Origin of the sequence: Kribbella catacumbae DSM 19601 (assembly GCF_000372465.1) — a bacterium.
In the GTDB taxonomy this organism is placed as follows: domain Bacteria; phylum Actinomycetota; class Actinomycetes; order Propionibacteriales; family Kribbellaceae; genus Kribbella; species Kribbella catacumbae.
In genome coordinates this window covers 111,099-151,782 of the sequence record NZ_AQUZ01000018.1, presented here as the reverse complement: position 1 = coordinate 151,782, position 40,684 = coordinate 111,099, and the positions used below count along the sequence as shown (strand labels likewise).

At 67.0% G+C, this 40,684-nt stretch carries 44 protein-coding genes (1 of these 44 running past the window's edge); 15 read left to right on the top strand and 29 right to left on the bottom strand.

Features of this window, described 5'->3' with window-relative positions; all coding sequences use genetic code 11:
- Positions 1-147: 147 nt before the first annotated feature.
- The 7 genes from A3ES_RS0120300 to A3ES_RS0120270 all read right to left on the bottom strand — a co-directional run bounded on the left by A3ES_RS0120300 (position 148) and on the right by A3ES_RS0120270 (position 6,870).
- Complete coding sequence (locus A3ES_RS0120300; protein WP_020388679.1) at positions 148-1,524, bottom strand: IS1380 family transposase; 1,377 nt, start codon at positions 1,522-1,524, stop codon at positions 148-150.
- 450 nt (positions 1,525-1,974) lie between these two features.
- A complete protein-coding gene (locus A3ES_RS0120295) occupies positions 1,975-2,931 on the bottom strand; it encodes a hypothetical protein (protein ID WP_169501784.1) in 957 nt (318 codons plus the stop codon).
- 664 nt (positions 2,932-3,595) lie between these two features.
- Positions 3,596-4,063 (bottom strand): NUDIX hydrolase, encoded by a 468-nt coding sequence (locus A3ES_RS0120290; protein WP_026163038.1) that lies wholly within the window; start codon positions 4,061-4,063, stop codon positions 3,596-3,598.
- A gap of 85 nt (positions 4,064-4,148) precedes the next feature.
- Entirely contained in the window at positions 4,149-4,814 is a 666-nt protein-coding gene (locus A3ES_RS0120285) for a Type 1 glutamine amidotransferase-like domain-containing protein (RefSeq protein WP_020388676.1), read from the bottom strand.
- A 326-nt stretch (positions 4,815-5,140) separates the two neighbouring features.
- Positions 5,141-5,704 (bottom strand): dihydrofolate reductase family protein, encoded by a 564-nt coding sequence (locus A3ES_RS0120280; protein ID WP_020388675.1) that lies wholly within the window; start codon positions 5,702-5,704, stop codon positions 5,141-5,143.
- Between the two features lie 363 nt (positions 5,705-6,067).
- On the bottom strand, positions 6,068-6,508 hold the full coding sequence (locus A3ES_RS0120275; protein WP_020388674.1) for a MerR family transcriptional regulator: 441 nt from the start codon (positions 6,506-6,508) through the stop codon (positions 6,068-6,070).
- A complete protein-coding gene (locus A3ES_RS0120270) occupies positions 6,505-6,870 on the bottom strand; it encodes a hypothetical protein (protein WP_020388673.1) in 366 nt (121 codons plus the stop codon). Before A3ES_RS0120270 ends, A3ES_RS0120275 begins: the two co-directional genes overlap by 4 nt.
- Before the next feature lie 318 nt (positions 6,871-7,188).
- On the opposite strand from A3ES_RS0120270, the gene A3ES_RS0120265 reads away from it, so the two are divergent.
- Positions 7,189-8,145: a carbon-nitrogen hydrolase family protein gene (locus A3ES_RS0120265; RefSeq protein ID WP_020388672.1), complete on the top strand. Its 957-nt coding sequence runs from the start codon at positions 7,189-7,191 to the stop codon at positions 8,143-8,145.
- A gap of 226 nt (positions 8,146-8,371) precedes the next feature.
- On the opposite strand, the gene A3ES_RS0120255 is transcribed toward A3ES_RS0120265, so the two are convergent.
- Positions 8,372-9,325 (bottom strand): cyclase family protein, encoded by a 954-nt coding sequence (locus A3ES_RS0120255; protein WP_020388670.1) that lies wholly within the window; start codon positions 9,323-9,325, stop codon positions 8,372-8,374.
- Positions 9,326-9,500: 175 nt separating this feature from the next.
- On the opposite strand from A3ES_RS0120255, the gene A3ES_RS47730 reads away from it, so the two are divergent.
- On the top strand, positions 9,501-10,088 hold the full coding sequence (locus A3ES_RS47730) for a P-loop nucleotide/nucleoside kinase family protein (RefSeq protein ID WP_020388669.1): 588 nt from the start codon (positions 9,501-9,503) through the stop codon (positions 10,086-10,088).
- Between the two features lie 142 nt (positions 10,089-10,230).
- Here the strand turns inward: A3ES_RS47730 and A3ES_RS0120245 are convergent, their stop codons facing one another.
- The gene (locus tag A3ES_RS0120245) at positions 10,231-10,818 is read right to left on the bottom strand and encodes a dihydrofolate reductase family protein (protein WP_020388668.1); all 588 of its coding nucleotides are present in this window, start codon (positions 10,816-10,818) and stop codon (positions 10,231-10,233) included.
- Positions 10,819-10,904: 86 nt separating this feature from the next.
- On the opposite strand from A3ES_RS0120245, the gene A3ES_RS0120240 reads away from it, so the two are divergent.
- Entirely contained in the window at positions 10,905-11,567 is a 663-nt protein-coding gene (locus A3ES_RS0120240) for a TetR/AcrR family transcriptional regulator (RefSeq protein WP_020388667.1), read from the top strand.
- Here A3ES_RS0120240 and A3ES_RS0120235 read toward each other — a convergent pair.
- A complete protein-coding gene (locus A3ES_RS0120235) occupies positions 11,532-12,338 on the bottom strand; it encodes an alpha/beta fold hydrolase (protein WP_020388666.1) in 807 nt (268 codons plus the stop codon). The genes A3ES_RS0120240 and A3ES_RS0120235 overlap by 36 nt on opposite strands.
- A 64-nt stretch (positions 12,339-12,402) precedes the next feature.
- Between A3ES_RS0120235 and A3ES_RS0120230 the strand changes: the two genes are divergently transcribed.
- Positions 12,403-13,050 (top strand): winged helix-turn-helix transcriptional regulator, encoded by a 648-nt coding sequence (locus A3ES_RS0120230; RefSeq protein ID WP_020388665.1) that lies wholly within the window; start codon positions 12,403-12,405, stop codon positions 13,048-13,050.
- A 58-nt stretch (positions 13,051-13,108) separates the two neighbouring features.
- The gene (locus A3ES_RS47725) at positions 13,109-13,447 is read left to right on the top strand and encodes a hypothetical protein (RefSeq protein ID WP_020388664.1); all 339 of its coding nucleotides are present in this window, start codon (positions 13,109-13,111) and stop codon (positions 13,445-13,447) included.
- A 6-nt stretch (positions 13,448-13,453) separates the two neighbouring features.
- On the opposite strand, the gene A3ES_RS0120220 is transcribed toward A3ES_RS47725, so the two are convergent.
- Positions 13,454-13,795: an ArsR/SmtB family transcription factor gene (locus A3ES_RS0120220; RefSeq protein ID WP_020388663.1), complete on the bottom strand. Its 342-nt coding sequence runs from the start codon at positions 13,793-13,795 to the stop codon at positions 13,454-13,456.
- Positions 13,796-13,868: 73 nt separating this feature from the next.
- Here A3ES_RS0120220 and A3ES_RS0120215 point away from each other — a divergent pair, with 73 nt between their 5' ends.
- The 3 genes from A3ES_RS0120215 to A3ES_RS0120205 all read left to right on the top strand — a co-directional run bounded on the left by A3ES_RS0120215 (position 13,869) and on the right by A3ES_RS0120205 (position 16,952).
- A complete protein-coding gene (locus A3ES_RS0120215) occupies positions 13,869-15,860 on the top strand; it encodes a heavy metal translocating P-type ATPase (RefSeq protein WP_020388662.1) in 1,992 nt (663 codons plus the stop codon).
- Between the two features lie 32 nt (positions 15,861-15,892).
- Positions 15,893-16,216, top strand: coding sequence for a hypothetical protein (locus tag A3ES_RS0120210; protein WP_020388661.1), 324 nt, complete (start codon positions 15,893-15,895; stop codon positions 16,214-16,216).
- A gap of 154 nt (positions 16,217-16,370) precedes the next feature.
- On the top strand, positions 16,371-16,952 hold the full coding sequence (locus A3ES_RS0120205; RefSeq protein WP_020388660.1) for a GNAT family N-acetyltransferase: 582 nt from the start codon (positions 16,371-16,373) through the stop codon (positions 16,950-16,952).
- 83 nt (positions 16,953-17,035) lie between these two features.
- Here A3ES_RS0120205 and A3ES_RS0120200 read toward each other — a convergent pair whose 3' ends face one another.
- A complete protein-coding gene (locus A3ES_RS0120200) occupies positions 17,036-17,875 on the bottom strand; it encodes an alpha/beta fold hydrolase (RefSeq protein WP_026163035.1) in 840 nt (279 codons plus the stop codon).
- 224 nt (positions 17,876-18,099) lie between these two features.
- Between A3ES_RS0120200 and fgd the strand changes: the two genes are divergently transcribed.
- Positions 18,100-19,104, top strand: a complete 1,005-nt coding sequence (fgd, locus tag A3ES_RS0120195; protein WP_020388658.1) for a glucose-6-phosphate dehydrogenase (coenzyme-F420) — start codon at positions 18,100-18,102, stop codon at positions 19,102-19,104.
- Between the two features lie 7 nt (positions 19,105-19,111).
- Positions 19,112-19,936, top strand: a complete 825-nt coding sequence (locus A3ES_RS0120190; protein WP_020388657.1) for a DUF72 domain-containing protein — start codon at positions 19,112-19,114, stop codon at positions 19,934-19,936.
- A 10-nt stretch (positions 19,937-19,946) separates the two neighbouring features.
- Here A3ES_RS0120190 and A3ES_RS0120185 read toward each other — a convergent pair whose 3' ends face one another.
- Both A3ES_RS0120185 and A3ES_RS0120180 read right to left on the bottom strand, forming a co-directional pair.
- Positions 19,947-20,324: a hypothetical protein gene (locus tag A3ES_RS0120185; protein ID WP_020388656.1), complete on the bottom strand. Its 378-nt coding sequence runs from the start codon at positions 20,322-20,324 to the stop codon at positions 19,947-19,949.
- 30 nt (positions 20,325-20,354) lie between these two features.
- Complete coding sequence (locus A3ES_RS0120180) at positions 20,355-20,894, bottom strand: GNAT family N-acetyltransferase (protein ID WP_020388655.1); 540 nt, start codon at positions 20,892-20,894, stop codon at positions 20,355-20,357.
- A gap of 87 nt (positions 20,895-20,981) precedes the next feature.
- Between A3ES_RS0120180 and A3ES_RS0120175 the strand changes: the two genes are divergently transcribed.
- Positions 20,982-21,749, top strand: coding sequence for an SDR family NAD(P)-dependent oxidoreductase (locus A3ES_RS0120175; protein WP_020388654.1), 768 nt, complete (start codon positions 20,982-20,984; stop codon positions 21,747-21,749).
- A 27-nt stretch (positions 21,750-21,776) separates the two neighbouring features.
- On the opposite strand, the gene A3ES_RS0120170 is transcribed toward A3ES_RS0120175, so the two are convergent.
- The 3 genes from A3ES_RS0120170 to A3ES_RS0120160 all read right to left on the bottom strand — a co-directional run bounded on the left by A3ES_RS0120170 (position 21,777) and on the right by A3ES_RS0120160 (position 24,532).
- Positions 21,777-22,721, bottom strand: coding sequence for an FkbM family methyltransferase (locus A3ES_RS0120170; RefSeq protein ID WP_020388653.1), 945 nt, complete (start codon positions 22,719-22,721; stop codon positions 21,777-21,779).
- Positions 22,722-22,787: 66 nt separating this feature from the next.
- Entirely contained in the window at positions 22,788-23,582 is a 795-nt protein-coding gene (locus A3ES_RS0120165; RefSeq protein ID WP_020388652.1) for an ABC transporter permease, read from the bottom strand.
- On the bottom strand, positions 23,579-24,532 hold the full coding sequence (locus tag A3ES_RS0120160) for an ATP-binding cassette domain-containing protein (protein ID WP_157630633.1): 954 nt from the start codon (positions 24,530-24,532) through the stop codon (positions 23,579-23,581). The genes A3ES_RS0120165 and A3ES_RS0120160 overlap by 4 nt, the downstream gene beginning before the upstream one ends.
- Positions 24,533-24,643: 111 nt before the next feature.
- Between A3ES_RS0120160 and A3ES_RS0120155 the strand changes: the two genes are divergently transcribed.
- A complete protein-coding gene (locus tag A3ES_RS0120155; protein WP_020388650.1) occupies positions 24,644-25,438 on the top strand; it encodes a TetR/AcrR family transcriptional regulator in 795 nt (264 codons plus the stop codon).
- Positions 25,439-25,522: 84 nt separating this feature from the next.
- Here the strand turns inward: A3ES_RS0120155 and A3ES_RS0120150 are convergent, their stop codons facing one another.
- On the bottom strand, positions 25,523-26,125 hold the full coding sequence (locus tag A3ES_RS0120150) for an FMN reductase (RefSeq protein WP_020388649.1): 603 nt from the start codon (positions 26,123-26,125) through the stop codon (positions 25,523-25,525).
- A complete protein-coding gene (locus A3ES_RS0120145; RefSeq protein ID WP_020388648.1) occupies positions 26,122-27,252 on the bottom strand; it encodes an LLM class flavin-dependent oxidoreductase in 1,131 nt (376 codons plus the stop codon). The genes A3ES_RS0120150 and A3ES_RS0120145 overlap by 4 nt, the downstream gene beginning before the upstream one ends.
- A 271-nt stretch (positions 27,253-27,523) precedes the next feature.
- Here A3ES_RS0120145 and A3ES_RS0120140 point away from each other — a divergent pair, with 271 nt between their 5' ends.
- Positions 27,524-28,420: a hypothetical protein gene (locus A3ES_RS0120140; RefSeq protein ID WP_026163034.1), complete on the top strand. Its 897-nt coding sequence runs from the start codon at positions 27,524-27,526 to the stop codon at positions 28,418-28,420.
- 49 nt (positions 28,421-28,469) lie between these two features.
- Here the strand turns inward: A3ES_RS0120140 and A3ES_RS0120135 are convergent, their stop codons facing one another.
- From A3ES_RS0120135 to A3ES_RS0120095, 9 genes are all read right to left on the bottom strand, one after another.
- Positions 28,470-28,988 (bottom strand): hypothetical protein, encoded by a 519-nt coding sequence (locus A3ES_RS0120135; protein WP_020388647.1) that lies wholly within the window; start codon positions 28,986-28,988, stop codon positions 28,470-28,472.
- Positions 28,989-29,013: 25 nt separating this feature from the next.
- On the bottom strand, positions 29,014-29,685 hold the full coding sequence (locus A3ES_RS52680; RefSeq protein WP_020388646.1) for a hypothetical protein: 672 nt from the start codon (positions 29,683-29,685) through the stop codon (positions 29,014-29,016).
- Positions 29,685-30,647: a hypothetical protein gene (locus A3ES_RS47720; RefSeq protein WP_020388645.1), complete on the bottom strand. Its 963-nt coding sequence runs from the start codon at positions 30,645-30,647 to the stop codon at positions 29,685-29,687. The genes A3ES_RS52680 and A3ES_RS47720 overlap by 1 nt, the downstream gene beginning before the upstream one ends.
- Positions 30,647-31,033 (bottom strand): hypothetical protein, encoded by a 387-nt coding sequence (locus A3ES_RS0120120; RefSeq protein WP_026163032.1) that lies wholly within the window; start codon positions 31,031-31,033, stop codon positions 30,647-30,649. The genes A3ES_RS47720 and A3ES_RS0120120 overlap by 1 nt, the downstream gene beginning before the upstream one ends.
- A 2-nt stretch (positions 31,034-31,035) precedes the next feature.
- The gene (locus tag A3ES_RS0120115) at positions 31,036-33,276 is read right to left on the bottom strand and encodes a coiled-coil domain-containing protein (RefSeq protein ID WP_020388643.1); all 2,241 of its coding nucleotides are present in this window, start codon (positions 33,274-33,276) and stop codon (positions 31,036-31,038) included.
- Positions 33,273-34,097, bottom strand: coding sequence for a hypothetical protein (locus tag A3ES_RS55530; RefSeq protein WP_020388642.1), 825 nt, complete (start codon positions 34,095-34,097; stop codon positions 33,273-33,275). The genes A3ES_RS0120115 and A3ES_RS55530 overlap by 4 nt, the downstream gene beginning before the upstream one ends.
- Positions 34,098-34,306: 209 nt before the next feature.
- Entirely contained in the window at positions 34,307-35,692 is a 1,386-nt protein-coding gene (locus A3ES_RS0120105; protein WP_020388641.1) for a type IV secretory system conjugative DNA transfer family protein, read from the bottom strand.
- Positions 35,692-37,113 carry a M48 family metalloprotease gene (locus tag A3ES_RS0120100; RefSeq protein ID WP_020388640.1) on the bottom strand — a complete coding sequence of 474 codons (1,422 nt, stop codon included), beginning with the start codon at positions 37,111-37,113 and terminating at the stop codon, positions 35,692-35,694. Before A3ES_RS0120100 ends, A3ES_RS0120105 begins: the two co-directional genes overlap by 1 nt.
- Before the next feature lie 129 nt (positions 37,114-37,242).
- Complete coding sequence (locus A3ES_RS0120095) at positions 37,243-38,121, bottom strand: aldo/keto reductase (protein WP_020388639.1); 879 nt, start codon at positions 38,119-38,121, stop codon at positions 37,243-37,245.
- A 164-nt stretch (positions 38,122-38,285) separates the two neighbouring features.
- On the opposite strand from A3ES_RS0120095, the gene A3ES_RS0120090 reads away from it, so the two are divergent.
- Both A3ES_RS0120090 and A3ES_RS0120085 read left to right on the top strand, forming a co-directional pair.
- Positions 38,286-39,842, top strand: coding sequence for an alkaline phosphatase D family protein (locus tag A3ES_RS0120090; protein ID WP_020388638.1), 1,557 nt, complete (start codon positions 38,286-38,288; stop codon positions 39,840-39,842).
- Complete coding sequence (locus A3ES_RS0120085) at positions 39,842-40,657, top strand: polysaccharide lyase family protein (protein WP_020388637.1); 816 nt, start codon at positions 39,842-39,844, stop codon at positions 40,655-40,657. The genes A3ES_RS0120090 and A3ES_RS0120085 overlap by 1 nt, the downstream gene beginning before the upstream one ends.
- Position 40,658: 1 nt before the next feature.
- On the opposite strand, the gene A3ES_RS0120080 is transcribed toward A3ES_RS0120085, so the two are convergent.
- Positions 40,659-40,684, bottom strand: the 3' portion of a protein-coding gene (locus tag A3ES_RS0120080) for an alkaline phosphatase D family protein (RefSeq protein WP_020388636.1). Its footprint extends 1,555 nt past the window's final position; the window shows 26 of its 1,581 coding nt (coding positions 1,556-1,581); its start codon lies off the right edge, out of view — the gene reads right to left on this strand; its stop codon occupies positions 40,659-40,661.

The window sequence follows — 40,684 nt, the reverse complement described above, 5'->3', positions numbered from 1 at the left end:
TAGCCTCGATATTTCATGGGGTTCTGGCGTGTCTTCGGGTGCCGTGTTTTAGGTGGGTTTGACGGTTGGTGGCGTGGGTTTGGCCCGGCTGTCGCGTCGGGTGTGCGGGGGTCCGATGTCCTTGGGTGGTAGGGATGTGGGCCAGGGTTAGGTGGCTGGCCAGGGTGCGGTGCGGAGTCGGTCGAATGCGGCGGCGAGGTTGGGGGCCCAGGGCCAGTCGGTGTCGAGTCTGAGGTGCCGGCCGCGGGCGGTGCGGACGAGGACTGCGGCGGTGTGGAGGATCTGGTAGCGGAAGGTGGCTGGTTCGGTGCGGGCGAGGGTGTGGGTGAAGCAGACGGCCTGGGACCAGGTGATGAGGTCGGCGGCGGCCAGCGCGAGTTCGAGCCAGCAGGCGTTGGCTGTGTAGGCGTAGAACGGAAGGTTGCGCAGGCCGGTGTCTTTCCCGGTGCGGATCCGGTCCTCGACCCGGGCGTGGGCGCGGTGTTCCATCTCCAGGTCGGGGAGTTGACCACCGGGTGTGTCGGTGAGGAACGCGGTGAACCGGTGGCCGTCGATGTCGGTGAAGGTGAGCTGGGCGCCGGGGTGGGGGCGTTCTTTACGGACGATGACGCGGGACCCGGTTGGCCAGTTGTCGAGGTTGAGCAGGTCGGTGAGTTCGGCGACCCAGGCGCCGCGGCGGGGCTCACCGTCGGCGTTGTAGGCCTGTTGCCAGGCGTGTTTCGGGGTGGCCAGGATCGCTTGCTGCAGGTTCTCGTCGACGGAGAACCCGAGCGAGAACCCGATCCCGTGTTTGCGGAGCGCGGCGGCGAACACGTGGGTCGCACCGGCCGAATCAGCGCTGGCCATCACCTTGGGCGCGTCGACCGCCCCGGGCCGGGGCCGGACGTTCTCGGGCAGCGCGGCGATCGCCAGGTCCAGCACTGTCACGTGGTCGGCGGCGGTATTACTGCCGGCGTTGCCCGGCCGCAGCAGCCCGGCCAGCGCCTCTCCACCCGACATGTCGGGCCGGTCCAGGTAACACAGCAACGGGTGGAAGCCGTATCCCTTCTTCCAGGTGGGTGCGGCGTTCTCCTTGTCCGAGTGCGCGGTCAGCAGGGTCGCGTCGAAGAGCAGCCACAACTGCTCGGACAGGTCCGGGCCGGCACCGGCCGCCCAGGCCCGCTCCCGGGCTGTTGCGCGCGCGGCCCGCAACAGGTCCAGTTTGACCTCATCGACCTTGTCAACCACTCGCCACGCGGTCGGGTCGGATGCGACCGGCCCGAACAGTTTCGGCTGGTCCCGCAGTGTCCGCAGGTGCCGTAGCGCGTCGCCGCCGTCGGCGATCGTCACCGCCAAGTCCACCAGCACCTGGCCCGGTGCATGCAGCGGCGGCAACCGGTAGGTGTCGATCAGCGCTTCGGTCCACCCCTTCACCAGCCCGGTCTCGGCCGCCAACTCCCGCAACAGCGCGGTTCCGGCATGCGACACGATCCCCTTACCATCCGCCGACACCTTGAACCGACGCGCCGCCTTGCTAACCTTCACCTGAGAGTGCCTTCCTGCTCGGGATCCTTGGACCTTCGACAAGCCCAATTTTCCCTTACAGACAAGGCACTCTCGCCTTTTCAGCTCACGTGTCGCACCAATTTCTGTGAAACGCCGAGGCTAGCTATCCAGGTGATCGGAGGCTTGGTCGTTGCCGCCGTCGCGTTTGTGGCCGGACGACTGACTAAGTGAGTCGCCCAGGTGGGTGGGTTGTCACCACAGCCGGCCAGAAGGTGGAGTAGCGCTCGTGCGGCCCCAAACCGTGCCATTGGTGTGCCATTCGGGGTGGCCGGGGAGGGGTACTCCAGGCAGGAAGGGGCCGGTTGGGTATGCCGAGTTGAGCGTGGGCGGGGGAGTGGGCACGATTCCCAAGCTGAATATGCGGGTTCGATTCACGTCACCCGCTACACACCCTGAACCGCGTCGACTGGCGATGTAAGACGACCACCGTCATGCGTCAGCGGAGCCTGCCACCGCGCTCAGCGCGTCCAAGCTGGTGCGGTACCACGTTCCCCATTGGGTGAAGGCGTGTAGGTCACTGCCTCGGCAGGTGTAACGCAGGCGCTGTGTCTCCATGCCATCGGGCAGGACGATGCGGCACTGCCCGCCCACACGGCGCACACCGTCGTGGCCGATATGCAACAGCGTCACGACGTCGTACTCGGGACCCCAGCCAGCCAGGAGCGCGCGGTCTGCGCCCCTCACCAGCATGTTGTGCGCGGACCTATATGGAGACGCCCCGAGGTCGCTGACCTTGTCCCCTGACGCCGACAGGATGCGAAAGTCCGTGTAGGGGCAGAAGTGGGCGGTCTCGCGGTGAAGGTTGAGCGTGTAGCAGTCGGAGATGTACGGGAGCCCGGCGTCTCTCGGGTAGAGCCAGTCAACAGTCAGATCATGGTTGAAGCGTGCAAGGCCATGCCCCTCCGGGCCGCTTCCGCCCATCGCTTCATCGAAATATCCGGCCCACACCTTGCCGGACGGCGTCGTTTGAAGCTCCTCGATGGCATCGCCGAGGTGGCCTCGGTGCTCCAGATCGCCGTTGCGAGTCCACACCTCACCGTTTGACTCACCATGCCCAGCCCGCGCTGCTGCCAAGAGGACGCGCCCCCCAGGAAGCGGTTGCACGAACCACACCCGAAGCTCGGTCTCCACGGCGATGGCACCGCCGAGCTCCTTACCACCGAGGTGCCAGGTCACCTGCTTGCGCCGGGGGTCCTGCCGGTGTGACCAGACACCGAAGGCCGTGCCATCAGGCCCAACTCCCACAGCCTCAGGTTCGGACTGCATCTCCGCCCGGTCTGAGGGCATCAAGTACCCGTGGTGTTCCAACGGCACGATCGGCAGCTTCAAGACCTCCAGTCGCCGCCGAAGGTTGGCTTGGTCGCGTTCAGCTTGTGTTGTTCTCATCACGGGCATCATCCGCCATGCGGCAACCGACTTCGAGGGATCCGCGTGACATACGGCAGGCCAACAGGGGCACTCCGGGCCACTCGGGACCGCTCTGAGCTGGCGCAGAGCCCAGGTGCCAGCAGCTTTCGTACGATTCTCAAGCTGATGTTCTGTACCCCAGTCGTACCCCAACGGTCCCTTACGATCGGCCCATCTGCGCTCTTGGTGGCTCCAGGCCCGAGGCGCTGCCCTGCTGCCGGGTGTGTGGTGCAGGCTCCTACGGATCAGAAGGTTGGGGGTTCGAATCCCTCCGAGCGCGTAAGCAAAACCCCAGGCCACCAGGTGGATGACCTGGGGTTTTGTCATCCCGGGGACTGTGGATCAACCCGCACGCGCCCAGCTAGGCCCGCTCCTCCGTCGCGTGCCACACCGGGTGCTCCCACCCACCCCGGGCGCGTGCTGCGCCCCCTGAACCGCACGGTGCTGCGCCCGCTTCTCGACAGCACCCTGGACCTGCTACCTCGCCAAGGGTGGACAGCTCTACAACAACCAGGCACCCAGGCTGCCGCGGCAATGCCGCCTCGGCGAGCAGAATCGGCGCCCCCGGATCTGTCGTGTTCCGGGCGGTCATGCTGATGCCGATGTCCACCATCAAGTGGCGGACGGGAAACGCTGAGTGGGGTTAGGCGCTGGCGCTCAGGAGTTCGGCCAGTGGCGACCTGACGTCGGCAGGGTAGAGACCCAGCTCGTCGAACTCGTCAGCCCCGGCCCACATCAGCTCGAAGCTGTCTTCTGGGCCATGCGCCTCGGCCTCGTCACCGGACAAGACTGGTGTGCCCGTGACTTCGGTCATCAGGAAATAGGACGCGGGCCTACCGTTGTGCTTGCCGGTCCACAGCAACCGGTCGATTCGGGCCGTGAGAGTGGTCTCCTCGTTCAGCTCCCGCAAGGCTGTTGTTTCGGGCGTCTCGCCTTCCTCGACATGCCCACCTGGCAGCACCGCGTAGTGGTGGCCAGGACAGTCCGGGCCCTTCCAGTCGCTGGCTTCGCACATGACGCAGGCGCTGGCTGACTTGTGCCGCAAGTAGCGCTTGATCACGAGTGCTCGACGGCCTTCGGTAACTACGGCGGCTGCTCTTGGAATCGGCATACCGCGGAGGTTGCCAGGCTGATCCGACAATTCCTTCGCGTGATAACTCGTTCAACGGTCAGCGCCCCTGCTAACAGCCCGTCGGCTATGCGGAAAACATCTTCCAGTGCCCTTCGGAGATGACCTCGACACTGCCGTCGGTCACCTTGATGGCGGTCTGGTCGTCGATGGCGTAGGTCGGACCTGCGATGCCGGCCGCCCATCTCTGCGCGTCGGCCATGGTGTTCTCCGGCATCTGCTCGTGGTCCAGGTGCGGGAAGATCGAGAAGTCGACGACTCCAAGCGTGCGGTCGTCCGGCGCAGACGGCCACGAGACGAAGTCGTCACCGATCCGCGGTGTCATCACCATGCTGCCGGCACTCATCCCTACCCAGACCGTCTCGGGCAGCGACTGCATGAATCGCGACAGCCCTGACTGCCGCATCCAGTGGCACAGGTACGTCGCGTCGCCGCCGTCCACCAGCAGCACGTCGGCCTCTCGGACCCAGGGCACCCACCGCTCCTCGCCGATGCTGGGCAGCGCGGTGAGTTCGAGGACGCCCACGGATTCCCAGCCCAGGCTGGACATGTGCCACGGAGGCTCGCCGGTGACGAAGCGCCGCACCGTGGCGGGCCCGAGCATCGGGTGGCCCCACTGCGCCGTGGGGATGCAGAGCGCACGGGACTCGGAGATCGACTTGCCCAGCAGATCGACCAGCGCTTCGCGGATGCTCCCGTTCGTAATGCCTCCGGATGTGAGAAGGAGCTTCACAACGCCTCCCGAGTTGAGTGCGACGGATCCGTGCGGCGTACAAACCGTGGACCTGTCATCGCCTGACTCCTTGTCTTGCCCTGTGGCGCCCTCGACTGGCCACCATTCACCTGTTCCACGAACACTACGTACCGGATCCGACAACCCTGCCTTAAGGATTCGGCCGGCCTCCGCATGCGCGCGCCGTACTTGGCATGAGCGGACGAGCGTCGCACCCCCGGTCTCCTAGACGAGGTGTCAACCGTCAGGTGGCACCGAACCGTCAAGCATCAACTGGCACGACATGACCCTCTGCCTGGCTACCTGCCGCAGCAAAGGGATCGCGCTCACCGCCTCGTCTCGTACCTGGTCAGCACCACGCCGCCGGGAAACGTCCGCGTCTCCACCAGGTTCAGGTTCACCCAGCTGTCCAGCGCGGTGAAGAACGGTGTGCCGCCGCCCACTAGTACCGGATGGGTGACGATCTCGTACTCGTCGACCAGCCCGGCCCGCATGGCCGCCCCAGCGAGCGTGGCGCCACCGACCCTCATCGGCTCGCCGTCGTCGGCCTTGAGTCGGGTGATCTCCGCTACGGCGTCGCCGGTGACCAGGCGGGTGTTCCAGTCGACCTTGTCGATCGTCGAGGAGAACACCACCTTCGGCGTGTCCCGCCAGTTCCGCGCGAACTCGATCTGCGCCGGGGTGGCGTCGGGCTGCTGGTCGCCGGTCGGCCAGTGGGAACTCATCGTCTCCCACAGCTTGCGCCCGTACATCAACAGCCCGATCGCCAACTCCCGGTCGAGCCACCACTGAAACAGCTCGTCGCTCGGCACGCCCCAGCCGATGTCGTCGCCGGGCGCGGCGATGTAGCCGTCCAGGGTCAGGTTCATACCGTAGATCAGCTTCCGCATGGCGCAATGCCTTTCTGTTAGTCCGGCGGCCTCTCTCCGGCCCCGTCACCCGTACTACGAACGCCTCACTCCGGATCCGACAGGTCGTTGGCAGAAATTCCCACGAGGCTTCTCCGTCGGCGCCTATACGGCAGTGGCACTTGCTGGGGCCTGCGTCGATGAGCTCCTTGGACTCCGGGAATGGGCCGGTCTCGGGAGTCTAGATCGGCTCGGCGCAGGAAGCTGATCAATGCGGGAGCTGAGTTCGGCGGTAGTCATTCGTGCTCGGTGTGCGCATCGGCGCCCATTCGGCCGCTCAGCCCGGTAGATGCCTGCAGTTAACGTGCAATCAGCAGCAGCCACGGTTGGTCCCCGATCCGTCGGTCAGCCTCTAGGGCCGGTGGTAGCAAGGTCGGCGAAAGGTAGGGGGCAGGTTGGGTTGTGGGCGCAGTCGATCAGGTCGTCACAGCCCGCGTCGAGCGCAGTACGCAGGCTGCCTGCGATCACGTTGAGGTCCGCAATCTTCGCCTCCACGTCAACGAGCTTCTCCCGTGCCCGAGCTTGGAGACCGGCATCGGGCTTCCGGCCGTGGTGGTGTTGGCCGGCCTCGAGTAGGTCGGAGATCTCCTCCAGAGTGAATCCGAGTCGCTGCGCCGCTTTGATGACCCGGAGCACGGTGACGGTCCCCGGTGGATAGAGCCGATGGCCGCCAGGGCTGCGGTCCGGTTCGGCCAGCAGGCCGCGCCGTTCGTAGTACCGGAGGGTTTGTTGGTTGACACCCGCTGCCTCGGCGATCTGTCCGGTACGGAGCCAGGTCCCAGTCACAGTGACAGCCCAGCCGCGCTCGCTGCTCTCGCCGCTAGGGCGTCCAGTACGCCGACGTGCGCCGGGGGAACGGTCACCTGAAGCTGTAGCTTCCCGCTGTCACCCGGTGAGAAGGTGAATCCGAAGAAGGAGCAGCAGCTTGACTCACGCGCAGCCAAGTCCCGTGCTGTCTCTTCGGTCGCCGAATCCAGTGTCAGCGTCAGCGCAGTCGGGGCCTGGCGCTCCAGCTCTCGCAGACCTTCAGCGAACAGGTTGTCGAACTCGGCGATCCGGAGAGGTTGTTCGGCCGTCGGGAGGGTGCAGGCTTGCGGAGCCCAGCTCCCCTCGTCGGCGTTCGTCGGATCCAGAGGTTCTGTGGTCATGTCTTGACGGTAAACCTGTACCTAGGTATCGAGTGCAAGTCCTTGCCTGATCTTGATCCGACCGGCTGCCGGGATGGACCGCTGCCTGGTAAGGGCGTCTGGATCATCGGTGGCTACGGCCGGGCGGTTGTGCGCCTGGGATTGGCTTGCTGGACCAACTGGTACGTCAACCGCCGATCAGCGTGCTTTAGCCGGGTGGGGGGCTACCTTCACGTCGACTATCGCGTGGTCCGCTAGGCGCCCCTTCGGCCAGAGAGGTATGTCTTCGTCGCGGGTGTGACACCCGCCGTCCGGCGTATCGTCGGGGCGGGAGGCGAGATGACGACGTTGACGGTTGCGGCTGTGCAAGCGGCTTACGTGCTGATGGATCGCGAGGCAACGCTTGCCAAGGTGGAGGAGTTGCTGGCCGACTCCGCAGTACAGGCGGCCGACCTGGTCGTGTTTCCCGAGGCGTTCGTGCCTGGTACTCCGATCTGGATCGACGGGCCGCCGATCTGGGACGGTGACGAGCAGTGGTTCGCGATGCTGGCCGATCAGGCTGTCGTCGTACCGAGCGACACCACCGACCGGCTCGGGGCAGCGGCTCGGCGAGCGGGGGTCTATCTCGTGATCGGAGTCAACGAACGCGAGGCCACGGGGAGCACGATCTACAACACGTTGCTGTACTTCGATGCCGACGGCAACCTCATCGGCAAGCATCGCAAGCTGATGCCGACCGGTTCGGAGCGCACCGTGTGGGGTATGGGCGACGGCTCGATGCTCGAAACCTACCCGACTCCCTTCGGTCGCATCGGGGGGCTGATCTGCTGGGAGAACTACATGCCGCTGGCCCGGTTCTACCTCTACTCACAGGGTGTCGACGTATGGGTGGCACCGACGCTGGCGAGAGGTGACGGCTGGATCGCGACTATGCGACACATAGCCCGAGAAGGCCGCTGCTACGTGATCGGTGTGAACCCGTGCCTGCATTCCGACCAGATTCCGGCCGATTTTCCCGACCGGGACCGGGTATGGCGGAACGATCCGGACGAGCCTGGCTGGGTCGAGCCCGGCAACACGGTGATCGTGGGCCCGAACGGAGAGATCCTTGCCGGACCTGCCAGGCACGCCGAGACCGTCTTGGTCGCCGAACTGGATCTCGCCAAGGTACGTTCGGCGCGGCGAATGTTCGACCCGGTCGGCCATTACCACCGCCCCGACGTCTTCCGGCTCGCCGTCGACACCACGCCGCGGCCGGTTGTCACCACATTCCGCACCGGCCTCACCGACGAATGAGCATCTTCTCGGCCCGGCCACTGCCGATCGAGCAAGCCAGTCAGCAGTGTTCTGGCCTCGGCTCCGTAGACCGCGGCGCCCTGCCAGGTGGCTCGAAAACGCGTTCGTAGGCGCCGATCTCGTCGGCCTGGCTGACGTTGAGCACGGCCGTGAACCGTTCGACCAGGACGAGGGCGTAGCTGACCAATAGCGCAGGCCTGATCGACGCCCAGACGCGAGTCCGCAGTCAGAATGTCGCGATTGGGTTGACTGGGCTGCCGGATGTGCCGGCGAAGCGGACTGGGGCGACTGTGAGGTGGAAGTCCCATTGGTCGAGCTCGGCGGCTGTTGTTGCGCAGGCCTCCAGGTCGCAGTTGTCGAGCATCCATAGGCCCATTGCGACGAGGCTCACGGCGTGTACCGGCATCAACACGTCGTCGTACCCCGAGGGCTGAACGTCCTGCGGAGTGTCGGCGCCGATCAGCGCGACCTCGCGTTCCTGCAGCCATGGCAGGCAGGACGCGTGCCAGCCGGCCTGCGTGAATCCGCTGGTCGCACCGGCCTCGTGCCGGGCGCGGCCATAGCCGGTGCGCAGGAGTACCGCATCGCCGGATTGCACCCGCACGCCCTGGCGACGCTCGGCCTTCTCGAGATCCTCGGGAAACACGCCCTGCCCCGGTTCCAGCCACGGCACGTCGCGGACCCTCGCAATGTCCAGCAGGACACCACGCGTGATGATTCCGTTCGCTGCCGCGGTGACAGCCGCCCACGCTGATCCCGTTTCGGCGTCGACCAGCGAGTGCGGGCGCCCGTTGTACATCGTGCCGTCCCAGTAGAGGTGGCACGGCGAGTCGACGTGGGTGATCGTGTTGCCGTGGAACATGATGCCGAGCCGCTCGTTCGAAAAGCCCCAGCGCCGGTCATTGCGGAAAGGCGCCGGCATGTTCTCGGCGCCCGGCATGTCGGCGGCGCACGGGCACGTCGTGGTCGACCGCTCCATTTCTCCCGGTACGGCGACCTCCCACGCGCACGACACGCTCCTGCCGTGGCGCACGGCCCGTGCCGCCGCCAGCCGGACGTCGTCGGTGATGTGGTTCAGCGTGCCGAGTTCGTCGTCGTCGCCCCACCGCCCCCAGTTCGACAGCGTGTCGAAGTACCCGAGTACGTCGTCCTGCGTCGGCATCGGTCGCGCTGCCGTCATCCCAGCATCAACTCCTCCGGTCACGTTGCCCGCTCGATTGATCTATCGCATGCAAAGCTTCGAGTCCAACCTGGGCGCGACCCGGGCGGCCCGCGTCGTCGGAACCTAAACACAGGAAGCCGCCATCCGGCCAGGATTTCGAATTTTCTTGAAGGACCATCGCGATGGGAGCCGCATGGGTGACGTTGTCGTTGTCCAGATGTCGGGAGTACCGGGAGCCGGCAAGACAACCATCGCTCGCGAGTTGGTCCGCCGCCGTCGCCTGGTTGCGATAGACCGCGACGTCGTACTGACCGCGATGCTGGACAGTGACGGCGCAGAGAAACTGGATGGTGACGGCACCTTCACCTTCGCCCGGGTGGCTAGCTACAGCGTGGTGAAGGCGATGGCCGACGACGTACTGGCGCAGGGGCTCGGCGTGATCATCGACAGCCCGTGCTTCTACGAGGAGTTGCTGGCGGCCGGGCAGGCGCTCGCGGCGAAGTACGGGGTGGCTTACCGCTACATCGAATGCGTCGCCGAGGACATCGGCCTGCTTGATACACGCTTGCGGGCCCGGCCTGCGCTGCGCAGCCAGCGGCCCTCCGTTGACGCGCCACCGATCGACCTGGCACCCGATCGCGAGCGCACCGGTGCGGATCTGTTCGCCGACGGGATCGCGAACATGAAGCGGCCGGATACGTACCTTCGGCTCGACACGACCCAGCCGTTGGACGAGTGCGTCGCGAAGGCCTTGGCATTCCTCGACAGCGCCGATGCGTGAGCCCGCGTACGACTGCGTGTGTAGCACGACATCGATAGGCGGGGATCATGGAAGTATGGCAACGCCACGCGCGCGATGGCGGCAAGCCGACGACGAACGTAGTCACAGGGTCGCGTGCAGGCAGGGATCTGCCGGCGACCGGCTAGCGTGAAGCGACGGGGCGGTAGCGTACGTCGATCGCGGTGCGCGGGGCGTCGCCGTTCAGGGGCTCTAGCTTGATGGGGGTGCCGCCGGCGTTGTCGAAGAAGCGGACTCCGTTGCCGAGGAGGACCGGGACGATGTGTAGGTGGATCTCGTCGATCAGTCCGCGTTCGAGTAGCTGACTGCCGATCGATCCGGAGAAGATCGCGAGGTTCTTGCCGCCCGCTCCCTCCAGCGCGATTCGGGCCGCCTCGGCCACGTCGCAGTTGAGGAAGGTGGCGCCCTCAGCGGGTTGGGCGTCTTCGGGATGGTGGGTGAGGATGAACACCGGCCCTCCCATCGCGCCGCCGTACGGGGCGCTGGGATCGGGGAGGGCGTCCCAGCCTTTGCGGCCGCCCAGGATCGCGCCGATGCTTGCGGCGTACTCCTCGACGATGCCGGGGCGGAAGTCCACTCCCGCGAACCAGCCGATGGGGTCCTCGCCGGCGTCGGCGATGAAGCCGTCAAGGGACATCACGAAGTGCAGAAGCACCTTGCCGGTACCCAGTGGCGTTGGGTCGTCGTGCTGCTGAGGATCTGCTGGGTTCATGAAGAGAGCCGCCCGTCTGAATCGTGAACGTATGTTCATGAACACTAGTTCATGATAGATTTCAGCGTCAACACCTCGGAGGACGGATGCCACGCCCCGCCACGGACATCGACGCGCTGCGTACCAATCTCCTCGAGCACGCGCGAGCCGTGATCGCGCGCGATGGCCTGGAACGCCTGACGATGAGGGCTCTCGCTGCCGAAGCGGGTAGCGCCGTCGGGCTGTCGTACAAGGCGTTCTCGTCACGCGATGAGTTGGTCTGGGAGCTGACCTTGGCCTCGATGGTCGAGCTCACCCAGCAGCTCGACGACTGGGTGACCAGGCCGGGAGGCGCGTTGGCGGACCGGCTGATGGAGTTCTCCGATCTTCACTTCGCCTCGCTGGCGCCGGTGCTTGTCGACCACATCACCCGCGGTCCGCGACGTGAAGAACTCTTCCGTACGGCGGCCGACGCCGGGCTCACCAGGTCATGGGCAGCGCTCATGACCGAGTTCCTCAAGACCCGGCAGCGCGCGGGCGACGTACGGGGCGACGTCGATGTCGAAGCGTTCGCATTCATCATCACCGCGGCGATGCATCACGTCCTAGTCACCGAGAAGCCATTCACCACTCCGGACCGCCCCACGCTCGCCCGGCACATCGCCGGAGTCGCCGCGCAAATCACCGTCGGCCAGGCTCGCAGAGTTCTTGACGACTCCGGCCGTTCCCTGGCCTTAGGAGGTGTAGAAGTGGGACAGGATCGGGCCTAGGAGTGCCGGGTCGGCGACGTGGCCGGCGACTTTGATGGTGTGTCGGTGGGCGTCTGGCAGGTAGGCGGCAGCAGCGTCGGCGGCGGCGGCGCCGAAGAAGTCGACCGGTAGCCCGGCTGAGTGCGGGTCGACGGTTGCGCCGGTGGTTAGCAGTACCGGCTGGGAGACCTTCGCCAGTCGGTCTGCGGGTGGTGGGCCGTCGCCGAGGCAGGCGGCGTCGTACCGGAGGGTTGGTGCGAGCGCTACCAGTGCGGGCCAGACCGGGGCCGCCTCGGCGCCGGCGATGTCTTCCTCCGAGGAACCGGCCAGTCGCATGAAGAGCCGTAGCGCCTGATCGCGGTCGCCGGCGTTCAGCGCGGCGTCGAGGTCGTCGACGTAGCCTCGCCAGCCCGCGAGCAGTTCGTCACCCAGCAGGTAGGGCACCTCGTGTACTGCGATCCGGTCGATGGGCAGCCCGGCGGCGGCTGCCTCCAGCGCGAGCGCGCCGCCGGAGGACGCGCCGAACACGTGCGCCCTGCCGCCGGCCGCCTCGATGACGGCTGCGAGGTCCTCGATCTCGCGTTCTACGGCGTACGGCGAGGTGTCGCCGCTGTCGCCGCGGGCGCGGCGCCGGTAGTTGACCACGGCAAAGGTCTCGGCCAGCCATTCGCCTAGCGGGACGTTCTCGGTGCCGTCGTCGAGGCCACCGCCGACGAGTACTAGGGAGGGTCCGTCGTCGCTCAGGCGGTCGTAGCCGATGGTCGTGCCATCAGCCGAGGTCACATGCGGCATCATCGTCTCCTCAGGTAGACTACTCCTACTTTAGGAGTAACAAGTCCTTGATGGGAAGTGCAACGTGCGCAGCTACCGGGATCTGTGCGGCATCGCCCGCGCCCTGGACCTCGTAGGCGAGCGGTGGGCGTTGCTCGTGGTCCGCGAACTGTTGTTCGGGCCCAAGCGGTTCGCTGACCTGCATCGTGGGCTGCCCGGCATGAGCCAGAACGTACTGACGCAGCGGCTGCGCGAGCTCGAGGACTCCGGCGTACTGGCCCGCCGGCGTTCCCTCCCGCCGGGCGCCGGGCTGGTCTACGAGTTGTCCGATCGTGGACGGGCGCTCGAACCGGTGCTCTTGGCGCTGGGGCAGTGGGGCAGCCCTCTGCCGCCAGTTCCCGAGTCGGCGACGGAGCTGAGCCCGGACGCGCTGGTCGTCGCCCTGCGGACTACGTTCGACCCGATCGCTGCGGACGACCTGCACTGCTCCGTCCAACTCGAGTTGCCCGGTGACGCGTTCCACCTCGCGGTGAAGGACGGGAGGCTCACCGCAGTTCGGGGCACGGCCGACGCTGACGCCGTACTCACCGCCTCGGTACGCACGGTCCAGGACCTCGTGTTCGACGGACGCAAACTCCGCGACGTCATCCGATCCGGCGATGCGACCACAGCAGGTGACGCAGCCGTACTACGACGCTTCCTCGCCGCATTCGACGACCACCGCGCCGGATAGTTCGCAGTACCGCGCGACAAAGGACACCGTGTACCGATTTGCTGACACTATTGCGGGCATGGATCGAGGACTGACCCTTCGGGCAACGGCAGAATCAGGCGACACGATCGACGATCCCTCGGAGGATGCGCTGTTCCTGATGTTCGAGGACATCGAGGCGGGGGAGAGTTCCTTCCTGATCGTCGACCGCCTGGCGGATCCGTCGGGGCAGGTTTACGCGCAGACCTCCCGCAATCCCGACGGAAGCTACATCGTCGAGTATCGAGACGGTGGCCCCGAACGCCACTACGGGACCGTGGTCAGCGACATGCGTTCAGCCCACTCCCTGGTGACAGGCTGGGCGTTCGATCTGCCGGGCTGGCGCGATTCCGCACGGTGGCGAAGCGTCGAAACGTAGCCCGAGCTACTTGGTCGGTGCCGGCAGGTTTCGGTCGAGGTGGTCGGCGTGGAAGAGGGCCTGGTCCAGCAGGCCTTTTACGTGGTCGTCGGCTGCGGAGTAGTAGACGAACGTTCCTTCGCGGCGGCCTCTGACCAAGCCCGCGAGTCGCAGTTTGGCCAGGTGCTGGCTCACCGCGGTTGGTGCTACGCCGGCCAGTTCCGCCAGGCAGGCCACTGAGGATTCGCCCTGGAGGAGGGCCCACAGGACCTTGATCCGGGTTGGGTCGGCCAGGAGCCGGAACGACTCGGCCGCCAGGTGGACCTGTTCGTCGTTCGGCATCTCGAAGTTCTCGATCGACGAGTGCATGTCGTGAGTCTAGCCAGTACCTGCTTACCTGCCTGCTTGCGTACCTGCATGCATGCGCAGGTACGCTGCTCCGGTGACTATCGACACCAAGGCCCCGACCGCAACTGAAGGCCGTCTGCCAGTGCGGGTGGCGACCGGCGGCTGGTGGCGTAGCGCCTGGACCCTTCCGGAGGTCCGCTGGGCAACGGTTGCGACCGTGCTTTTTCTTGCTGGTCTCTTCGCCGAGCTGGCCGGCGGTCCGGGATGGGTGACCTGGTCGTTGTTCATCGCCTGCTACGTAGCCGGAGGGTGGGAACCGGGGTGGGCGGGGCTGCAAGAACTGCGCAACCGTCGGCTGGATGTCGACCTGCTGATGGTCGTCGCGGCGATCGGCGCGGCCGCGATCGGTCAGGTGCTCGACGGCGGGCTGTTGATCGTCATCTTCGCCACCTCCGGAGCGCTGGAGGCGGTCGCGACGAAACGCACCGAGGACTCCGTCCGCGGGCTGCTCGACCTCGCGCCCGACACTGCCACCCGGATCCGGCGGGCCGTGGAGACGGGCGACGGCGAGGAGACGGTACGGGTCGCAGACCTGGTCGTCGGGGATGAGGTCCTGGTCCGTCCGGGGGAGCGGATCGGCGCTGATGGCACGGTGATTGACGGCGCGAGCGAGGTGGATCAGGCGACCATCACGGGCGAGCCGCTTCCGGTGGACAAGCTGACCGGTGACGAGGTGTTCGCAGGAACCTTGAACGGCACCGGTGCGATGCGGATCCGGGTCGATCGGCCGGCCACGGAATCGGTCGTCGCACGGATCGCCGGCCTGGTCGAGGAGGCGGCGCGGACCAAGGCCAAGACGCAACTGTTCATCGAGAAGATCGAACAGCGGTACTCCGTGGGCATGGTCGCCGCCACGGTTGCTCTGTTCGTGATTCCGCTGCTGCTCGGTCAGCCGCTCACGCCGACGCTGCTTCGTGCGATGACGTTCATGATCGTCGCCTCGCCATGCGCCGTCGTACTGGCGACGATGCCGCCGCTGCTCGCCGCGATCGCGAACGCCGGCCGCCACGGCGTACTCGTGAAGTCGGCTGTTGTCATGGAGAAGCTCGGCGGCACCACTCAGGTTGCGCTCGACAAGACCGGCACTTTGACTCGTGGTACGCCGTACTTGGCCGAGGTCCGGCTGCTGCCCGGAGTACACCTCACTGAGGACGAAATCCTCACCCTCGCGGCTTCGGCCGAGCATCCCAGCGAACACCCGCTTGCTGCTGCGATTCTTCGTGCCGCGCGCGCTCGAGGCCTGGCGCTGCAGCCCGTTGAGGAGTTCACGGCTGCGCCGGGTCGAGGAGTTAGTGCTGTGGTTGGCGGCCGGGTGGTTCGTATCGGTGCGCCTGCAGCTTTTGCCGATGCTGAGACACAGGCTCGCGCGGACGTTGATGAGCTGGCTGAAGGCGGTGCGACCGCCGTGGTGATGGCGGTCGACGGCGAGCCTGTCGCGGTGCTTGGCATCGTGGATCAGATCCGGCCTGAGGCGGTCGACGCGGTACGGCGGATGGCGCAGCTCACCAGTCAGCGGCCGGTACTCATCACTGGAGACAACTCCGCTACTGCGGCTCAGGTTGCGGCAACTGTCGGCATCACCGACGTACGCGCCGGGCTACTGCCTGATGGCAAGGTCGCTGCGGTTCGTGAGCTTCAGGCGGGTGGGCAACGAGTCACTGTCGTTGGCGATGGCATCAACGACGCACCTGCTCTCGCGGCGGCACATGTGGGCATCGCGATGGGCGGCGCCAGATCCGACCTCACCCTGCAAACCGCGGACGGCATCGTGGTCCGTGACGACCTGAGCGCCATCCCCGCAGTCATCGCACTCTCCCGCCGAGCCCGCCGAGTCGTCACCGCAAACCTGATCATCGCGGGCACCTTCATCACCGGACTCGTCATCTGGGACCTCGTCGGCCACCTACCACTCCCCCTCGGAGTAGCCGGCCACGAAGGCTCAACAGTCATCGTCGGCCTCAACGGCCTACGCCTACTCCGCAACAAAGCCTGGAACCAAGCCGCCAGCGCCCACAATTCTCGCTGACAGCCGGGCAGGGCAGGTGTCACACTCGGGGCATGGGGCCGGTGTTCATCTTCGAAGTGCAGGACATCGACTCCGATTGGTGGGTCTCGGAAGTCGCGGTCGTGGCGGAGACCCGGCAGGAAGCCCTTCGGCGTATTCGTGATGCTGGATTGCACAAGAAGCAGATCGAGAACGGCGGACGTCCCACGGAGATCCAGGAGCTCGGAGCCTGGAAGGTGTTGTCGGAGAATCCGGCGGCGCTACTGCGCCGACGAGGTGACTGTGACGGCTGGGGTCAGTGGGAGCAGGTGCCTGAAGGGGTCTCGCTCGACTGGCGAATCAGCGGAGAAGCGCGGCGGGCTCATCCCCAGCGATAGCTCCTGGGACCTGCTGTCGCCGGTGTCACTCGCAGTACGGGGTCATCTTGAACGAATCGGCAGTACAGCCCGCATTCAGTATGTGGATAGGGGAAATCCCGGGCCACCATGCTCGCTACGCTCGTACTGGCGATCTGCGAGTTGGAGGTTTTGTATGACGTTTGCCCCGTACGCCGATGAGACCCGGCTGCTGCGGTTCCGTTCGGCCGGACCTGATGACGCGGAGCAGGTCGCGGTGCTGCATGCGGACAGTTGGCGACGCAATTACCGGGGCGCCTATGCCGACTCGTTCCTCGATGGAGACGTCGTCGCCGATCGTGTGGAGGTGTGGTCGGGACGGCTATCGGTACCAGGCGACAGCGCAACGGTCCTTGCCGAGCGCAACGGACAGCTGGCGGGCTTCGTGCATGTCATGTTCGACACTGACCCGAAGTGGGGCAGCCTCGTCGACAACCTCCACGTCCACCACACCCAACGCCGTACCGGCATCGGCACCCAACTCCTGAACCACGCCGCCCAAGCCACGATCGACCGCGCAAGCGCCAAAGCCTTGTATTTATGGGTGTTGGAGCAGAACACCGCCGCCCAGCAGTTCTACCTCGCCACCGGAGCCACCCGCGCCGACACCGCACCCGTGCCCCCACCCGGCGGAGACCCAACCCGCCTCAACGGCACCCCCAACGGCCAACGCATGACCTGGCCCGACGCCTCCCAGCTTGCGCCGGCAACCCGCTAGCCTCGCGCGGTCGCTCACTCAATCCAGCCTGACACCAGCCCACGGCATGATCTCGAACCGAACCTTCGACAGCCGGCCGTCCATCAGGTAAGGAAACCCTTCAAGGTAGTAGCGAAAGCTGCCGGATCGTCGAGCCAGGGGAAGTGGCCGGCGGCCGGGTGAACGACGACACGGGAGTTGGGGAAGAGGGCCGCTAGCTCGGCGACAGTGGTAGGCGGGGCGCCCAGGTCGTACTCGCCGGCGGTGAGCAGCACAGGCGCAGGGAACGTCGCGAGGGTGGCGCGCGTGGAGTGCGGGGTGTAAGCGCCTTCGGAGCTGTACAGCGCGGCGGCTTCGTTGTTGCGCTGTATGTCTTCCAGAGTGTGGAAGTCCTGCGCGGCTGCGTCCCAGCGGCCGTACGAGAAGGGTGTGATCGCTTCCCAGTTCTCAGAGGTGTGCTCGCCCGCTGTGATGGCTTCCAGTGCCGCGTACGCCGGGGCGAACCACGGCTCGCCGTCACGGAGGCGGGCCTGCGACAAGCGCGTCTCGCCGGAGATCGTCAGGCCGGCCGCGTAGACGCTCGGGGTGATCAGTGCGAGCTTGCTGACCCGCTCGGGGTACCAGGCGGCGTACAGCATCGCCAGGTTGGCGCCGCCCGAGTGGGCGAGCAGATCCAGCTGCTCGAGGCCGAGGTGCTTCCGCAGAGCCTCCACGTCCTCGACCTGCCGATCACACCGGTACGTCGTAGTGTCCGCCGGTACTGCGGATTCCCCGGTACCGCGAAGATCCAGCATCACCAGTCGCCGGTACTCCGACATGCCGCCCAACTCGCCGAAGTACTCGGAAGCCTGCATCGGTCCACCCGGTAGGCAGACGACTGGTGCACCCTGCCCGAACTCGTGGTAGGCCAGCTCGGTCCCGTCGGGTGCGGAGAAGGTCGGCATGCCCATGACGATCTCAACACGCTCCGCACCGGGCAACAGGATTAGTAGCCCCACGCGGGATGAAAGCAGGGCACCGAGGCGACGAATCCATGGAAGCCTTGGTGCCCTGCGGGTTCACCACGATGCCGCTAACCGCTTCACAACGCAAAACCGGAACATTCGGGGGGCCGACCGGGTTGGGTGGCAGAGTGGGGGTAGGACTGGTGACGAGTTGGGAGTCAAGGGTGAGCATTCGGGTCGGGTACAAGGCGTCAGCTGAGCAGTTCGGGCCGCGGGATCTGGTCGAGTACGCGGTACGGGCCGAGGAGCTCGGGCTGGACAGCGTGACGGTGTCGGACCACTTCCTGCCGTGGCGGCACGAGGGTGGGCATGCACCGTTCGCGCTCGCCTGGATGGCGGCTGTCGGGGAGCGGACGAACCGGGCGCTGCTCGGTACGTCGGTGCTCACGCCGACCTTCCGGTACAACCCGGCCGTGATCGCGCAGGCGTTCGCGACGATGGGGCTGCTCTACCCGGACCGGATCATGCTCGGCGTCGGCACCGGTGAGGCGCTGAACGAGATCGCCGTCTCGGGCCGGGAGTGGCCGGAGTTCAAGGAGCGGTTCGCGCGGCTGCGGGAGGCCGTCGACCTCATCCGCAACCTGTGGACCCAGGAGGGCGTCAGCTCGGAAGGACCGTTCTACCCGACCGTCAACGCGTCGATCTACGACCGCCCGGCGACCCCGATCAAGGTGTACGTCGCCGCCGGCGGCCCGCTCGTCGCGAAGTACGCGGGCCGGGTCGGCGACGGTTTCATCGCGACCTCGGGCAAGGGCATGGACCTCTACACCGAGAAGCTGCTGCCGGCCGTCAAGGAGGGCGCCGAGAAGGCCGGGCGTTCCGTCGACGCGGTCGACAGGATGCTCGAGGTCAAGATCTCCTACGACCGCGACCCGGCGCAGGCGCTGGAGAACACCCGGTTCTGGGCGCCGCTGTCGCTGACTCCGGAGCAGAAGCACAGTGTGGACAGCGCGACCGAGATGGAGCGCCTGGCCGACGAACTGCCGATCGAGCAGGTCGCGAAGCGCTGGATCGTCGCCTCCGATCCCGAGGATGCGGTCGCCCAGCTCCAGCCGTACCTCGATGCCGGCTTCAACCACCTGGTGATGCACGGCCCGGGCCACGACCAGGAGCGCTTCCTGACCCAGTTCACCTCGGACGTCCTGCCGCTTCTCCGCAAACTGGGCTGACCCCACGATGGAGCGCTGGCCGGATTCGCAGTACCGGATCGGGATCTCCGGCTGGCGCTACCCACCCTGGCGCAAGGTCTACTACCCCGACGGCCTGCCGCAACGGGCCGAGCTGGAGTACGCCTCCCGCAGGCTGAACTCGGTCGAGCTGAACGGCTCGTTCTACTCGCTGCAGCGACCGACGTCGTACCAGCGCTGGTACGACGAGACGCCACCCGGCTTCGTCTTCTCGGTCAAGGGACCGCGGTTCGTCACGCACCTGAAGAAATTGGCCGACGTGGAAGCCCCGCTGGCCAACTTCTTCGCCTCGGGCGTGCTCGCACTAGCCGACAAGCTAGGTCCGGTGCTGTGGCAACTACCTCCGACGCTGGGCTACGAACCTGCAAGGCTGGCAGCGTTCTTCGACCTGTTGCCCAGGACAACAAGCGCTGCGGCAAAGGTTGCCAAGGGCCACGATGAGCGGATGGAAGGCCGGAGTCTCCTCACTTGCCCGGTGGATCAGCCGATCAGGCACGCGCTCGAGATCCGGCATCCGTCGTACCAGAACCAGGAGTTCCTCGACCTCCTGCGCGAGCACGATATCGCCGTGGTCTGCGCGGACAGCGCGGGCAAATGGCCGCTGCTGGACGCCATCACCGCGGACTTCGCCTATGTCCGGTTGCACGGGGCCGAGGAGCTCTATGTGAGTGGATATGACGACAAAGCGCTCGACGCGTGGGCGAAGAAGATCCAGGCTTGGCACCAGGACGTCTACGTGTACTTCGACAACGACGTCAAGGTGCGGGCGCCGTTCGACGCGGAGGCGCTGGCCGGACGATTGGGGACCGGTTGACCTTCGCCGGTCAGCTGGGGACGCCCTTAGGCCACCACGGGGGGATGTTGCCCGGACAGGTACCGGGCAGGGTTTCCGGCGTACCGGCCCAGGAGAACAGGGCGAGATCGGCGATGGCGATGGCGATCGCGGCCGCCAGCAGCGGCATCGTCCACTTGCCGCCCTTGCCTCGGCGCATGAAGCGGAAGACGAGGTTGAACAGCACGATGTTGACCACGAAGGACACCGGGATGCCCACGAAGAACAGCGTCGTCCCGTTGCTGACTTTTCCGGTCAGTACGACGTGGCAGGCATCCCAGGCTCGCCGGGTCATCACGATCAGCCCGAACGCGGCCGACCCGCCGATCACCACCGACAGGAAGGTCTCGCCCTTGCTGCTCTTCGCCATGCCAGAACGGTAGCGGTTCGGGTGGTGCGTTCAGGTCGTGATGGTGACCGGGCGTTGCGGGTGTTCGAGCGGATCGGTCGACAGCCGGGCGTGCCGCTCCACGTCGTACCGGGTGCCGTCGTAGTTGAGGCGCTGACGTTCGAGGCCTTCGAAGAGGAAGCCCGCGCTGCCCGCCACCCCGCACGAAGCCGGGTTGTTGGTGCGGTGGCCGAGCTCCAGCCGATAGAGGCCGGCATCGTGATGCGCCCAGTCGACGAGCGCACGGAGGGCGTCCCTGGCCACCCCTTGCCCGCGGACGTCGGTGATCGTCCAGTACCACGTCCAGCCGACCTGATGGCGGTCGATGTTGGTCACCGCGACGCAGCCGATGGGATGGTCGTCGGCATCCGCGACGGCGTACACGTGCCCGTTGTCCAGGTCTGCCACCCGGCCGATCCAGTCGACCGCGCTCGCGGTGTCGCGGATGCCGCCCTGGTTGACCATGTCGGGCTCCCGATGGGCATCGGTCAGCCGCAACGCATCAGCCACGCGCCAACGACGCAGGTCCAGCCTCGCCAGGTCATACCCCATTCATCGAGGCTACCGCCGGGTCACCGTCCCCAAACCCCTGCACGGCGCGTTCTGCCAACCCCCTAACGCCGCATTAGGGTCTAGCTCATGGCATTTCTTGACTTCAGGGATCAGGTCGTCCTCATCACCGGGGCCAGCAGCGGGATCGGGGCGGCGGCCGCGGTGGGGTTTGCCGAGGCGGGGGCGACGGTCGCGTTGCACTACCACCGCAACGAGGAGGGCGTGCGGCACACGTCGACCGCGGTGAGCACCGCGGGCGGTACGGCGTCGGTGCACCAGGCCGATCTCGCGGTCGCGGACTCCGCCGCCGCGCTCATCGACGAGGTGCTCGCGCGGCACGGGCGGATCGACGTACTGGTCAACAACGCCGGTGACCTGGTCAAGCGCGCGCCGGTGACCGACCTACCGGACGAGGAGTTCCACCGGATCATGGACGTCAACCTGACGTCGGTGTTCGCGATGTGCCGGCGGATCGTGCCGGTACTGCGCGCGCAGGGCGGCGGCGCGATCGTCAACGTCACCTCGATCTCCGGACGGCACGGCGGAGGCGGCGGCTCGGTCGTCTACGCGACCAGCAAGGGCGCTGTCAGCACGTTCACCCGTGGTCTGGCCAAGGAGCTGGCGCCCGAAGGCATCCGCGTCAACGCGATCTCGCCCGGCGTCATCCGGACGCCCTTCCACGACCGGCACACCGGCGACGAGCAGCTGCAGGCGATGCGCGCCGCGATCCCGATGGGCCGCACCGGCGCCCCGCGCGAATGCGTCGGCACCATCCTCTACCTCGCCTCGGACGCGATGAGCAGCTACGTCACCGGCCAGATCATCGAGGTCAACGGCGGCCAGCTGATGCCGTGACGGCTATCAGCGCGCGGGTGACGGCCGTCAGCGCACCGAGTGGCGTCGGGTGACGGCGGCCTGCTCGCGGCGGTCGGGCCGGAAGAGCGTGTTGTGGTCGAAGGTCGCTCCGGTCGACCGGTAACCAAGCTCATCCAGTACTGCGTGCAGCCGCGGCCTGAGGTCGGCACGCTTGTCCTCGACGAGTACGGCGCGCGGCTGTAGCCGGATCAGCGTCCTGGTCGCGCCGGCGAGGGCGGCCGTCTCTGAGCCCTCGACGTCGAGCTTGACCACGTCGAGGCGCTCCAGCGACCGTTCGCGCACCCAGTCGTCCAGCCGGATCACGGGTACGTCCTGGACGACCTCGCCATCCGCCTGCAGCGACCGGACGCCCGAGTCAGCCGGGTCATAGCGCGAGTCCGCGTGCAGCGCCGCCTGGTGCTTGCGCTCGCCTAGTGCCACCGGTACCAGCGTGATGAGGTCGGCCAGCCCGTTGCTCTCGGCCGCGGCGCGCAGCTTGTCCAACGAATCCTCGGCCGGCTCGAAGGCGATCACCTGACCACCACCGAGGTCACGCAGTTGCTTGGCCGCGCCGAGGCTGTGCAGCCCGATGTTCGCCCCGATGTCCAGTACTACGTCGCCCGGCTTCAACTCGGAGCGCAGGAAGCGCGTGACGGCCGGCTCGTAGCGCCCCGCGTAGTACAGGACCGCCTGCAGGTTGTCGCGGAGGTCGAGATGCCACCGCAGACCCTGTCGCCGTACTGCGATGTCGGTCGTCGCCCACTCCGGCGAGATCTTCACCAGGTGCGGATTCCGGTCCGCGACCCGCGGTGAGATCCGGTTGGCGACTCGCGTGACGCCGGCCTCGGTCAGGCCCTCGGCGGAGCCCACCACTCGCGCGATCCGCCGCGCGGCATCGACGCCGAGCGACCGCCCGGCGGCGTGGGGAACCTCCCACGCCGCCCGGCGGACGACTCCATCGCGATACTCCATCCCCCATCGTTACCCGTTTCCGGGCAGGATCATTCACGCCGGGAAGTAAGAATCAGCGCAAGACCTTCAGTTGGACAGCCGCCGGAAGGTGGCCGCGGACAGCGGCAGGAAAATCGCGGTCAGCAGCAGCGGGCCGATGATCGCGGCTTCGAGAGCGTGGTCGCCGATCCACGAGGCCGCCGACGGATCGGGGTTGCCGAACAGCGACCTGGCGGCGGTCGCCGCCGCCGACAGCGGATTCCACTGGGCGATCGTGCCGAGCCAGTCGGGCATCGTCGAGGTGGCGACGAACGCGCTGGACAGGAATCCGATCGGCCAGATCAGCACCTGCACGGCCATGATGCTCTGGGCGTTCTTCACGGCGAGCCCGATGAAGATCCCGACCCAGAGCAGCGCGAACCGCAGCAGCAGAAGCAGCCCGAAGGCCGCCAGCGCCTCGAGCATGCTGCCGTGCCACCGCCAGCCGAGCGCAAGCCCGGCGCCGCTCAGCACGAGCAACCCGACAGCCGAATCAAGCAGATCCGCGATGCACCGGCCGAGAACAACCGCCGCCGAACTCATCGGCAGCGAACGGAACCGGTCGGTGACGCCCTTGGCCACGTCGGTGGTGACCGCGGTCATCGTCGCCTCCAGCCCGAACAGCATCGCCAGCGCGAAGATGCCCGGCACCAGCAGTTCGTAGTACGACTCACCGGCCGGGGTCTCCATCGCGCCGCCGAGCAGGGCGCCGAACATCAGCAACATCAGCACCGGGAAGAACCAGCCGAAGATCACCGGCCACGGCTGCATCCGCCAGTGCAGCAAAGCCCGCCGGGTGATCGTCCAGCCGTCCGCCAGGGCCCAGCCCAGTCGCGCCGTCATGCCGGCACCCCCGATCCGGTCAGGTTCAGGAAGACCTCGTCCAAGGTCGGTCTGCGCAAAGTGATGTCCTCCGGTTCGATATTTGCTCCCTGCAACAAAGTGGCGACCTCGACGAGTGCCCGGGTGCGGTCCTTGACCGGGATGCTCACCCGCAACCCGTCCACCCGGACCTCGCCGTCGGCAAGCCGGTCGACCAGCTGCCGGATGTGCTGGACGTCGTCCTGCTCGGTGACCACCAGGTCCAGCCAGTCCGCGCCCAGCTGGGCCTTCAGCGCATCCGGGGTGCCCTCGGCAACGACTTTGCCTGCCTTGAGCATCGAGATCCGGTCGGCCAGCTGGTCGGCCTCGTCCAGGTACTGCGTGGTCAGCAACACCGTCGTCCCGCCCTTCACGAGCTCGCGCACCGCGGACCACACCTCGGCCCGCCCGCCCGGATCGAGCCCAGTGGTCGGCTCGTCGACGAACAGCACCGCCGGCGCGACGATCAGGCTCGCGGCCAGGTCAAGCCGCCTCCGCATCCCACCCGAGTACTTCGAAGCCGGCAACGCGGCCGACTCGGTCAGGCTGAAGCGCTCGAGCAGTTCGTCGGCCCGGCGTACCGCCTTGGCATGGCCGAGATGGTTAAGCCGGCCGAACATGACCAGGTTCTGCTTGCCGGTGAGGATCTCGTCGACGGCGGCGGACTGGCCGACCAGGCCGATCCTGCGCCTGACCTCCGCGCCCTGCCGGCGGACGTCGTACCCGGCGATCCGTGCCTCGCCGGAATCCATCGTGAGCAGGGTCGCCAGGATCCGTACCGCTGTCGTCTTGCCGGCCCCGTTCGGCCCGAGCAGGCCGGTCACCGTGCCGGCGCTCACCTCCAGGTCGAATCCGTTCAGCCCCGCCCCCTCGGTGCCTCCGGCGTAGTTCTTGCGTACTTCGAACGCCTCGATCACACGCTCCGTAGTCACTTCCCACCCTCTCGTTCGGCGCGAGCCGTAGACTGTACCGTACACCGTACGACTCAGGTACGATCGGGTCAACGACGACCGGCTGGAGTTTGTTCCCGTGAGTGGAAAGCTGTGAGTGGAAAGAAGACCGCGCCATCCGATCCGGCGCGCAGTTTGGCGCTGCTCTGGGGCAGTCACACCAAGCCGGGCAGATCCGGGCTGACGGTGCGCTCGATCGTCCAGGCGGCGATCGGGCTCGCCGACGCCAGCGGGCTCGAGGCCGTCTCGATGCGGCTGGTCGCCGAGCAGTTGAAGGTCGGCACGATGTCGCTCTACACGCACGTACCGGGCAAGGGCGAGTTGGCCGACCTGATGTTCGACACCGTCTATGGAAGCCTGTACGCCGACGTCGACGAGCCGTCCCGTCAGTCGGGCGGCTGGCGTGGCGCGCTCGAGTTCATCGCCCGCCGCAACTGGGACGTGCTGACCCGGCACCCATGGCTCCACGACATCTCGGCGGGGCGCAATGCCCTCGGGCCGAACATCAGCCTCAAGTACGAAGCCGAGCTCCGCCCATTGGACGGCCTCGGCCTCACCGACGTCGAGATGGACTCGACACTCGCCCTCGTCATCACGCATGTCACGGGCACGGCCCGAGCGGCCGCCGAGCAGTTGCGGACGCAGCAGGAGTCCGGCATGTCGGACGAGGAGTGGTGGCTGACCACGAGTCCGGTGTTGGAGCGCTACATGGCCGGCCTGGCCGACAAGTTCCCGGTAGCCGGCCGCGTCGGCACCTCAGCCGGCCAGGAATACCAAGCCACCATGGACCCCGCCCACGCCCTCACCTTCGGCCTAACCCGAATCCTCGACGGCACAGCTCTTCTGATCGCTGAGCGCGGCGGTGGTGTCCCGATCGACAGGACATAGTCCGGAGCCGCGCAGCCTCGCCCGCTCAGGGAGTAGGTCAGGGGTCAGGAATTCGGGACTATGTCCTGTCGATCGGCACGGATCTCAGCTGTTGAGCAGATCCTCGAACGGCGTCGGGTTGGCGTAAGGATCCACGGGTGCCCGGCGTTCGTTGCTCATGGCATCGACTAGTTCTGCTGCGGCGCGGTCGATGCGTCCGTGGAGTTTGGTGGCGCCCGCTCCCCAGTCGGAGGAAGCGGCGTAGACGCCGGTCGGCAGCACTACCGCCTTCAGGTACGAGAAGAGTGGCCGCAGCGCAAAATCCAGCACGAGTGAGTGGCGTTCGGTGCCGCCGGTTGCGGCGATCAGGACGGGTTTGCCGGCCAGCGCCTGGTCGTCCAGGACATCGAAGAACATCTTGAACAGGCCGTTGTACGACGCGCTGAAGGTCGGCGTCACCGCGATCAGACCATCCGCCGCGACAACGGTCTCGAGCACCTTCCCGAGCTCCCGCGACGGGAAGCCGGTCAGCAGGTTGTTGGTCAGATCATGCGCGAGTTCACGCAGCTCGATCACCTCGACCCGGTACGCCGTACCGCGTCCGTCCAGTTGGTCTCGGACAGCGGCGGACAGTCGATCGGCGAGCAGTCGCGTCGACGAAGGTGTCGTGAGGCCGGCTGTCACCACCGCGATCGTGCGCTCGGTCATCGGGTCCCCTCCAGGCCGACGACCTCCGGGCTGACGGTCTCGAGCGCACGGCCCCGATCGGCCGCCGCCTTCAGCGACTCGTGAGTCGGAGCCTCCGGTACGTGCGCCGGTCGCAATGCGTCGAACTCCTTACGCAGTACGGGAATCACTTCCTCGCCGAGGATGTCCAGCTGCTCCAGCACCGTCTTCACCGGCAGGCCGGCGTGGTCGGCGATGAACAACTGCCGCTGGTAGTCACCGAACTTCTCCCGGAACGTCATGGTCCGGTCGATGATCTCCTGCGGGCTGCCGACCGCGAGCGGGGTCTGCTCCATGGTGTCTTCCATCGACGGGCCGCCGCCGTAGATCGGCGAGTGGTCGAAGTACGGCCGGTACTCCGCCCGCGCGTCCTGCGAGTTCTTGCGCATGAATACCTGCCCGCCGAGCCCGACGATCGCCTGGTCCGCGGCGCCGTGACCGTAGTGCTCGAAGCGCGAACGGTAGTGCTGGATCAGCCGCGCGGTGTGGTCGGCCGGCCAGAAGATGTTGTTGTGGAAGAACCCGTCGCCGTAGTACGCCGCCTGCTCGGCGATCTCGGGGCTGCGGATCGAGCCGTGCCAGACGAACGGCGGTACGCCGTCCAGCGGGCGCGGGGTCGAGGTGAAGCCTTCGAGCGGAGTACGGAACTTGCCTTCCCAGCTGACCACGTCCTCGCGCCAGAGCCGGCGCAGCAGGGCGTAGTTCTCGACCGCGAGCTGGATGCCGTTGCGGATGTCCTGCCCGAACCACGGGTAGACCGGGCCGGTGTTGCCGCGGCCCATCATCAGGTCCACCCGGCCGTCGGCCAGGTGCTGCAGCATCGCGTAGTCCTCGGCGATCTTCACCGGGTCGTTCGTGGTGATCAGCGTCGTGGAGGTGGAGAGCAGGATCTTCGAGGTCTTGGCGGCGATGAAGCCGAGCAGCGTGGTCGGCGACGACGGTACGAACGGCGGGTTGTGGTGCTCGCCGGTCGCGAACACGTCCAGACCGACTTCCTCGGCCTTCAGGGCGACGGTCACCATCTGCTGGATCCGCTCGCCCTCGGTCAGCGTCCGGCCGCTGACCGGGTCCTTGGTCACGTCGCCGACGGTGAACACACCGAACTGCATCTGCGCTCCTCGAGATCTTGGTAGTTCACGATTAAACTACCTCACCGTGGTGAACGCCAATCCGCAGCGGCTCATTCCATCATCGGCGACCGGCCGGCGGTAGCGGGCTGTCGAAGTCCAGGTCGAGGGAATCGCCCATTCCGGGCTCAAGGGCTGATTGGCTCTTGTCAGGCTGATTCCGTCCAGTGAAACTAGGTCCCGTCCTGCGAAACCTCGCCGCCCCGAGGAGCGTTTTCCATGCCGAGACTTACCCGCCGTTTGCTGCTAGCCAGTGCTGTCAGCCTCCCAGCCGCGGCCGCGCTTCCCGCCTCCGCCGGGGGAGTTCCATCCAGCGGAACCACTGCTCGCGATATCTCCGCCGCTGGATGAGTCCTATCGCCCCAACCTGCAGCCGAGTCTGCAGAGCCGCTGGTCGTGGACCGGCGGGCAGATCTGGGTGATCGCGCCCGAACGAAAGGCCAAGTCCGAGGCCGAGGACTTCGCCGCCTCGGAAGGGTGCTCGGGGATCGCCTGGGTGAGGTTGGCCCAGCCGTTGCGTTACGACCTGCAGCCGAGCTGGCCGTCGCGGATCCGGGCGCTGGGGCCGACCGTGCACGACCTCGGGGTGGAGTCGCTGACGATCCGGAACGAGCTCCGGCCGATGACGATCCACAACCGCCATCCTGGCTCGAACGGCCTTTGTTTCCAGGCGGTTCACGATTGCTGGGCGGACGACGTACGGGTCGAGAACTGCGATCTCGGGTTCGGGTTCACCACCACCAAGGCGGTCACGCTGACCGATGTCGCGGTCGGCGGACGATCCGCGCACCACAGCTTTGCTTGCCGGATGCAATCACATGACAACCTGGTCGACGGCTTCGAGATCGAGAAGTTCGCAGTACCGCTGCCGGCCGGCGCGCTGCATCACGGCCTCAACCTCGAAGGCCTGTCGGCCGGCAACGTCTGGCGCCGCGGCACGATGGCCGAAGGCACCTTCGACACCCACCGAGCGATGCCCTTCGCCGATGTCGCTCCCCGCAGCATCGCCGTCGGCGTACAGGGCCTGGCCTCCGCGGGCAGCGGCCTGCCGCGCGACTTCCCGGGAGACCTCGAAAACGGCACCTATCAACTGGCGTCGCGGCCGTCAGTCACCGACCTGTACGCCGCTCAGCGGGCGCGGCAGGACTGAGCGCGGAGACTCTGGGAGGCCAGCAACGAATCGTCGGCGGGCGTCGAGCTCAGATCCCGGCGTGCTGGATCACGGGTGCGGCGGCTCTGGCGGCGAGCTGCCAGCTCTGTCGCCGGAACGCCAGCACGATGCCGGCGAGCGCCGCACTGCTGAGGACACCGGCGATGACGATCAGTACGACGTCGCCGGTGAACCCGCCGGTCACGACGAGCCCGAGCCCGACGACGACCGCGCAGACCGCCAGTACGATCGCCGTCGACCGGCTCTGCCAGACCCACTGCCCACCGCTCTCGACCTCGGCTGCCAAACCGTTCGCGAACGTCCGCAGCTCGTCGTCCCATGGCGCCAGCTCGAGGATCCGGGCCGCGGCCTCCCGGCACATCGCGCGCTGCTGCTCGCTCGCGATCAACCGCACCTCGTAGATGGTGATCGCCAGTGAGGCCTCGGTCATCCGCCTGATCGCCCAGGCGAGCTGACGCCGCAGTTCGTTGTCGTCCGGCCGCGCGAGCAGCTCATGGTGCAGCCGCTCGACTGCGGCGGCCGGGCCCTCGTCGGGGTGAAGAGTCACTGGTCAATTCCTGCCTGGTACGACGTCACGGCTTGGCCGCGTCGTGGGCGGTCGTGTAGATCTGCTGCATGGCCGGCCAGTTCTTGAGCAGCGCGGACGCGTAGACCACGTAGTCGTTCTGCCCGGCCCGCCAGTAGACGGAGTCCACGTGTTTGCGGCCGTCGGCGGTGTCGAACTCGAACGTCCAGGTGACCGACTCATGGTCGCGCCAGGTCTCCGGACGCAGCGCGATCAGCTTGTAGCCTGGGTACTGCTTGCTGAAGTTCCGCTCGGTGGTCCGCATGACGTCGATCAACGGCTGAGCCGGCGACGCCGAACCGCCGTACCGTAGTAAGCTGGTCGGCTGCGTCGGGTCGGTGGCCTGGGCGTCGGTCTTGCCCCCACGGACCTTCGCCGGCCAGCCGCTGGGGATCTTGGTGACGACCCCGCCCGGGCCGGAGACGTCCTTGAATGCCCCAGCCGGGGTCGGCTTGCTCGTCGGGGCGGTCGGGGTGCTGGGCGCCTCCGAGCTCTCGGTCGGTGTGGGCGATGACGAGGCCGCTGGGGTCGGCGTGCTGGTGGACGGCTTGGGTACGGCGGCATCCGCCGTACCGCTCGTCCCGCGGAGCAGGAGCAGGCTGGTGCCGATGAGCCCGCAGACGACAAGGTTGGCGGTGAAAGCGATCACGGCAACCTTGGTGGAGCTCGCCTGAGTCATCACGACTCGGGCTGGAACACGAGTTTGCCCTGGTCGACGATGACCGGTCCGGACACCCTGAACGTCGAGTTGTCGGTGATCGGGCTACCGCCGTACCCGGTGCCAGTGACGGTCGCCGTGCCGCTGGCGGTGGTCTCGACCATGACCGAACCGCTGTCGTCGAGGCTCAACTGGATCGTCGGGAAGGTGTCGATCTTCCAGACCTGCTGGGTCGCCTCGGACGAGAACGGGCAGTTGCTGTCGGGCTTGGTCGCGTCGGTCAGGCAGCCCTTCAGATAGTCCTTCACCTGCGCGTCCACGGCCGACTGGGCGGAGGCCTTGATCTTCGGATCCAGGGTTGCGTCCTGGTCGTCGAACCCGGCGTCGATGGTGACCGGCGCGCTCTCCAGCAGCGGGTTGTCCGCGACACTGACGACGTACCGGCCCGGGAACACCTGCAGCAGGCGCGATTCTCTGGACTCGTCCGGCAGCGGCTTCCCGTTCACTTGGACGTCGACCGAGGCCGCCGCCGTAGTGATCTGGATCGACGGCAGACCGCCGTCGATCGCCCAGCCGCGGAACAGGCCGAGTGTCAGTTCGTCCTTGCGGTGCAGGGGAATTTCGCCGCTGATCGTGTTCTCGCCGATGCGGAAGCTGACCTGCGCGGCCTTCTCGTCCTCGAGTTCGCCGATCTTCAGGTCGGTCGGCGGGACGTACTGCTCCGCGCCGACGATCTCACTCGTCGCCGAACTGCTGTCCTTGATGTACGACGCCGCCTTCGCTGCATCGCGATCCGCGAGCGCCCCGAAGTACCCCTCGACCGCGGCCTCCGGCGTCAGCCAGATCCGTTGCACGGCGTACGTCGTGGCACACAGCACCACGACCACCGCGGTCACCACCGCGGTGATCGCCTTGGTGCGCGGCGATGCCTGCCACGGTTCGACGAACGGACTGATCGGTGGACTGGGCTGGGTCTGCACCATCATGCCTCCTCAGTACGGCGTGCTTGGGCGAGGTACTCGTCGCGCTTGACCTTGCGGGCGGCAAGGATCTGACCGTGATGGGCCACCGGCGGTTCGTGCCGGCACGTCGCCAGCTCGCGCCAAGCCACCGCCGACCGCCGCAACTCGTTGTGCCACCGCACCCCGTCGATCGGATTCACCGCCGCCGACATCACCCACCGATGCCAGTACCAGTACATCGTCAACTCGGTCCGGAGCCCTTCGTGCACCGGCCAGCACGGCGGCAACATCACCCACGGCGCATAGGCCTCCTCGACCCAGTCGACCCACGCCGCCAACCCGTCCCACGACTGCTCCAGCGCCTCCGCGCTCACCTCGTCCCAAACCCACGGCGGCTTAGGCGCCATCGTCACTCCCTCCCCATGTCGTCGCCCGCCGAGCTGTCCTCGTACGAGTAGTCCCCACCCTCGTAATCCCCGCCGCTGTCCCCAGACTCCATAGCCCCCGCCACCCGCGCATCATCCGCCGCAGCCTGCTCCTCATACCCACCCGAACCCGCATCCTCAGCCCCACCCTCAGCCTGAGCTTCCCCACCCTCAGCCCCAGCCGCCTCAGCATCAGCACCGCCCTCCGCTTCGGCCTGAGCACCGACCTCTTCCTCAGCACCTGCTTCGGCCTGAGCACCGGCGTCTTCCTCAGCACCTGCTTCGGTCTGAGTACCGGCGTCTTCGTCAGCGCCTACCTCAGTCTGAGTACCGGCCTCAACCTCAGCGCCTGCCTCGGATCCGGCTTCCGCATTTGCTTGAGTGTCAGCGTCGGACTCAGCTCCCGGACCAGCTCCAGCGTCAGCATCAGCGTCGGCCTCCGCCTGAGTGTCGGCGTCGGCTTCCGCCTTAGCTCCTGCTTCGTCCTGAGCGCCCGCCTCGGCCCCGTCCACGCCAGCCTCAGAATCCGCCTGCCTGTCAGCCGCCCGGCCAGGCTCGTCATCCGCATCCGCGCCCCCAGCCTCCGTCTCCGAGCCGGCCTCACCTTGGCGATCCGCCTGCTCCTCTGACTGCGCTTGACTCTCCGCGCGCGCCGACTCTTCCTCGGCCTCGCCCTCCGCGCGCGTTACCTCTTGATCAGCCTCCTGGTCGACCTGAGCATCATCAGCTTCAGCCGCAGCCCGCTCATCGTCCCCACGCTGCACAGCAGCCTCATCCTCCGCCTGCGCCGCTGCCTCACCCTCGGCTTGGGTCGCGGCTTCGTCTTCGGCTTGGGTGGCAGCTTCGTCCTCTGCCTGCGTGGCAGCCTCGTCCTCTGCCTGTGTCGCAGCCTCGTCCTCTGCCTGCGTGGCAGCCTCGTCCTCCGCCTGTGTCGCAGCCTCGTCGTCGCGGTCCGCATCGTCCTCGGACTGGGTTTGGTTCTCCGCGCGCGTCGACTCCTGGTCCTCGGCTTCGGTGCGCGCTACTTCCTGGTCGGATTCCTCGTCGACCTGAGCGTCGTCGGCTTCGGTCGCGGCCTGCTCGTCAGCTTCGCCCTGCGCCGCCTCATCTTCCGCCTGTACTTGCGCGTCCGTCTCAGCCTGCTGCTCGGACTCTTCCTGAGCATCAACCTGAGCGGTCGCATCAGCTTCCGTACCGTCGTTCTCGTCCTCCAGGCCATCGTCAGCACCCGGCCCAGTCTTCGGCTGCTCCTCCTTGAGAGTCGGCTCTTCTTCGAGACCCGGCTCCTCTTCGAGACTGAGCTGCTCCTCGGTCTTCGCGGAGTCGTTCAGGCCGGACTGATCAGCGTCGTCCTCGGCAGCAGGATCCCGTCCCGGTTCGGCAGGTTCACCACTCTCTCGATCACGATCCTGATCCCGCTCCTTCTCGCGGTTGCGCTCGTCCTCGCGCTCCCGCTCGGCCTGCTGCTCCGCCTGCTCGCGTGCCTCCTCGGCCTTCTGCTGGCGGAGCTGCTCCTCCTCGGCCAGAACCTGATCGATGACGTTCTGGGGCGCGGGGTCGAACTCCTGGACAGTCGCCGGCGTGCGGATCGTTTCGTGGCCAGGGGGAGCCTCCATGTTCCCGTAACGCTCGGCCTGCAGTTGGCTGATCGCAATCCGCCGTTGGGTGTCTTCTGGCTTGCCGACGCGATCCAGTTCGTACAGCAGATGGTTGCGGTCGTTCTTTACCTCAAAGCTCTCCGGTGTGTGGAACTGCACCTCGAATGAGTGCTGCGCCCGCCCGTCCTCTCCGACCATCGCCCACGTCGAGTTGATGCCGCGGTAGTCCGGAGTGTTCCAGCTGTTCCGGTCCTTGACTTTGACGAACCCTTGCGCGCGCAAGTTCTCGTAACAGGCGAGCACGCCCTGGGTGTATCGCTCGCGAGGGAACGTCAGGGTGTAGCGGTTGAGATCATTGGTTGCGAAGGCGGCGGCGGGCGCCGTCGTCAACGCCGGGCGGCGGGCAACCTTGCTCCGGAACGATTCGAGACTCTTGAGCGAGTAGCGAAGGCCTTCCAGCCTGCTGCCGTAGGCTGCCGCCGCACGTCTGGTCTGTTCGAGTGCTTCGTCAAGCAGTCCTCGCCGTCGAACGGCACGGAGGTGAGCTGCCTCCACGGCCTCGTTGTCGTCGGCCTCCAGGCGTAGGCGTGCCTCGTGTCCCTTGCCGTTCCAGGGTCCCGGACTCACAGCTCGGTGGCTCCCGAGATTCCGCGGGTCTCCTGGATCAGCCGCTCAGCCGTCGCGGCGTCGATGGGCTCCAGATCCGGGACCTCGTGGGGGCCGCCGACCTGGAAGTCTCTGATCGTCTGGGTCCGGATCCACTTGTTGTCACGGCCGAACCCCTCGTCGACGATCCCCTCCGGGCTGGGGAGATGCCTGTACACAACGGTTGCCTCGATGGGGTCGCCCTTGGCCGGGCTGAGGTACTGAACGTAGTACCTGGCGAATAGCTGGCGGTCCGCGATCAGAGTCCGCGCCTGCTCGGCAGAGATCGGTATCAGTAGATCGGGGTGCGGAAGGTTCGCGTCACCGCGCGGATGCCAGGTCCAGTCGATGAGCGAAAAGTATTCGAACTCGTCGCCGCGGTGGCGCCACAGACCGCTCGGTCGATCCACCGATTCCTTACGTGCTTTGGAAACCCAGGCCAGGTACTCGTAGTCGTTGGTGGTCATGCGGTGTCCCTTCAGGTGGTTGAACTCGTCGGTCATGCCGCTGATTCCGCGGGTCTCGTTGATCAGGCGCTCGGCCGTGTCGGCGTCGATGGGCTCCAGGTCGGGGACGTCGTGCGGACCACCCACCTCGAAGTCCCTGATGTCCGGCGTCTCAACCCAGACGTTGGCACGACCGAATGCCTCTTCGACCAGGCGTTCAGGGCTCCGAAACTGCCTGTACACCAGGGTGTCCTCATGGAGGTCGCCCTTGGCCGGGCTTCGGTGCATGACCCAGTACTTCGCGAACCGCTGGCGATCCGCGAGCAGTGTTTGAGCCTGCTCGGCACTGATCGGCACCTGTCAGGATGCGGCAACGGTACGTCGCCCTGGGGATGCCAGGTCCAGTCGACCATCGACAGGTACTCGAAATCGTCGCCCCGATGACGCCACAAACCGCTGGGACGGTCCACAGACTCACCTGCCGGCTCGAAAACCCTGACGAGGTACTCGTAATCGTTGTCGGTAGTCATGCGGTGTACCCCTTCAGATGGTTGAGCTCGTCGGTGTCAGCGGTCATGGGTGAAGCCCTTTAGTTGGGCGAATTCGGGGATGGCGCCGGCGGGGCGGGATTCGACTTGGAAGGGTGGGTCGCTGCGCCAGAAGAGCCAGGCGTGGAACGGGGGGAGCATCTGGATGGCGTTGACGGGGAGGGCAGGGCGGTAGATGGTGCCGATGGTGGTGTTCTGGCTGGTGATCGCGCCGCCCACACCGACGCCGCCGGTCGTTTGCGGGACGCCCTGGGGGCCCAGCTGGGTGCTGGTGTTGGACTGACGTTCTTCGCCGGCCCAGGAGGAGATGTTGTGCAGGTCCTCGCCGTTGGACATGCCGCCGAAGATCAGCTTGGCGGTGGTCGCGGCGAGGATCGCGGCCTGCTGTTCGATGCCGTAGCGATTCCGCAGCTGGGCAAGGCTTTGGGTGGCCCAGAGGGTGATGATGCCGCGGCCGCCGCCTTCGCTGACCAGCGACGGCAGGCTTTGCAACGGTGCGATGTTGGCGATCTCGTCGAGCGCCAGCAGCAGCGGCGGATCCAGGCGACCGCCGCGGGCGGCGGCCAGCTCCGAGGCGCGCTGGGCGATGCTGTCGACCAGGCCGGCCATCAGCGGCGCGATCGCCTGCTGCTGGTGGGACGGGCCGATGATGAACAGCGACGACCTGCTTTCCAGGAACTGGTCGATGTCCAGATCGTTCGTAGAGCATGACGCCAGTACGGTCGGCTCCGAGGTCGCCTCGAGCGTATTGCGGGCGACGGAGTAGAAGCTGCCGCGTTCGCGATCGCCGAGCAGTTTCACCGCATCCAGGTCGTCGGCCCACATCGCGCCAGGGCTCGAGGAGAGGCGCAGGATGGCCGTGGGATCACGGGTCTCCTGGGCCGTGAGCCAGCGCCGTACGACGGAGATCGGCAGACCCTCCAGCGCCGCGGCATGGAAGTACGCGCGCAGGATCGCCGCGGCACCGCCTCGCCAGTGGTCGCCGTCCGAAACGCCTTGGCCCGCGACCGCGGTCATCGCCGCGACGCGGCGGTAGCAGACCGACGGATTCTCGCAGTCGGCCAGCGGCGACCACCGCATCGACAGCGAGGGGAACTCGCTGCCGAAAGGGTCGTACACCCGCACCGATCCGCCGTACGGCGCGGCCAGCGCCCGCCGGCGGTCTCCGGTGAACCCGAGGATGTCGCCGCGGGTCGACGTGCAGACGACGGGACCTTCCCACCACATCACGGACGGGATGATCAGTCCGGAGGTCTTGCCGTAGCGCGGCGGACCGACGATGCCGACGGAGTCCTCGGGGGCGCTCCAGCATCGCTTGTAGCCACCTCGGGCATCCCAGCCGAGGAACACCTGCCGGCGTGGCTCGAGCCCGAACGGCGGGATGGGCGGCCAGGTCGCGTTCATCAGTCCCTCGCGAGCGACCCGGTGATAATCACCGGGGTCGGGATGTCGGGGTTCTCGGCGTCCGGCAACGGATAGTCGACGCCTGGCTCCTCGACGCGTTCCAGCCGGAGCTCGGGCGCCGGGTGGGTGGCGAGGATCGACATGTCCCACCCGTTGCGGGCGCCGTCGAAGCTGTCCCGGAACCGGGCGAGCACGGTACGCAGGCCGTCCCGGTACCCGGCGTACACCGCACCCTGGTCGGCGCGGTACTCCGCGGCCCGGATACCCGCCGACTGCAGCGGCATCACGACGTACCGGATGCTGACCATGATCGGCCAGAAGGCCAGCCAGAGGGCGAAGGCGATGGTCCCGCGGGTGATCTGCAGCAGGAAGGCGCAGACGCTGTAGGCGAGGTACAGCGGGAGAGCGACGCCGCGGATGAAGTAGTTCGAGACGCAGTCCGCGTTGCGCCAGTGGGTCAGCTCGTGGCAGATGACCCCGGCCAGCGGTTCGGTCTCGTACTCGAAGGCGTCCATGAAGCCTCGGTAGATGATGATGTGCCGGCTGTACGCCATGGCGTTCGGCGTCCGGTCGTCCGAGATCAGCAGCTTCGGCGTGGAGGTCAGGCCCAGACGGCGGGCGCAGTCCGCCACGATCGGTTCGATCAAAGCGCGTTCCCGGCGGCTGGGCTCCCGGGCGCCTTCGAAGACCCGGATGTGCCAGCCCTCGGTGGCGATGCCGTAGATCGTGTAGAGGAAACCGCACAGGGCGGCGACCAGGAACTGGGCGAGGAAGCGGCCGAGCCCTTCGACCGGGCTCGCGGCGGCCAGCATGAACCAGGGGAGCAGCAGACCCAGCACGAAGCCACCGATCGCACCGGCCGCGATCCCCAGCAGCATGCCGACGATGCCGCCACCCTGGAGGAGCGCGCTGCCCAGCACGCTCTCGAGGAGCGGAATGTTCTGCGCCCAGGAGCTGGCTTGGTCCTGGCCGGTGAACGCACCGCCGACATACCCGCCGATGCCGCCGAGCACCATGCCCAGACCGCCCAGGAGGACGGCGATCGGCAGATTGAACCAGCTCGCGAGCAGAGCGCCGATCAGGCCGCGCGGATTGCGCAGCATGCCGGTGACCAGCCAGACGAAGACGGACTGATAGCCGGGCGGCCGGGTGAAGACCTTCCGGAGCTTCGTCCCGACGGAGGTCCGCGGCGCCGGACCGGCGACCTGCGCCGAGACAACGGGCGGCGACCACGATTCCGGCGAGCTGGTCGGCGGACCGGCGGTCTCCAGGAACGGCGCCTGCACCGGCGTCTGCTGCACCGGCTGGTGCTGGTGCTGCTGTACTGGTTGGTGCTGTGGCTGCGCGGAGCCGGCACCGCAGTGCGGGCAGCTCTGGCTGGCCGGGTCGCGCTGATTCCCGCAGCGGACGCAGATCCCCACTTGTTCCTCCCGAGAGTCGACCGTCCGAGGTTAGTGGTCGGAGCAGGTGACGGGAGGGCGATTATCGCGATCTGTGGATAAGTTGCCACTTGCTGCAATCAGCAAGTGGCAACTCCTCTTGACAGGAGGTCAGGCGGCGTCGAGTGTCGCGACCTGGTCGGGGGTGAGGGTGAGGTCGACCGCGGAGTACGAGTCGCGGATGGTTTCGGGGCGGCTGGAGCCGGGGATCGGGATGACGACCGGGGACTTGGCGAGCATCCAGGCGAGGGTGAGCTTTTGGGGGCTGACGCCCAGTTCCGCGGCGAGGGTGTGGAAGGCGGGGTGCTTGTTGCCGAGGTCCGAGGCGCCGGAGATGCCGCCGAGTGGGGACCAGGGCAGGAAGGCGATGCCGAGTTCGTCGCAGAGGTCGAGTTCCGGCTCGCTGGAGCGGAAGGCCGGGGAGAACTGGTTCTGGACCGAGACGAGCCGGCCGCCGAGAATCTCGTTGGCCTGCCGGATCTGGGCCGGGTTCGCGTTGGAGATACCGGCCATCCGGATCTTGCCCGCGTCGAGCAGATCGCGGATCGCGCCGATCGACTCCTCGTACTGCGTCCTGGGGTCCGGCCGGTGGAACTGGTAGAGCCCGATCGCGTCGACCCCGAGCCGCTTGAGCGACTCCTCGGCGGCCTGCTTCAGGTGTTTCGGCGAACCGTCCAGGGTCCACGCGCCGCCACCCGGGCGAAGGTGCCCGCCCTTGGTCGCGACGAGTACGCCGGACGTGTCACCGCCGTACGAGTTGAGCGCCTTGGCGATGAGCGTCTCGTTGTGGCCGACGTCGGACTGGTCAAGGTGATAAGCGTCGGCGGTGTCGATCAGCGTGATGCCGGCGTCGAGCGCGGCATGAATGGTCGCCACCGAACGGCTCTCGTCGTCGGGTCGCCCTTCGATCGACATCGGCATCGCGCCGAGCCCGATCGCGCTGACCTGTACGTCGCCGATGCCGCGGGTGCTGGGGGTATCAGAAGCCATACCCCCAACCTGCCGCGACTCGACTCAGTTTTCCAACAGTAAAAACCACTGAGAGCCGGCACTGCGGCTGCTGAATGTGTCGCCTTCTAGTCAAGGGGTTACTTTCTGGAGAGTCATTACGTAAGAATGTGGCGGAAGGTTTCCCAGCGAACGGAGTCCGCCCAATGACGTCGTCTCCACCGCCTGGCCTCGACCGGCGGCGATTCCTCCAACTGACCGGTCTGTCGGCGGCCACTGTCGCTCTCGGCGTCTCCGCGCCTGCGGATGCCGCGGCGGTCGCGGGCGCGGTCGACGTACCGGCCGGGGCTTTCGGGTTGGGGGTGGCCTCTGGCGAGCCGAGTGCGGACGGGTTCGTGCTGTGGACGCGCCTTGCGCCGCAGCCGCTCGCTGCGGACGGCCATGGCGGGATGCCGCGCGAGGACGTGGTGGTCAGCTACGAGGTGGCTGAGGACCGGGCGTTCGCCACCGTAGTGAAGACCGGTACCGCGATCGCGTCACCGGCGCTGGCGCACTCGGTCCATCCCGAGGTGCGGGGGCTGCAGCCGGGGCGGGAGTACTTCTACCGTTTCCGCGCGGGCGATCAGGTCAGTCCCGTCGGGCGGACCAAGACGTTTCCGGCGGCTGGGCAGCCGGCTGCTCGCTTCACCTTCGCGATGGCGTCCTGTCAGGCCTGGTACCACGGGTACTTCACGGCGTACCGGGATCTGGCGCAGCGCGCGGTCGACGCGGTGTTCTTCCTCGGTGACTACATCTACGAGTACGGGATAGTTGCTGGCGGCAACCTATGGCGCCAGGGTGTGTCGGTCGGCGTCGAGCACGGAGTCGAGATCGAGACGCTGGAGCAGTACCGGTTGCGCTACAGCCTCTTCAAGTCCGACCCGGATCTGCAGGCCGCGCACGCCTCGGCGCCCTGGCTGATGGTCTGGGACGATCACGAAGTACAGAACAACTACGGGTCGGACAACTCGCTCTACGGCATCCCGCCGAAGCTGTTCGTGCATCGTCGAGCGGTCGCCTATCGCGCCTTCTACGAGAACCTGCCACTGTCGCTGGACAGCCTGCCGCAAGGCCCCGACAGCTTGGTCTACCGGCGATTCGACGTCGGCACCCTCGCCCGGCTGAACCTGCTCGACACCCGCCAGTACCGCGATCCGTTGCCGGTCGACGAGGCTGACCGCCTTTCTGAGTCGCGCACGATCATGGGACAGGCGCAAGAGGAGTGGCTGTACGGCGGAATGACGGGCTCGCCGGCCGCCTGGAACATCATCGCGAACGGCGTCGTGATCACGGCGGTCACCGACGGCCGGGTCGAGCAGTGGGACGGCTATCCCGCCAACCGGCGCCGGCTGCTCGCGGCGATGGAGCAGACCAGCAATCCGGTCGCCCTGACCGGCGACATCCATCACCACGTCGCGGCCGAACTCAAGGCCGACTTCACCAACCCCTCATCCAAGACGGTCGGGGTCGAACTCATCTGTACGTCGATCGGCTCCGACGGGGACGGTGCGGATACCGACGCCTACGCGAAGGACTGGCTCCAACATCCCTACGTGAAGCTCTACAGCGGGCGCCGCGGGTACGTCCACACGACGTTGACACCGACCGAGATGACCTCGGAGTTCGTCACCTTCCCCTACATCGAGGCCGACGCCGGCGCCCAGCCGAAGGTCCTCGCCAGATTCCGTACCCCGGCCGGCTCACCACGACTGGAGGCGCTGTGATGGCCCCGCCCACGATCACCGGACTGCGCGGTACCGGTCAGCTCTCCACCGTCACGCTCGACTGGACTCCGGTGCCCTGGGCAACGGTCGTCGATCACTACGCCGTGTACGTCGCCTCCGGATCGACCTGGACGCTGGCAGGCAAGACGGTCTATCCACGGTTCGTCCATCGCAAGCTCGGCTTCACGGCGGTCACCCGCTCGTACCGCGTGGTCGCGGTGGATGCCGCCGGCAACAGCTCCGCTCCATCGAGGACCGTTGCCGTTGCCAACAAAACCTCGGTCACCGTCTCCGGGCGGCCGATCGCCCGGGTCGGGTACTACGACGGCAAGGGCGAGTTCGCGCTGACGCCGAATCGCAGCGCCGACTATCTTGCGACGTTCCCGAACGACGTCGACTACACCTATGGGGTCTCCGTCCGTGATCGGGACTGGTGCTACTTGCAGCCAGGTCCGTCGGACAAGTGGGCAGGCTCGAAGAACCACCGGGTCCGCTTCCGCTTCAACCTGGCCGCGCGGCCGACCACCGACCTCGACCTCGCCCTCTGGCTGATCGACAGCCATGCCTCCCTGGCCGGCTCCGCGCTGCTTTCGGTCAACGGCACCCAGCTCGAACGCATTGCCTTCGCCAACGGCGCCACCAAAGGCTCCACCTTGAACGACAGCACGCTGCCGGGTTCCCCGCTCAAGCCGTCGTACATCGAACGTCCGCTGCCCCGGCGCCTCTTCAAAGTCGGCCAGAACTTCGTAGACCTCTACAAGGACACCGGGTCCTGGATAGCGTTCGATGCCTTCGGCATCTACGCCCGCTCCTGATTCAGGCGGAGTGGACGTGCGGGTCGC

Excerpts from the sequence above, each read along its gene's own strand:
- A3ES_RS0120295 (WP_169501784.1), bottom strand. The coding sequence starts at position 2,931 with ATGAGAACAACACAAGCTGAACGCGACCAAGCCAACCTTCGGCGGCGA.
- A3ES_RS0120105 (WP_020388641.1), bottom strand. The coding sequence starts at position 35,692 with ATGAACGCGACCTGGCCGCCCATCCCGCCGTTCGGGCTCGAGCCACGC.
- A3ES_RS52680 (WP_020388646.1), bottom strand. The coding sequence starts at position 29,685 with ATGACTCAGGCGAGCTCCACCAAGGTTGCCGTGATCGCTTTCACCGCC.
- A3ES_RS47725 (WP_020388664.1), top strand. The coding sequence starts at position 13,109 with ATGGATCGAGGACTGACCCTTCGGGCAACGGCAGAATCAGGCGACACG.
- A3ES_RS0120150 (WP_020388649.1), bottom strand. The coding sequence starts at position 26,125 with ATGACCGAGCGCACGATCGCGGTGGTGACAGCCGGCCTCACGACACCT.
- A3ES_RS0120095 (WP_020388639.1), bottom strand. The coding sequence starts at position 38,121 with ATGGCTTCTGATACCCCCAGCACCCGCGGCATCGGCGACGTACAGGTC.
- A3ES_RS0120270 (WP_020388673.1), bottom strand. The coding sequence starts at position 6,870 with ATGACCACAGAACCTCTGGATCCGACGAACGCCGACGAGGGGAGCTGG.
- A3ES_RS0120210 (WP_020388661.1), top strand. The coding sequence starts at position 15,893 with ATGGGGCCGGTGTTCATCTTCGAAGTGCAGGACATCGACTCCGATTGG.
- A3ES_RS0120280 (WP_020388675.1), bottom strand. The coding sequence starts at position 5,704 with ATGCGGAAGCTGATCTACGGTATGAACCTGACCCTGGACGGCTACATC.
- A3ES_RS0120245 (WP_020388668.1), bottom strand. The coding sequence starts at position 10,818 with ATGAACCCAGCAGATCCTCAGCAGCACGACGACCCAACGCCACTGGGT.
- A3ES_RS0120290 (WP_026163038.1), bottom strand. The coding sequence starts at position 4,063 with ATGCCGATTCCAAGAGCAGCCGCCGTAGTTACCGAAGGCCGTCGAGCA.
- A3ES_RS0120235 (WP_020388666.1), bottom strand. The coding sequence starts at position 12,338 with ATGCCGCATGTGACCTCGGCTGATGGCACGACCATCGGCTACGACCGC.
- A3ES_RS0120180 (WP_020388655.1), bottom strand. The coding sequence starts at position 20,894 with ATGGGGTATGACCTGGCGAGGCTGGACCTGCGTCGTTGGCGCGTGGCT.
- A3ES_RS0120165 (WP_020388652.1), bottom strand. The coding sequence starts at position 23,582 with ATGACGGCGCGACTGGGCTGGGCCCTGGCGGACGGCTGGACGATCACC.
- A3ES_RS0120170 (WP_020388653.1), bottom strand. The coding sequence starts at position 22,721 with ATGGAGTATCGCGATGGAGTCGTCCGCCGGGCGGCGTGGGAGGTTCCC.
- A3ES_RS0120085 (WP_020388637.1), top strand. The coding sequence starts at position 39,842 with ATGGCCCCGCCCACGATCACCGGACTGCGCGGTACCGGTCAGCTCTCC.
- A3ES_RS0120205 (WP_020388660.1), top strand. The coding sequence starts at position 16,371 with ATGACGTTTGCCCCGTACGCCGATGAGACCCGGCTGCTGCGGTTCCGT.
- A3ES_RS0120265 (WP_020388672.1), top strand. The coding sequence starts at position 7,189 with ATGACGACGTTGACGGTTGCGGCTGTGCAAGCGGCTTACGTGCTGATG.
- A3ES_RS0120220 (WP_020388663.1), bottom strand. The coding sequence starts at position 13,795 with ATGCACTCGTCGATCGAGAACTTCGAGATGCCGAACGACGAACAGGTC.
- A3ES_RS47730 (WP_020388669.1), top strand. The coding sequence starts at position 9,501 with ATGGGTGACGTTGTCGTTGTCCAGATGTCGGGAGTACCGGGAGCCGGC.
- A3ES_RS47720 (WP_020388645.1), bottom strand. The coding sequence starts at position 30,647 with ATGGTGCAGACCCAGCCCAGTCCACCGATCAGTCCGTTCGTCGAACCG.
- A3ES_RS0120145 (WP_020388648.1), bottom strand. The coding sequence starts at position 27,252 with ATGCAGTTCGGTGTGTTCACCGTCGGCGACGTGACCAAGGACCCGGTC.
- A3ES_RS0120190 (WP_020388657.1), top strand. The coding sequence starts at position 19,112 with ATGGAGCGCTGGCCGGATTCGCAGTACCGGATCGGGATCTCCGGCTGG.
- A3ES_RS0120255 (WP_020388670.1), bottom strand. The coding sequence starts at position 9,325 with ATGACGGCAGCGCGACCGATGCCGACGCAGGACGACGTACTCGGGTAC.
- A3ES_RS0120090 (WP_020388638.1), top strand. The coding sequence starts at position 38,286 with ATGACGTCGTCTCCACCGCCTGGCCTCGACCGGCGGCGATTCCTCCAA.
- A3ES_RS0120175 (WP_020388654.1), top strand. The coding sequence starts at position 20,982 with ATGGCATTTCTTGACTTCAGGGATCAGGTCGTCCTCATCACCGGGGCC.
- A3ES_RS0120185 (WP_020388656.1), bottom strand. The coding sequence starts at position 20,324 with ATGGCGAAGAGCAGCAAGGGCGAGACCTTCCTGTCGGTGGTGATCGGC.
- A3ES_RS0120120 (WP_026163032.1), bottom strand. The coding sequence starts at position 31,033 with ATGGCGCCTAAGCCGCCGTGGGTTTGGGACGAGGTGAGCGCGGAGGCG.
- A3ES_RS0120200 (WP_026163035.1), bottom strand. The coding sequence starts at position 17,875 with ATGCCGACCTTCTCCGCACCCGACGGGACCGAGCTGGCCTACCACGAG.
- A3ES_RS0120240 (WP_020388667.1), top strand. The coding sequence starts at position 10,905 with ATGCCACGCCCCGCCACGGACATCGACGCGCTGCGTACCAATCTCCTC.